This window comes from Pseudomonas sp. 1928-m, from assembly GCF_029269135.1.
Taxonomy (GTDB): Bacteria; Pseudomonadota; Gammaproteobacteria; order Pseudomonadales; family Pseudomonadaceae; genus Aquipseudomonas.
This window is the reverse complement of the sequence record NZ_JARIXO010000003.1, coordinates 222,704-280,374: the sequence shown is the minus strand read 5'-3', so window position 1 is coordinate 280,374 and position 57,671 is coordinate 222,704. Positions and strand designations below refer to the sequence as shown.

Below are 57,671 nucleotides of genomic sequence, written 5' to 3'. Positions count from 1 at the left end.
ACACCAGACCGACCAGCATGCCGGCAATCGCGCCCTTGTCGTTTACCCGCTTGGAGAAGATGCCCATCATCAGCGCCGGGAACAGCGTGGCTGCGGCGATGCCGAAGGCCAACGCCACCACCTGCGCCGCAAAGCCTGGCGGATTGAGCCCCAGCCAGGTGGCCAGCAGGATCGCGACCCCCATGGAGATCCGCGCGGCGAGCATCTCCCCCTTCTCGCTGATTTTCGGATTGATCATGTTCTTAATCAGGTCATGACTCACCGCTGAGGAAATGGCCAGCAACAGACCGGCAGCCGTCGACAACGCGGCGGCAATGGCACCCGCTGCAATCAGGCCAATAACCCAGCCCGGCAGGTTGGCGATTTCCGGGTTAGCCAGTACCAGAATGTCGTTGTTCACGGTCAGCTCGTTGCCTTTCCAGCCGCGCGTTTCGGCGGTCGGGGTGAAGGCAGGCGCGGCATCGTTGTACAGCTGGATGCGACCGTCAGCGTTCTTGTCTTCCCACTTGATCAGACCGGTTGTTTCCCAGGTTTTCACCCACTCCGGACGCTCTTCATAGGCCAGTGCAGGCGCTTCAACACCCTGCGGATAAACCGTGGTCATCAGGTTCAGGCGTGCCATGGAGGCCACAGCAGGCGCGGTGAGATAGAGCAGGGAGATAAACACCAGAGTCCAGCCAGCCGACCAACGCGCGTCGGCGACTTTCGGCACGGTGAAGAAGCGAATGATGACGTGCGGCAGACCGGCCGTACCAATCATCAGCGACATGGTAAACAGCACCATGTTCAGCTTGTTGGTGACATCGGCGGTGTAGTCGGTAAAGCCCAGCCCAGCCACAACTTCATTGAGTTTCTGCAGCAACGGCACGCCTGACTCAGTGTGCTCGCTGAACATGCCGAACATCGGAATCGGATTGCCGGTCAGTTGCAGGGAGATAAACACCGCAGGAATGGTGTAGGCGATGATCAGTACTACGTACTGAGCAACCTGGGTGTAGGTAATGCCCTTCATCCCGCCAAACACCGCGTAGCAGAACACCACGCCGGCTGCGATCCAGATACCGGTGGAGTTGCTCACTTCGAGGAAGCGCGAGAATGCCACGCCAGCACCGGCCATCTGACCGATCACATAGGTGACGCAGATGATGATCAGGCAGACCACTGCAGCCAGACGCGCACCGTTGCTGTAGAAGCGATCACCGATAAAGTCCGGCACAGTGAACTTGCCGAATTTACGCAGGTACGGCGCCAGCAGCATCGCCAGCAGCACATAACCACCGGTCCAGCCCATCAGGAAGGTTGAGTTGGCATAACCACCGGCGGCGATCAGGCCAGCCATGGAAATAAACGACGCCGCGGACATCCAGTCGGCCGCAGTTGCCATGCCGTTGGTGACGGGGTGTACACCACCGCCGGCGACGTAGAATTCCTTGGTCGAGCCGGCGCGTGCCCAGACAGCGATGCCGAAGTAGAGCGCGAAGGAGGCGCCCACAAACAGCATGTTGATTACAAACTGGCTCATGGATTATTCCTCGACACCGAATTGTTTATCGAGTTTGTTCATTTTCCAGGCGTAAAAGAAAATGATCACGACAAAGGTAATGATCGAACCTTGCTGGGCGAACCAGAAGCCAAGGTCAGTACCACCGACAGAGATACCTGCCAGCATCGGTCGAAGAAGTATGGCGCAGCCGTAAGACACCAAGGCCCAGACAATCAGGCTCCAGGTAATCAGCCGAACATTCGCCTTCCAGTACGCTGCAGCGTTAGCTTGATCAGAAGTCATAAACTCCTCCGGTTATTGTTATTCTCATGCACCTTCAAGCTAGCAGCAGGCCATTAGGGCCGACAGATAGACATTGGTATTAGCCGACTTGCACCACCTTACGCGCAGCGCTTTTTGTCGATTTAACAGGCACTTGGCACTACACCGAAAAGCCCCCAAAAAAGCGGGAACAACTTTGGTCTAAGAGTAAGGCAGGAACATGCCTGGTGCGGGCACGCTATCAGCAGCATGGTTACCCCCTGCTGCGCAATATCGAAGCTGTTACACGCCCCTTTAGACGGGTGAAAACTCGATCGGCAGAAGGTAACGCTGCTCGTCGTACTCGATGCGAAACTGCACTCGACGCGTGCTTTCTTTTACGGTTTCACATTCCCCGGCCACCTCAGCCGCGCGGCTTTCGACTCGGATCTGCTTAAGCAGCAAGTCGCGATAACCCTTGTTCCCCGGACGTTCGGTGATGATCAGCAGGCCCTTGGTATCACTGAACTCTCCTGCGCAACGGGTATCCCACTCTCCCCCCGAGCTATCCATCACCAGCTCGCTCAGCACCGGGCGCAAACGCTGCGACTGCAGCTCATAGAGACTCAGCGAGGTTTTATAGAAGGGATTGGGGCGCGACATATTTCGACGTTTGATGCGAAGACCGAAAGCTAAATCGCCCTCGCGCAAACGATAGGGAGCAGTATCGAATTCCAATCCATCGACAAATATCGCATCCCAGTCCAGCAGGTTCGGCTCAACATGGCGCGCGACAATGGCCTGGCTGACAGTGTCCAGCACCAGTACCTCAAGATCACTGTAGCCATGTCCATCATCCTCGGCACGCACCAGCGATACCGCTAACAAGGTCAGGTGCGGGCGCGCCGGCCAGACCTTGCAGATGCTCAGCTCGGTACTGATCCGATAAGTACCTCGCTCGTCATCCAGCAGATGACCCTGTGCATAGCCTGGGTATGCCTGCTCGAGCAATGCAGGTAAGTGTTGTTGACAGTCATCGGCTCGCGCCGAGCACACCATCAACAGGCCACACATTGCTGCGGCGAAAGTTATGCGGTTCATCCCTGAGCTCCTTCTGATAATCCAGCGGCCAGTCTAAACTCGACGCAGCGCACTGCCCATGCTGGGCATCACGGAACAACCGCGCAATCCGCCGCGCCAGCACGTGCCCGGCGCGCGACTCTTCGCGTAACCCGACATGCCCGCTCATCGCGCATACCACAGGCGAAAGAAGCCAAACGCCAGCAGCAGGCCGACCTGACCCAGCGCCGTGCACAGGCTGAGAAAGGACTGCACTTCACGGTTCTGCGGCGCATTGGCCAGGCCGGTCAGGCTTTCCCAGAACGCCTCCGGCAACAGCAGCAGGCTCATCTGTGCCAAGGGCTGGCCGGTCAGCTGCAGGCCCTTGATCAGGTCAAACTGGCCGCAGAACATCAGGCCCAGCAGCACCATAAAAGCTACCGCCAGCCCCAGGGCGAAACAGGCTGAGAACTGCATCAATAAACGCATCATGTTCAACTCCCACGCAGATAAAAAAGCGGCGCAGACGGGCCGGCGCCGCGATTCGTCAAAGGTCGCTGGCTGGACTGGCTGGGCTAGCCAGCGGTAGGCGGCCGACGCCGTACCAGTCGAGTTTGCGGGTCAGCACCATCACCCCGGCGAGCACGCCGAACACCAGCACCGAGCCCATCAGCAGAGCGTAGTCCTCGGCCCCGAGCAGGCCGAACAACATGCCGTAGAGCAGCGCCAGCAGGGCGCCGAAGCCTGCGCCACGTAGCGCGCTGTGCAGCACGTAGCTGACGTAGAAGCCGATCAGCAGCACACAGGCGGTCGCGGCAATGCCGTAGGCCAGGGCAAAGCTCAGATGCTCGGACAGCGACAGCAGCAACAGGTAGAACAGTGCCAGCGACATGCCCACCAGGGCGTACTGCACCGGGTGCACGGCCATGCGCTTGAGCACTTCAAAGAGGAAGAACACGGCGAAGGTCAGGCCGATAAACAGCAGCGCGTATTTGATCGCCCGCTCGGTCTTCAGGTACTGGTCCACCGGGTCGACAAAGCTCACGCCGAAGTTGCGCGCAGTCAGCGCATTGCAGCTTTCCCCTCGTACGCAATCGGCCAGCGCCTCTTCCAGGTTGGTGGCGAAGAAGCTGGTCTGCCACAGCGCTTTAAAGCCCTTGGCCGACACTTCACGGCTGCTCGGCAGGTATTCGCCAACAAAGCTCGGATGCGGCCAGCCGGAGGTCAGCTCGACCCGGCTATCACGGCCTACCGGGGTAATGCTCAGCTGCTCGGTGCCCTGCAGTTTCAGATCGAAAGCGAACTCCAGCACTTGCCCACCCTGGGTATCCAGTGCCGGCAGCGGTGCATGCACACCGGCGCCGAAACGCTCCTCGGCGCTGCCAGGGGCAAAGCTCAGGTTCATGCCGTTAAAGCGCAGCTGCAGGTCATTGCTGATACCGCGGATATCGCTGATGCCGACCGAGAGGAAAGGCCGGTCGAACTGATACAGGCCGAGATCGTCACCCAACCCCAAACGCGCTGGCAGCTTGAAGGCGCCGCTGATCTGGTTGTCGCTGCGGTACAGCAGCGCCTTGTAGATGCCGCGTGCACGCTCCTCGGTGGCGACGTGGCCATTGAGCACAAAGCGCTCCGGCAGGAAGTACAGACGGCCGCGGCTCTTCTGCTCTTCCAGGTAACGCTCGCCAGTCTTGGTGTGGGTTTTCCACTGATTCCACACCTTGGTGTAAGGCATCACCAGAATCGGCCCGTTGAGCTGCTGGCGGTAGCTGGAGCTGCGCGCGATGTCCTGCAGCACCTCGGCGCGCTGATACTGGCGCTCGCTCACCAGCCCGCCGATCATCGACAGCGGGACCAGCAATAACAAAATCAGCAGGGCAATAGCGCCCAGCTTGAAACCCAGAATGCGGCTCATGGTGCAACTCTCCGATACGGTTTAGGTAGGCAGAGTCTGGGCGGCGTAGGTGGTGGCTTTATGGAGGGCAGATGGAGAGTGTGTGGAGACTTATCGGCCACATGCGCACGAAGGGCTTGCTCGCACATGCCTGCGACCGTTCGTCCATTCCACTGGAAGCCAGAGTTTTCTGCACTAGAGTGCTAACTCACTTGTTGCTCACAAGGCGACCGGTAAACGGCTTGACCAAGATTTATCCAATCTGAGAAGGGACTGTCATGCATAAGCGCCAATGGATTTGCGCGGTCAGCGCACTATTAATGCTCGGTAGCGGCAACGTATTCGCCCACGGCTATATCAAACAACCTGAAGCACGCGGCTATCTGTGCAAGCTGGGTGAAAACAGCCAGTGCGGTGCCGTGCAATGGGAGCCGCAAAGCCTGGAAGGCTACTCCGGCTTCCCGCAAAATGGCCCTGCCGATGGCCAGATCGCCAGCGCCGGCTTGGCGCAGTTCTCCCCCCTCAATGAACAGACCGTCAGCCGCTGGGCAAAGCGCCCAATTACCGCAGGCCCGACGAGCTTCACCTGGCGTTTTACCGCCAACCATGTCACGCGCAACTGGCGCTACTACATCACCCGCCCCGACTGGCTGGCCAATCAGCCGCTCAACCGTGCAGCGTTCGAGCTGGTGCCATTCTGTGTGATCGACGGCGGCATGCAACAGCCGCCGCAGAAAGCCACCCATAACTGTGATGTGCCAGCGCGCGAGGGCTATCAGGTGATCCTCGGAGTCTGGGAAGTAGGCGATACGCCGATGAGTTTCTACAACGTGATGGATGTGATGTTCGCTGATGTGGCCACCCCGCCCGATCCGTCCGCCTGGCAAGCCAAGGGCATGCTCTATCCCTCGATGGATCTGCACGTCGGCGACCAGGCGATGACCCGGGTCTTCGATGCCAGCGGCGAGCGCAGTGACTTGCAGACGCGGCTGCAGGTTGAAAGCAGCGAGCAGGGCCAACGCAACCAATGGACCTACCTGCTGGCCAGCCGCATCAACCAGCAGCAGAGCCAGCTCAAGGCCGGCCAGCGCGGCAGCAATGGCGCAATCCAGCCGGTGTACGGCCAGAACAGCCTGTTTGCCCGCGCCGACAGCGGCATCCAGCGTATCGAGGTGCAGATCGACAAGGCCCCCGCACCGGACCACGACCTGCTGGTCGCTGGCCTGCAGCCCAGCTATCGCATTCGCAGCGGCCAACTGCAGCTCGCATTCAACGTCACCGCCGTGGGCGCGTTGCAGATCAGCAGCTACGTCTACGATCACGGCGGCAATGCCAAAGGCTTTGCCGCCACCGAACTGGCCAACGGCAGTCAGCCAATGAGCATCAATGTCGAGAACCCTGCGCCCGGCCATCACCAACTGGTGGTCAGCGCCAAGGTGGCCGGCAGCGAGCAGGTGCTGCAAAAAACCTTCGACATGATGTTCGTCGCAGACGACGGCAGCGCCAGCTACGACTTCACCTTCCCGGACGGCCTGCGCAGTTACACAGCCGGCACCCGGGTGCTGCAACCCAAGACGGGACAGCTGTATCAGTGCCGTCCCTTTCCGCAGAGTGGCTATTGCACGCAATGGTCAGCCGCCTCGACCCAGTTCGAGCCCGGTATCGGTAGCCATTGGCAAGACGCCTGGCTAGCCGACTGAGATAAGCGCCGCGCCCACCAAGCGGTTTGGCCGGCGCGGCCACCCCATCCCCCTGAACACACGTACAACACAGGCGCATGCACTGCGCCTTGGCGTATGTCTTTGTGGAGCCGCAGGTATGCCCAGGCACTGACGTATAGGCACTCACCCCCGCGTTGCGCGCATCACCGCCCTTGCCCCAAGCCTGTATAGCGGCCCCCGGGGACAGGCGCTAAGCGGTAGCGTTCCACCTCCCTTTTGCGCACCCAAGGGGACGCCATGCTATCGGCTTAAATAATTGATTTTATTGATTTTTTATACATAAAAATCGACGAACGGCCTTGGCTTTTCAGCACAGTCTCCTAGGGTTCTGGCAGCTGCACTACGCGGCACACAATTGGGAGATCACCATGCAAGGATTCCAACGCACCACTGCCTTACTGCTATTGCTCAGCGCAGGCTGGACCACCGTCCAGGCCGACGAAAAACCCAGCTTCCCAGCCCAGGCGCAGATCGCCGTCGATGATCAGCAGTCACCGCGCTACATCATCAAGTACAAGGAATTGTCGCCATCCCCGATGGGCCAGGCTAACCAGCCGCAACCCCTGAGCGCTGGCCAGTTCGAAAGCCGCGCCGCCCAGCGCCTGCTCAGCCAGGTTCAAGTACAACCGCTGATGCACCTGGACAGCCAGGCCGCCAGCGTGGCGCACCTGAGCCCAGCGCAACTCAAACAGCTGCAGGCCAACCCGGCAGTCGACTATGTCGAACTCGACCCGCGCCGCTACCTGATGGCCGAACAAGTGCCCTACGGCATCCCCATGGTGCAGGCGGACCTGCTACCGGATAACGCCATTTCCAATATGAAGGTGTGCATCGTCGACTCCGGTTACGACCTCGGCCATCAGGACTTGCCGTCAGCCGGCATCACCGGCAATGACGGCTATGGCAGCGTCAACAGCGGTAACTGGTACGAGGATGGCAATGGCCATGGCACCCACGTCGCCGGCACCATCGCCGCGCTGGGTGGCAATAACCTTGGCGTGGTGGGCGTCAGCCCATCGGGTAACCTCGGCCTGCATATCGTCAAGGTGTTCAACAACAGCGGCAACTGGGCCTATGGCTCGGACCTGGTGATGGCCATCCAACAATGCCGCGCAGCTGGCTCGACGGTAATCAGCATGAGCCTGGGCGGCGGCGCCTCGTCGGTAACCGAACGCAATGCCATGGATGCGGCTTACCAGAATGGAGTGCTGGTCGTCGCAGCTGCCGGTAACAGTGGTAATAGCACCCTCTCCTACCCGGCCTCCTACGACTCGGTGGTATCGGTTGCGGCGGTCGACAGCAGCGGTAATCGCGCGTCGTTCTCGCAATACAACAACCAGGTCGAAGTCGCCGCTCCAGGGGTTGGCGTGCGCTCCACCCTGCCTGGCAACAACTATGCGAACTACAACGGCACCTCGATGGCCACACCGCATGTGTCAGCGGTCTATGCCCTGGTGTGGAGCCAGCATCGGCAATGCACCCCCGCGCAGATCCGCAAGGTGGTCAACAGCACCGCCGAAGACCGTGGCACTCCCGGCCGCGACCCCTACTACGGCTACGGTATCGTCAAGGCCAAACGGGCCAGCGACCTGATCGCCCAGCGCGGCTGTGATGCCACCGGGGGTGGCAATGGCGAGGAACAGACCTACCCCAACCTCTCTGGCGCGCGGGACGCCTGGGTGCGTTACAACGTGGTCGTGCCAAGCGGCGCCCAGCGTCTGACCGTACGAATCAGCGGCGGCACGGGTGATGCCGACCTGTACACCCGCCTGGGCAGCCAACCCACCACCAGCCAATGGACCTGCCGGCCCTACCTCGACGGCAACCAGGAAACCTGTACCCAGGAAAATCCTGCTGCCGGCACCTGGCATATCGGTGTAAGGGGCTATTCCAGCTTCTCCGGTGTGACCCTGTACTGGCGCTACGAGTAACCCAACCGGCCCCGAGGCAGGCAACTGCCCGGGGCCTCTCGCCCTGTACAACTCTCAAGGCCTCAGCCAAGCGCGCATGAAGCGACGCTGAAAAGATCACAAGATTGCGCAAATCATCCCGGCGCAAATGGACAGCTTTTACAGAAATGCGTAGCGTGCCGCTGATCGCCAATTAAGGATGAACGGCCATGACCCAACACAACCCCTACGCCACCCCGCAAGCTAGCGTCGTCGATGCAGAGTCACTGGTGTCCGACGAACAGATCGCCGCACTACCCATCTCCGATAAATGGAAGCAGCGCTTTAGCGCGATCCACCATGCCGGCGGCATCAAGATGCCAAAGTTCAAGGAGCTGCCTGCCGAGGAGCGGCGCAAAGCCTTCAGCTTCAACTTTCTGGCGTTCTTCTTCGGGCCGATCTACTACGCCATCAAGGGCATGTGGAAAAAGGGTCTGGCGCTGTTCGTCGTTTGCGCAGCGGTGGTGATCATCCTCGGCATCGGCCTGGACTACCTCGGTTACAGCAAAATCGCCAACGCGCTGGGCTACGGCATTGGTGCGGTATTCGCCACGCGCGCCAATATCGATTACTACAAGAAGATGCTGCTGAACGATAACGGCTGGTGGTAGCGGCTAACCCAACTGCATCAGGAGAATAAACGTGACGGAGCATGTCGCTGAGGTGATCTGGCAGCGCGGCGAGCAGGACTTTCTCGGTAATCGCTATAGCCGCAAACATCTGCTGCGGTTTGATGGCGGCCTGGAGGTTGCCGGCTCGTCCTCACCCCATGTGGTGCCGCTGCCGATGTCGGATGCAAGCGCCGTCGATCCTGAGGAGGCCTTTGTCGCCTCGCTCGCCAGCTGCCATATGCTGTGGTTTCTTTCCATCGCCGCCAAGCGCCGCTTCTGCGTCGATGACTACCGTGACAGTGCCAGCGGGTTAATGCAGGAAAATGCTGCCGGCAAGTTGTTTATCGCTCAGGTCACCTTGCGCCCCGCAGTCAGCTTCTCCGGCGAGCGCCTGCCCAGCCGCGAACAGATTGAGCACATGCACCACCAGGCCCACGAGGAGTGCTTTATCGCCAACTCAGTGAAGTCCGAAATACGCTGCCAACCGCGCTTTAGCGAGTGACGCTACCCATGCTGCATCAACATCGCGAAGATGCGGTTTAACCATAAAGGCTGATGCGAAGGGGGTAAGGCGTGAACCCAACTGCATACGGCTGTCCCGATGGGCAGCCACTGTTCTACTTGCATGGTGTACCGGGCGCGGCGGTTGAGGCGGCGATGCTGCATCAGGCTGCATTGGCGCACGGCATCAAGCTGTTGGTGGTGGAGCGCAATCTGCCGGGCAAGCTCGACAGTGCGGCCTATCTGCAACAACTGGCGCAACAGATCAGTGATCGCGCGGCGGGCCAACCAATTCGCCTGCTGGGTTTTTCCATCGGCGCCTGCCTGGCATTGCGCGTTGCTGCGCTGTTGGGTGAACGGGTGGCTGAGGTGTACCTGTTATCGGCTGCCGCGCCACTGCAGATCCCCAGCAATAGCGTCGGCATGGGCGCGGGGCGGTATACCTTCCTCTGGGCGCAGCATTATCCAAGGTTGTTCCGGGCCTTTGCCTGGTATCAGGCGCTGCTGGCGAAAGTCAGCCCAGGCCTGCTGCTGAAGCTGCTGTTCGCTGGTGCCGGCGGCAAGGACCCCGAGTTACTGCATCACGCCGACACCCAGGCCTGGCTGGTAGATATTCAGCGCGCCTGTTTCAAACATGGGACTCGCAGCTATGTGCGCGACGTAGAACTCTACGTCGAGACCTGGGCTACAGAGTTGGATAACGTCACGGCGGCGGTCAGCTTGTGGCATGGCGAGGCCGATAACTGGGCGCCCATTGCCATGTCCATTTACCTGCAGGAGCATCTGCGCCATGCCAGCGCGGTGAGCCGTGGTGCCGAACACGCGCACTACTCCTGCCTGCTAGAAAACGCGGAAACCGTGATGGCGACGGTGCAGCTGAACAGTTCAGCAACCCGAACGGCCAAGAGCTAACGCACCCCATCGGCTTATAACGACCCAAGGATGGCACCATGAAAAAGCTCGCCCTGCCGCTGATCACCCTGCTGGCCTTCAGCGCCTACACCCTGTACGTGATGCTGCACGCAGAACAATCGCTGCTGCAATTTGGCATGCAGCTGATGTCCAGCGCCGACACCGCCCAGGTGATGATCGACCTTTACATACTCGCGGCATTGGCCTGCATCTGGATGTACCGCGACGGCCGCGCACGGGGCAAGTCGCTGGCCTACCTACTGCCATTCTTTGCTCTGACTGCGATCTTTGTATCAGTCGGGCCACTGCTGTATCTGGTGCTCAAGGCCTTAGATACAGGTAGCAAAGCGCCGCAGGATAGCGCCTCGACGACAGCCTGATGGCACGGAGCAGCCCGGAGAACCGGGCTGCTCAACGCTTAAAAGCTCAGATTGAAATTGCCAGTGCCGAAGATGCCGACCAGACCAATCACGATCAGATAAATCGCCACGATGTAGTTGAGCAAACGCGGCATCACCAGAATCAGAATGCCGGCGATCAGCGAAATCAGTGGGGTAAGGGCAAGGGTCATAATCGTCACCTGAGGGTTATTGAAGCGCCAGTATGCGCGCCACGCCCAAAGCGCACAGCACTATCCACCCGCAGAGCCGTAACCCGCTCACCGCCCGGTTAAACCACCCGCGTATTAAAGGCCATTTATGAGCAGCGCCAGCTTGTTAACCTCATTACTGCAGTACAAGGCCTGGGCCAACCAGGAACTCTTTGTTGAGCTGCAACGCCTTGACCCAATTGCCCAGCAAAGCGAGCTGCACGCCGCCCTGCGCATCCTCAATCACATCCATGTGGTCGAGCGGATTTTTGTCGCCAATCTACAAGGCATCCGCCACGACTACAGCGCCACCAACACCCCAGAGACGCCCACGCTGGCAGAACTGCAGCAGGCGGTGCAGGAGACTGATCGCTGGTATCTGGACTATGTTGCGGAGCTAAGCGCCGAGCAGCTGGCCGAGCGCCTGCACTTCAGCTTTGTCGATGGTGATGCCGGCTGCATGAGCCGCGCGGAAATGCTCGCGCATATCGTCACCCACGGCGGCTACCACCGTGGCGCCGTCGGCCGGATCATGGCGCAACTGCAATTGGCGCCGCCCAGGGATATCTACACGCGCTTTCTGCATCAGGATCAGCCGCAGCGCCGCGAAGCGAGCTAAGCCGGTGGCTTGGCGATAAAGGCTTGCTTGTTATGCCGATCAAATCCGGCGGCCTCATAGAAATGCAGGGTTGCCGGGTCCTTGCTGCTGGTCATCAGCATGACCTTGTAGCAACCCTGCCCCCAGGCAAACGCCTGGGCGTGCGCCAGCAACGCTTGGCCATAGCCACGCCCGCGATGCTCGCTATGGGTCACCACGTTTTCGATCAGGGCAAAGGGTCGGCAGCCGCGCGTCAGGTTGGCCACCAGGTTGATGCTGCAGCTGGCCACCAGCTGCGCATCGCGATACAGACCAAAACACTGCTGAGCGGGGTTGGCGATGATCGCCTGCCACACCGCTTCAACCTGATCACGCGCGGGCAGCGGTTGATCATCAGGATGTAAATGCTCATACAGGGCGAGCAGCGCATCCAGCTCGCTGGCCCCGACACTGCGGATGTCCATCAACCTATCCCTGTTGCGCGGCCTTACTCGCCGCGAATGTACTGTTCCAGCTGCTGGATCAGGCTGGCCTGTTCGGCGATGGTGTGTTTGACCAGGTCACCAATCGACAGCAGACCGATCAACTCGCCTTCGGCCAATACGGGTAGATGACGCAGATGGCGGTCGGTCATCAGCTGCATGCAGTGCTGCGAGGTGTCGCGCAGGCCGACGGTCAGGACATCTGCTGTCATAATTTCGCTGATCATCGCACTGAATGCGGAGCGCTCCAGCAGCGCCACTTTGCGCGCGTAGTCACGTTCGCTGACGATGCCTGCCAGGCGGCCTTTGTCATCCAGCACCACCAGTGCACCAATGCCTTTCTCGGCCATCAACTTGATTGCATCCAGCACCGAAGTACTGGGCGTAACGCTGTACACGGCGGCCTGGGGCTTGGCGCGAAGGATCTCGGCAACTGTTTTCATGCAGCGGCTCCTGCTCTGTTTCTTATTGGCATTAAGGATAGTGCGCAGGCCGGCCATTACTGGCCAACCCGATGACCCGATCAGAGCACCTGTGCGGGCTCAGCGCAACCATTGCAGGCCAAGCGTCCCTTTAACTTCAAGTGCCTAGGTGCTTACTTATTTCGACCAATTTTGACTCAACACCTCAGCCTGTTTAAGCACCAACTCGATAGCCTCATCGGCCTTATCCGGCGGGTACTTATAACGACGCAAGGTTATACGCACCAAGTTACGCAGCTTGGCCCGCACGCTATCGCGCACCTGCCAATCCACGGTGGTGCTGCTACGCAGTTTGCCGGTTAGCTCAGTGGCGATCTTCTTCAACTCCTCATCACCCAGCTCGCGCACTGCACTCTCGTTATTGGCCAGGGCATCGTAGAAGGCCAGTTCGTCGGGGTTCAGACCTAGTGCTTCATGGCGTTTGAGGGCGTCCTGAAACTCTTTGGCCATGGCGATCAGCTCTTCGATAACCTGGGCAGTTTCGATGGCGCGGTTGCGGTACTTGCGCAGGCTTTCCAGCAAGCGGTCGCTGTACTTCTTCTCCTGCACCACGTTGTTGCGGGTGTGCGAACGGATTTCATCGCGCAGCAGTTTTTCCAGCAGTTCCACCGCCAGGTTCTTGCTCTTCATGTTGCGCACATCGGCCATAAAGTCGTCGTCGAGCAAGCCAATATTGGGCTTGTCCAACCCGGCGAGGGCGAAGATATCCGCCACGCCATCGGCGATCACGGCATTGTCGAGAATCTGCTTGAGGGCAGAATTCTTTTCTTCCTCGGTGAGCTTTTTATCGACCGTGGTGTACTTGGTGATCACCGCCTTCACCGCCGAGTAAAAGGCGATTTCTTTACGGTATTCGTCCGCTTCATCCAGGGTGCCGCACAAGGCAAAGGCCTTGCTGATGGCCAGCACCAGATCAAGGAAGCGCTTTTTGCCGTCATCCAACCCCAACACATGGTTGGCCGCTGGCACCAGCAGCAGCGTGGCTTGGGTGGCGTAGGCGCTGACATTCAGCTTTGCCCCGTCCACCTCAGTGGCAAACAAGCCGCGCACGATGTCGACTTTCTCCACCAACAAGGCGAAGGCCTCCTGCGCCAGGTTGGCCGGCTGGCCTTTGCCGTTGGAGTCGGTGTAGGTTTTCAGCGCGCTTTTCAGCTCGTTGGCGATGCCGATGTAATCCACCACCAGGCCGCCCGGCTTGTTCTTAAACACCCGGTTAACCCGCGCAATGGCCTGCATCAGGTTGTGGCCCTTCATCGGTTTGTCCACGTACATGGTGTGCACGCAGGGCGCATCGAAGCCGGTCAGCCACATGTCGCGCACAATCACCAAACGCAGCGGATCATTGGCATCTTTGAAGCGCCGCTCCAGAGTCTTTTTCTGCAGCTTGTTGTAGATATGCGGCTGCAACAGCTCGCGATCAGCGGCCGAACCGGTCATCACCACCTTGATGGCGCCGCTGTTGAGGTCTGTGCTGTGCCACGCCGGGCGTAACGCGACGATGGCGTTGTACAAGTGCACGCAGATCTCCCGGCTCATGCCTACGATCATGCCCTTACCTTCCAGCGTGGCGCTGCGGGCCTCGAAGTGCTGCACCAAATCGGCAGCCACCTGTTCGATACGCGGCTCGGCACCCACCAGTTTTTCCAGGGCGGCCCACTGGCTTTTGGTTTTTTCGCGGTAGGAGATGTCCTCCTCGTCCTCGATAACTTCCTCGACCTCATCGTTGAGCTGCTCGATCTCAGCCTGATTGATGTCCAGCTTGGCCAGGCGACTTTCGTAGTAGATCGGCACGGTGGCGCCGTCATCCACGGCATCCTGAATGTCGTAGATGCTGATGTAGTCGCCAAACACCGCGCGGGTGTCTTTGTCTTCGGTGGCAATCGGCGTGCCGGTAAAACCGATAAAGGTCGCCGCCGGCATGGCATCGTGCAAGTGCTTGGCGTAGCCGCTCACGTACTTGTGCCCGGTCACCTCACCGCTGGCTTTGTCCTTCACGGCCACCAGGCGGGTTTGCAAGCCGTAGTGGCTGCGGTGCGCCTCATCGGAAATCACCACCACATTGCTGCGCTGGGTCAACGCGGGGTGATGCTCTTCGCCTTCCAGCAACGAGAACTTCTGCACCGTGGTGAAGATAATCCCACCGGACTGCCGCGCCGCCAGCATCTCGCGCAGTTCTTCGCGGCTATTGGCCTGCTCCGGCAGCTGTTTGAGCAGCATCTTGGCGCTGGTGAAGTTATCGAACAGCTGCCCGTCGAGGTCGTTACGGTCGGTCACCACCACCAGCGTGGGGTTTTGCATTTGCGGCTGCTGCAACAGTTTGCCGGCATAGCAAACCATGGAGATGCTCTTACCCGAACCCTGGGTGTGCCACACCACCCCGGCCTTGCGCGGCTCAATACGCTTGCCGTAGGTGGCCCGTTCCTCACGCAGCGTGCCTTCGAGCGTGGCCGCCACCAGGGTGACGCGCACCGCCTCACGCACTGCATGGAACTGGTGATAACCGGCAATCTTCTTGATCAGCCGCTCGCCGTCCTGCTCGAACAATACAAAGTGGCGGATGTAGTCGAGGAACAGCTCGCGCTGGAAAAAACCACGCACCACCGCTTCCAGCTCGTAAGACAACAGCGGTTTGTCGTGCTCATCGTGAATGGTGCGCCAGGGTAAAAAACGCTCCTTGTTGGCGGTCAACGAGCCAATCCGCGCGGTGATGCCATCGGAAATCACCAGCGCCTGGTTAAACTGAAACAGCTCGGGAATTTCCTCTTTATAGGTCTGCAACTGGTTGCAGGCATCCCAGATATCGGCGCCCTCATCGCCGGGATTTTTCAGCTCGATCACCGCCATCGGCAGACCGTTGATAAACACCAGCAGGTCCGGGCGGCGGTTACCTTTGCTGCCCAACAGAGTGAACTGATTGACCAGCAAAAACTGGTTGTTGTGCACCTGCTGAAAATCCACCAGTTGCACATGTTCATGTTGCATCTCGTCCGCCACGCGGTACTGAACCGGCACACCCTCCAGCAGCCAGCGCTGGAACTGCCGGTTGTTGTGGATCAGCGCCGGGCTTTGCACCTTACCGAGCACCTCCACCACCTGCTCCTGCAGCACCGCAGGCGGAATGCGTGGGTTGATGCGCACAAGCGCGGCCAACAAACGGCCGGGCAATATCACCTGGCGGTAATCCTCGCGCTCGGCAGCATGGCCTTCCGGGGCCAGATCCGGCCCGTAGGCGATCTCGTAGCCGCCCTCACGGAACCACGCCTGGCACAGCTGCTCCAGCCCGTCTTCGCTAATCAGCTTCACTGCACAACCTCCCAATGGCCACCCTTGGCCGGGCCAATACGCCGCAAGCGCCCGTGCTCGCGCAGCTTGGCAATTTGTTTTTCCACCGCCCGCGAGCTAATGCCCAGGCGCTCGGCCAGCACGCGGGCGGGCAAGCGTGGCTCGCTGCGCAGCAGTGCGAGAATCTTCTCCGAACTTTCTTCCGAACCTTTCTCCGAACCAGTTACCAGCGTTTCCGCCATAGCATCGAGCAGGGCCTGCAGCATAAATTCAATAAAAGGCGTGGCCTCGGCGCGCTGATCGGCCTCGCTCAAGGCTTGGTAATAATCCGCCTGACGCGCATGCACCAGGGTTTCCACCGGTAGATAGGCCAATAGCGGCTGCCACTGACTAAGAATCAGGGTTTGCCACAAGCGCCCCATACGGCCATTGCCGTCATCAAAGGGGTGAATAAACTCAAACTCGTAATGGAACACGCAACTGGCGATCAGCGGGTGGGCATCGGTTGATTGCAACCAGCCCAACAACTCGCCCACCAACTGCGCCACCCGATTGGCCGGCGGTGCCATATGCACCAATGCCTCACCGCGATAGATACCCACCCCGCCCTGGCGATACTGGCCGGGGCCGTCCACCAAACCCAGCATCAGGGCTTTATGCGCGGCTAACAGATCGGCGGCACGCTCAGGCTGCCAGTGCGGCAGTTGCTCATAGGCGGCAAAGGCATTGCGCACCTCCTGAATCTCCCGTGGCTGGCCCAGCACGCGCTTGCCATTCAGCACAGCAGTCATCTGCTGCAGCGACAGGGTGTTGTGCTCGATGGCCAGGGACGCATGGATGGTGCGGATACGGTTATCGCGGCGCAGATGGGGCGACAGCGATGCAGCGCCTGTGACAGCCCAATGCCCGAGCAACTCGCAAATAGAGGCGACCTGCTGGAGGATGCGGGCGTTTAGCTGAAAGGGCGGTTGATAATCAGGCATAGGGCAGCAGGCTAGCGCCCTAAGGCCAATGGCTGGATAGCATCCAACGACAGCAACGTGTAACGCGGCCGCCCTTGCCCGACCTGAATAACGTTCAACTTGACCCGCACAGGTTTGTGTAGCCAGTCACGGTTGAGCACATCCGGGTCCTCGATGGCGCTATCGACCTTACCCTTGAGCACCCCGGCCTGATCGCCCAGCTTGAATTCAAACGTTCGGCTGGCCGGCAATACGCCCTGGAACTCGCCGTGATACTCCTCTTCGGTCTCGTGGATATTGTCCTCCTGCAAGCGAGCGGCAGACCGCTTGAGCTGGGCCATATCCTGAAAGCGAAAAGACTGATTGTTAAACTCCAGCCCGCACCAAGCCTCCTGCTGCTGCAGGTAACCGAGAAACTCGGCGACCTTGCGCACCGCACGCGGGTGAATCTCCTCGACCAGCTCGGCCACTTCATCATCGCTGCCTTGCGCGGCTTGGCGCATAAGCGCCTGGATTTTCGCCAGCGCATCCTCCGTCTTGCTCGGTACGGGAAACAGGTCGTGGTCCTGTACTTTGGGCAACTCAAACTGGAAACCGAACGAGCCGATAGCCGTGCCGGTAATCAACAACTGATTTTTGCTTTTATCCGGAATAGGCCCCATATAACGCAGGCTCTCGCCAATGCCAGCCGCCACCGCCGCCACCGCATCGGAAAACACCCCCGCAGCCTTACCGGCAAAATCTGCAGCGATACCATGGCTACCCAGCACGGGGCGTCCACGGAAGGTGAGTATGGCCTTGTGGCTCAATTGCTCAGGGGCGCGCCCTGCGAGCAATTGTTGTGCTGACGCCAGGCGTGCCTCCAGCCCCATGCGCTCAAGCACACTGTCCTGCGGAATCTGCGCCAACAGGGCGTGTAGCTGATTGATCTCGCTCGCGATGGCCAAGTATTCGTCGTAACTCATGGCGTCACCCCTCCACCCTGTAACAACTCAAGCATACGCCTGGCCGCCGGATCTTCCTCTGGAGCCAGGTCTACCTGCACAAAGCCCTTCCATACACCGTCACGCCGGTGCGACCACATGCTGTACCAGTAGGCAATCTGCTGCACATGACGCGGCTCGGTGGGCTGGCCAAGGATGCAGGGGTAAGCGTCGAGTAGATAGCTGGCTTTGGTCTGCGCCGGGCTAAACAGGTGCACAGCCTTGGCGGCCAAACTGGCCTGGGTTTCCTGGGCCGGCAGATGGAAGAAGGTCACCACATCCATATCCTGCGGCGGGCGGGCCTCCAATACCTCCACCTGCTCCATAAAGCTGCCGTCCAGCCATTGAAAGCCACGCACAATGCCCAAGGCATGCAAGGCGGCCCGGTAGTTCAGCAGGCCCTGGAGAATGCTCACGCGCTGCGCGGAACCGCAGAACCCCTCAACCACCTCGGCCAACGTTACCTGATATGGCGAGCGGTTTACGCTATGCCCGGCCTCGCCAGGCTGGATTGGCGGTAATACACCGGCGAGGTTCCATGCTGGGATCATTTATTCATCCTTGAATATTCGGGGTTGCGGGCAAGCATAGTTAAGCCACTGCCTGCTCGGCCAGCTTCTCGGCTTCCGGCAAGCGCAGCTGGCCGGAGATTAGGCGGGGTAAGAGGGTGTCGCGGAGTTGGGTGAGGGTTTGGGCTTGCTGCTCATTACCAAAGATCATTTGGTGGATTGGTACAACCAGAATGTTGAATTGCTCGATGACTGACTGCGGAGGGTGAACCACATGGAGTCGCTTCAGATCAGCCACGGTGACGTGCCCTAACCCAGTGGTTTGCTTGTTCCGGGCCAGCTCTGCAAATACTGGCTTTAAATTCCTGAGCATTTGGAGCACAAACGAGCGCTCGAAAGTCTCGTGAGGCAACACGCGGAAAATATGCTGATTCAGTAACGCTGGAGCATGCTGCCAAACGAAAGTATCGATTGATGTATCTGGGTTGCCTGACCAGGAGAAAAGAATGTCGCCTGTCTCAATTAAGTACTTAACGGGCATGGCAACGTCAGAAAACGCAGTTTGAACACCAACCCCTGCCTTTAGCTCAGCGATCTTGATGATTGGCAACCCACGCCGCTCCGCATTCGGTTCGAACGCTTTGTATGCTGCACCGTTTATGTAAGTCGCCATGTCGTATATGGGCCGTGTCAGCCACCCCTTCGGCACCAAGCCCAGTTCGGACTCTTCAAAGCTATCGGGGAACAGAGCGGCAGTGGCGGCATCCATACTTTGCGGCTGGCGGCCTTCGGCCTTGGCGCGCACGGGGTCGAAATCGACGAACCAAGATTTAAACAGCGCCTGGGCGATGGCTTCCAGGGTGGCGTTGGTTTCGTGTAACAAGGCGATGTGATCGTCGAATAGCGTTAGAAAGTCTGCAATGCTTTTTTGTAACTGCAGCGGTGGTATAGGGAACTCCAAGTCGCGCAGAACTTCGAGATTGATGTTTTCCTGAACACTTCCATATGCCCGTTGCTTAACGGAATCTCGAAAGGCTCGAAAGACATACTCGATGTAGCGAATATCCGCTTTAGATGGCTCTGCAGTAAAACCAACCACGCTGTCTGGAAAACATGCAGGAAAAGTCAGAAGCGCTGTTTCCGCTATGTTTGCGGCAATAGTTATGCACAAAGTTCCAACAGGCCACAGCTTGCTCTGGGCGAGTCCAGCTTCGGTATAAGTCTGACGATAGCTTGTAATCCGTCCTCCAGCCGCCGTGACATCCCCAGTTTGTATGAATGGATACGGGCCACCGTACAAATGAGCGGCATCACGAGGGCGGTGCTTAGATTTCCCCCGATCAAAGGTTCCAAGGCTAGAGAGCTTTTGTTTAGTCCACTCAACACTCATACCCCAGCCCCCCCAGCTTCTGCCGGATCAACTGATCAAGCTCAGCGCCCTTCTCCATCTGTTCGCCAAGCTGCTTGGTCAGGCGCTGCATCTTCTCAGTAAAGGCTTCGTCATCCTCTTCCACCGCTTCAGCACCGACATAACGGCCCGGCGTTAGCACATGGCCGTGCTCGGCAATTTCGTCCAGGGTCACGGACTTGCAGAAGGCCAACATATCTTCATAGCCCGTGCCGGTTTGCCAGGCGTGGTAGGTGCTGACGACCTTGTGGATATCCTCGCGGGTAAAGTCGCGCAGTACGCGGTCTTTCATAAAACCGAGGTTGCGCGCGTCGATAAACAACACTTCGCCGCTGCGCTCGCGCAGGTTGAGGCCGCTGGCGGTTGTGCGCGGGTGTTTGTTTTTGGTTAAAAACCAGATGCAGGCGGGTATCTGGGTGTTGGTAAACAACTGCCCCGGCAGGGCGACCATGCATTCCACGCGGTCGGCCAGCAGCAGGTTTTTGCGGATTTCGCCTTCGTTATTGGTGTTGGAACTCATGGAGCCGTTGGCCAACAGCAGCCCCAGGCTGCCGTTGGGCGCCAGGTGGTGGAGCATATGTTGCAGCCAGGCGAAGTTGGCGTTGCCATCCGGCGGGATGCCATAGGCCCAGCGCGGGTCGTCGTCCTTCACCCCGCTCTTCCACTCTTTCATATTGAACGGCGGGTTGGCCATCACAAAGTCGGCGCGCAGGTCTGGGTGAAGGTCTTCGCTGTAGGTGCTGGCCCAGCGGCCACCAAAGTTAAAGTCGATACCGCGCAGGGCCATATTCATCGCGGCCAAGCGCCAGGTGGTGGGGTTGGACTCCTGGCCGTACACCGAAATGTTGTTCAGCTTGCCCTGGTGCTCTTCAATAAAGCGCTCGCTCTGCACGAAGAAGCCGCCCGAGCCCATGGCTGGGTCGTACACGCGGCCCTTGAACGGCTGGAGCATTTCCACAATCAGGCTGACGATGGCTTTGGGCGTGTAGTACTGGCCGCCCTTTTTGCCTTCGGCGAGGGCGAACTGGCCGAGGAAGTATTCGTAAACGTGGCCGAGAATATCCTTGGCGTGCAGGCTGGCGTGCTTGAAGGGGATGCTGCCGATCAGGTCGATCAGGCCGGTGAGTTTGTCGGCTTCAATGCTGAGCTGGGTGTAGGTTTTGTTGAGTACGCCTTTGAGGATGGCGTTTTCTTTTTCCACATGGTCGAGGGCGGTGTCGATCAGCCAGCCGATGGTGCGCATCTCCACAGCCTGCTCGGTTTTGCCGCTCTTGAGCATAAAGTGGGTGCCGATGGGCAGCTTGGCGTTGCTTTGCAGGGTGTCCCAGCGGGCGATCTCGGGCACCCAGAAGACGTTTTTCTCGGTGTAGAAGTCGCGCACTTCCAGCTCTTCTTTAATCAGCGCTTCGTCGCCACCCAGGTAATACTCGTGCTCCGGGTCGCGAAACTGCGCCTCCAGCTCGGCGCGGCGCTCGGCAAAGGTGTCGCTGACGTACTTAAGGAAGATCAGGCCAAGCACGGCATGCTTGTACACGGCGGCGTCCAGGCTGGAGCGCAGCCTGTCGGCGGCGTTCCAGAGTTTTTTCTCCAGTTCGTTAAGGAATTGCTGTTCTTCGCTACTGGTCATGCCATTCGTACCTTGTATGCAGAACTGCGCCGGATGAGGCGCAGCTGTAGAAAATGCTGCGGGGATTTTGCCAGAGCGGGCGAGCCCAGCGGGATTATTCGTGTTACCGGGCTTGGGGCGCGTCAACTGCCATTCCGTAGGGTGGGTTAGGCGCGCCCTGCCGATAGCGATGCACCCGCACTACCCGGTGCGCCGTAACCCACCACCTGCGCAACGCCGCGATAGTGGTTGGTGGGTTACGCGGCGCACCACCATGGCGGCGCCTGAGCGTTTGTCGCTTGGCACCGCTAACCCACCCTACGGTGATCCGACATTTCAACAGCGAGTAGCCCGGATGTAATCCGGGAATGGGCTGCCCGATGACACTCGGCCCCGGATTGCATCCGGGCTACGGACTCTTCGCGGGCATGGCCCACTCCTACGGATTTCAGCCCCCCGGCAGACGCAGCTGCGCCTCGACCCCGCCCGCGACATTGCCGATATGCAATGCGCCGCCGTGTAGCTGCATCACTTCCTCGACAAAATTCAGACCCAAGCCGGTGCTTTTGCGCCCGCTGCCGGGGCGCGGCAGGGAGTAGAAGCGCTCGCTCAGGCGTGCCAAGGCGTAATCGGGAATCGCCTCGCCCTGGTTGAACAGACGCAGCTCGATCTGCCCAGCACGAATCTCCGCGTCAAAGCGGATCAGCCCGCCCGGCGGGGTGAAGTCCAACGCGTTATCCAGCAGATTGGCCAGCGCCTGACGCAGCAGAAAAGCCTCACCGCGCGCACTTAATTCAATGCCAATGCGGTTTTCAATTTGCAGACCGGCCGCTTCGATGCGCGCCATCTGCGCCTGCAGCAGGGAGTCGACCAGCGCCTGCAGTGGCACCGCCACCTGTTCTTCCAGGCCCTGGCGCTGTTCGACCTGAGCCAGGTGCAGCAGACGCTCGATCAGTTGCTGCATGCGCGCGCTTTCCTGCTCGATATTGGCGACAAAGCGCTGCCGTTGTGGCGCCGGCATCTCGCTATCGAGCAGTTCCGCCGCCCCGCGAATTGCTGCCAGCGGGCTTTTCAGCTCGTGGGTCAGGGTGTGCACGTAGCGCTCGACATAGGCCTTGCCTTCCAGCTCGGTGCGCATGCGCTCGATGGCTTCAGCCAACTGTGCCAGCTCGCCGCCGCGCACGCTGGGCAGTTCGGCACGCTGCCCAGCGCTGACCGCCTGGGCGTAACGGGTCAGTTTGCGCAGCGCTGCACTAAGCCACCAGGACAGCAGCGCACCGATCAACAGACCGAGCACGATCAAGCCACCACCAAGCCAGGCCAGGCGCTGCTCGGAGCGCTCGATATAGGGCTGCAGGGTGCGATTAGGTTTGGCCACCGAGACCACGCCGATGATCTGCGCGCCATCCATGATCGGCGCGGCCACATACATCACAGAGGAATCGGGGTCGTTCGGGTCTTCCTTGGTCGAGCGCGCGCCGTATTCGCCGCGCAGGGTGCGCAGCACATCGTTCCAGCGCGAATAATCCTGGCCCACCGCCGCCCCCGTGGAGTCGAGCAGGACGATGCCGTTGGCGTCGGTGACATAGATGCGGTGGTTGACCTGGGTTTTCTCCACGCCCCAGATCTGCGCCTGTGGCTGGCGCTGGCCGTAGGCTTGCAGCAACTCCGGCAGACGGCTCTGCTGCAGGCGGCCGGCCTTGACCTCATCACGCAGAATCTCGGCCAGCAGGTTGGCGGTGTCCACCAGGGTTTCCTCGGTGCTCTGGCGCACGCCGGGGCGGATTTCGTCCATCACCGTGCTCAGCACAAACCAGCCGGCCAGCCCGACAAACAGGAAGTACACCAGGAAGATGCGAATTCCCAGCGGCATCAGGCGTGCCTCGGCGAGTAGCTGTAACCCAGGCCACGGTGGGTCTGGATCGGCTCGGCTTCAGCGGCCACCTGACGCAGCTTGGCGCGCAGGCTTTTGATATGGCTGTCGATGGTGCGCTCGTAGCCGACATCGGCGGCCACGCCAAGGCCGTCAAGCAACTGCTCGCGGGAAAACACCCGTTCGGGCTGCGCCAGCAGGCTTTGCAGCAGGCGGAATTCGTGGCGCGTAAGGCTCAAGAGCTGGCCGTGGTAGTGGATTTGCACCCGCTCAATATCCAACTGGAAGGGTGTGCTGGCCGGGCTGGCGGCAGGCGCTTCACGCGGCGCCATGCGCTTGAGGATGGCCTTAACCCGCGCGGCCACTTCCCGCGGGCTAAAGGGTTTGACCACATAATCGTCGGCGCCGATTTCCAGGCCCACCACGCGGTCGATTTCCTCGCTGCGCGCGGTTAGGAAAATAACCGGCACCTCGGAGAAGCGCCGCAGGCGCTTGCAGGCCTCAAAGCCGCTGATATCCGGCAGGCCGACATCGAGAATCAGCAGATCAGCCGGGTTGCGCTGCTGCTCAGCCAGAGCCTGCTCGGCCAGGCTTAGCCAGGTGGTGGTAAAACCTTCGCTCTGCAGGGCGAAGATCAGGGTGTCGGCGATGGCGGCTTCGTCTTCGACAATCAGAATATGCGGCATGGGCGTCCTGCTCGTGGCAACTCGGCGAGGAGCCTGCGGCAGGCCGCTGCCAGCGTCAAGCATGGCTAATCACCCTGCACGTAGCTGTTGTAGCCCGGATGTAATCCGGAATGGCGACGCAGATAGATCGCCCCGGATTACATCCGGGCTACGCACTGCCAGCGTCAAGGGCGAGACAGCCCTTGCAAACATAGCCCCTAGCAAAGATCTCGCGAGCTAGAGTCCTGCAAGGCGCTACGTTAGTAACAGCCTTCGGCTGGTCAAAACAGGCGAGGAAGCGGACTGGGCTCGCACGCGAGTGTACTTTTGTACATGAGCATTACTCGTTTCACTCGCCCCTTCGGGGTCGCGCTGAAGCGCGCTAGCCACAAGTGGCTTTCCGAGCCTGTTTTTAACGCAGCAGGGCCGACGCGCAGCAGATCGTAGACAGGCCCTCAGTCCAGCTTGAAACGCGCGGTATTCTGCGCCAACGCCTGACTGCCCTGACGCAGCTGTTCAGCGGCGTTGCTTACTGCCTGCGCGCCTTCAAGCAGGGCGCTGGCGGCGTGATCGACCTGCTGAATATTGCCGCTGACTTCATCGGCGGTGGCTGCCTGTTGCTCGGCGGCGGTGGCGATTTGTGCCAGGCGATCAGTCACCAGCTGCACCGACTCGACGATGGCATTCAGGTCCTCGCCCATGGCCAGCACGCTGCCAACATCACCTTCAGCCTGGCGCACGGCGTCTTCCATCTGGGTCACCGACTGGCCCACAACGCGGTGCAGGTTGGCCACGGTTTCGGCGATTTCCGCCGTGGAGTTCTGCGTGCGTTGCGACAACGAACGCACCTCGTCGGCCACCACGGCAAAGCCGCGGCCCTGATCACCGGCACGCGCTGCTTCGATGGCGGCGTTAAGCGCGAGCAGGTTGGTCTGCTCAGCGATGCCCTTGATCACATCCACCACCCGGGTGATCTGCTCGGTCTGGCTGCGCAGTTGCTGCAAGGTGGTGGCGCTGTCGCCCAGACGGCTGCTGAGCTGGCGCATGCTCTCGCTGGTACGCGCGCTGCGCTGGTTGCTCTGGTTGGCGATCTCGCGGGTCTGGCTGGCTTCCACCGCGGCCTGCTCGCAGCTCTGCGCCACGCTTTGCGCAGTGGCGGCCATTTCGGTGGCGGCAGCGGCAATCTGGCTCATCTGCGCCTGTTGCTGTTCCACCGACTCCAGAGCATTGCGCGCCTCGCCGTTGAGCATCTGCACCGTGCCGCCCAGTTGCTGGCTCTGCTGATTGACCCCCTGCATGGAGTCGCGCAACTGGCCGACGGCGGTATTCAGCGCCATGGCGATACTCGCCAGGTCGTCCTCACCATGCACCTGCATGCGCACGCGCAGATCGCCATCGCGCAGGCCTTCGGCAGCCTGGATGATCCCGGCGGTGCTGCGGCGGATCGAGGCGTTCAGGCAGAACAATACATACAGCGCCAGCAGGGTCAGTACGCTGAACACGCCGATCACTTCGATCATCGCGGTCAGGGCCTTGCGCCGGTAATCACCAAGACTGGCGGCAAACTGCTGGTACAGCGCAGTCTGCAGGGCCAGCAATTGGCCCTGCAGGGCATCGGTGCGCTGCACGAACTGCTCCGGGGTCAGGGCCATCGGGCTGGCCTCGAACATGTCGCGGTCGATGCCCGCGAGGAAGGCTTCGTAACCCTGCAGCGCCTCATCATAGGGCCCTTGCAGCTGGCGCATCGCACGCGGCGCCTCCAACTTGAGCGTGGCCTGGGCCTTGAGCAACTGGCTGCGCGATTCATCCAGGCTGCGGCGCAGGTCGCGGATCAGCACTCGGCTCTGCAGGGTGAAATGCTGCGACACCACGGCGCCATAACCCTGGCTGGCAAAGCTGCCCAACTGTTCGAGCAGACGCGGCAAGGTGTAGGTCAGCTGCTCCATCATCAGGTAGGTGTCGAGCTGCGGATCGAGGATCAGCCCACTGTCGGTGGCCACCTGCTCGCGCAGGGCCAGCAGGCTCAGCAGGTTCTTTTGGTAACGTTCGAGGGCATCGGGCAAGGCCAGCTTACCCAGCACATCGACACTCAGTTCGGCCTGACTGGCGCTGAGCGTCTGCAAATGCTGGCGAGCCTGATCGCTCATCAACTCGGATTTAAGCGGCGGCTCCAGCGCTTGCAACGTGGGACCAAGACCACTGGCATGTTCGCGCAGCAACGCTTCGGCAGCTTTCTCGGTGCCCTTCCAGCGCGACAGCAAGGTGCGTTGCTCAATCAGCTCCTGCTGCACGCCGGCCATGCCCTGCAGGGCACTGATGCCTTCCAGTTCATGGTCGATGGAATTGAGTCGATCCTGATAATTACTACTGATCACCCACAGGGAAAAGCCCAGCGGCAGGGCGAACAAGACAAACACCAACTGAAACTTGCGCGCAAAGCTGAAACGTTCCAGCAGCCGCACACCCGGTTTGAGTACTCCAGTCATACACACCTCAACCTGTTGAGCGCGCCAACTTCAGGGGCGCGCCAAAGCAAAACTTCAAGCAAGAAGCACGCCCAAGCAGCGCGCCTGCAGGCGGTAATGTTTAATGAGCATAGATGAGTGACCGGAGCACGGCCGTTAGTCGGTCGGAGAGCTGTTCCGCTCGGCCTAGAAAACCTAACTGGGAATGCCGCTCCAGAGTTCGTCGACCTGGCGAAAGCCCCACTCCTCGGCGGACTCGCGGCCGACGATCTTGTCGCGCCCGACCAGCTTGCTCAGATCGAGAATTTCCTGCGGGATCGGGGTTTTCGATCTGGCCGAGAAGAACACCTTGACCCTCGGCGCAAGCAGCGACTTGGCCTGCTGCTCCATCACCACGCCGATACGCCCGCTCTCCAGACGCACCAGCGAACCCACCGGGTAGATGCCCACGGTTTTAACGAAGGCCTGGAATACCACGGGGTCAAAATGGCCCTTCCACTCGGCCATCTTGCGGATCGACTCGGCCGGGTCCCAACCCTGCTTGTACGGCCGGTTGGAGGTGATCGCGTCGTACACGTCGCACACCGCGCCCATACGCGCGTACAGGCTGATCTGCTCACCGGCCAGACGATGCGGGTAACCCGTACCATCGACCTTTTCGTGGTGGTGCAGGCACACATCCAGCACCAGCGCGCTGACCTGCTTGCTCTCAATCAGCATGCGCGAGCCGGCTTCGGGGTGGTTGCGTACGGTGGCGAACTCATTGTCAGTGAGCTTGCCCGGCTTGTTCAGCACATCGTTAGGAATCGCCATCTTGCCGATGTCATGCAGCAGCCCGGCCAGCCCAGCTTCGCGCACCTGGCCCTCGTTCAGGCCCAAATTGCGCGCCAAGGCAATCATCAAGGCGCAGACCGCCACCGAGTGCATATAGGTGTATTCATCGGCATGCTTCAGCCGCGCCAGGCTGATCAACGCATTGGGGTGGCGCATGATCGAATCGGAAATCTCCTCGACCAGCTCGCCGGCCTGCTCAAACTGCAACGCCTGGCCCATGCGCGCATCGCCAAACATGCTGACCACCGCGGCCTTGGAGCGGGCGCAGAGTTTCACCGCACGCTGCACCTCATCTTCCATCGACACCGCCAGGTTGACCGGCGGGCTCTGCACCGCAGCCAACAGGGCGGCCTCGGCTTCGGCGGCGACTTCCTCGGGGCTGACGCTGACGGTGCCAACCGCAACATCCAGGCCCTTGCTGACATCAATCCACAACTCGCCGATGCTGCTGGCCTTGATCCGCTGCAGGTCTTTTTCAGAGTTGAGAAGGAACTTGGATTTCCAGAAGGGGTGGTCCATCCATGCGCCACAGAACTCGTGGATATACATACCGACGCGCACGTCGGCCACAGCAATGCACTTCAACATGGATTGCACTCGGACGAGAAAGTAACCCGGTGATTGTCAGACAAGCGTAGATGAACAATCGCCGGCATTATGCTGACCTGCAGCAACTAATGGCCATAGGACATTGGTCGCCGATGGACGGCTTGGAAGCCTTGCCACGACTGCTTATCATTGCCGCTCAAGCGCACCCTAAGGAGTTGCCATGCGCCGCCTGTTGACCGGTCTTAGCGTCATTATTCTGTTGCTCCTCAACACGCTGACACTGATCGGCCCGCTGCTGCTGATCGCCCTTGGCAAGTTCATCCTGCCCGGCAAAGCGCTGAAAACCGCCAGCTCGCGCGGGGTGATGTGGGTGGCGGAAACCTGGGCGGAGATCAACAAGCTGATCTTCGCCACGCTGCTACCGGTGCACTGGGATATTCGCGGCAGTGCCGACCTGCGCCAGAGCACCTCCTACCTGGTGATCAGCAACCACCAGTCCTGGGTCGATATTCCCGCCCTGGTGCAGGCATTCAACCGCAAGACGCCCTACTTCAAGTTCTTCCTCAAGCAGCAGCTGATCTGGGTGCCTTTTCTTGGCCTGGCGTTCTGGGCGCTGGATTACCCCTTTATGCGTCGCTACTCCAAGGCGTTTCTGGCCAAGCACCCCGAACTCAAAGGCCAGGACCTGGAGATCACCAAACGCGCCTGCGAGAAGTTCAAGGACCTGCCGGTGACCGTGGTCAACTACCTCGAAGGCACCCGCTGCACCCCGGCAAAGCAAGCGCAGCAGGGCTCGCCCTATCAGTATCTGCTCAAGCCGAAAGCCGGTGGCGTGGCTTTTGTCCTGGCGGCACTGGGCGAACAGCTGGACACCGTGCTGGACGTGACGCTGGTGTATCCGGGCAAACGCATTCCCGGTTTCTGGGATTTGATCAGCGGTCAGGTAGACAAGGTCATCGTCGACATTCAAACCCGCGACCTCGACCCGGCGCTGTGGCAAGGCGATTACGAGAACGACCCGGTATTTCGCCAATTTGTGCAGAGCTGGGTGACGAAACTGTGGCAAGACAAAGATGCGCGGATAGCGGCAATACGCGCGGAACAGTCCATCTGACCAGACACCGCTGCCACTCAACTACTCAGGCAGCTCACGGCGAATCATCCAGTGCTCGGGCGGCGGCATCAGGCGGCTGATGTCGAACTGCGTCAGGCTGGCCTGATCGAGCATCTGGATCATCGGGCTGACCTGCCGCGCATGGGGCTGATCTTCCAGCACACGCACGGCCAGATCGACCGCGATGCGCGCCTGCAAAACCGGTGAGTCGGTTGGCGCGGCGACAATAAAGCCGTCGCGAATCTGCTCGATAATCCGCTCAGTGGTGTAGGTGGCCAGTACCTGCGCCCGGTAGTTCTGCCCGGAGGTCTGCACCAGCTGGGCGGCAAAACCGGCCGCCTCGGCGTTGCCCAACAAGTAGTCGAGGTGCGGATGCTGCCTGAGCAGCTCGCGCACCAGTTGCGCCTGGCTGGCGCGATCCACCGGGGCATAGCCAGCATGTTCAACGCGCATACGCCCGGCCTGCTGCGCCTCACGCAGCGCACGCTCCAGATCCTCGACCCAGCCCGCCCCTTGTGGCCCCGGCAACCAGCCCAGACTGTATGGCCCGGCAGGGCGATGCTGTTCGATATAGCCCAGCGCAGCACGCAACATGTCGGCAAAGTCCACATTGGAATTGGCACTCAAACCGGGGCAATCGCTGCCGTTCACCAGCTCCACCACCGGTTTACCCTGCTCGACCAGGGCGGCGATGGCGCCGCAGAGCGCCTGAGCATTGATGGCGGCAATGATGTAGGCATCCGCATCCAGTTGCCGGCACTGCTCCAGTTGCTGCGCCTGCACCTGCGGATTTTCATAGCCACCGGCTTCATAGATACCGAGGCGCACGCCTTGGCGGGTGGCCTCTTCATCCAGGCCCCAGGCCACGCCCCACCAGTAGCGGTCTTTGCCGTGGGGCAACAGCGCGCAAATTCGCCAGGGCTTGGCGGCTTTTTGTAAGGGCTGATAGAGCTGAGTGCGGCCATCGGCCTGAACTTCGACTGGGAACCAGTCAGCCGCCGACACCAGGCCTGTGGTGCACAACAAACTGAGGGTTAAAACGATTACCCGCATGAAATCCGACCCTGGAAAGTGCGCACTGAACAGCGGTGCCGTGCACTTACTGTAGCCACTTTTGCGGGCATAACGCGGCAGCCAGAAGGCGGACACCTGCGTGCCCGCCAGGATGCCTTATGGCTGTCAGGCGGCGCTGAACAGCTTGTGCGGATCAATCACAAACTTCTTCGGCACGCCGGCATCGAACTCGCCGTAACCACGCGGCGCATCGTCCAGGCTGATCACCTGCACGCCGACCACTTCGGCAATGTTGATGCGGTCCCACATGATCGCCTGCATCAGCTGGCGGTTGTACTTCATCACCGGGGTCTGGCCGGTGTGGAAGCTGTGGGATTTGGCCCAGCCCAGACCGAAGCGGATGCTTAAGGAACCGATCTTCGCTGCCGCATCGACTGCGCCCGGATCTTCGGTGACATACAGACCGGGAATACCGATCTTGCCGGCCACCCGCACCACGCCCATCAGCGAATTAAGCACCGTGGCCGGCGCTTCGTGCTGCACGCCTGCGTGACCATGGCCACGGGCCTCGAAGCCCACCGCATCCACCGCACAATCGACTTCCGGTTCGCCCAGTAACGCAGCGATCTGTTCGTGCAGTGGGGTGTCTTTGGACAGGTCGGCAATCTCGAAACCCACCGCCTTGGCATGGGCCAGACGCACGGGATTGACATCACCGACGATCACCACCGCCGCGCCAAGCAGGCGTGCTGAAGCGGCTGCAGCCAGACCGACCGGGCCGGCACCGGCGATATACACGGTGCTGCCCGGGCCAACACCGGCGGTCACCGCGCCGTGGTAGCCGGTGGGCAGGATGTCGGACAGGCAGGTCAGGTCACGGATCTTCTCCATGGCCTTGTCGCGATCCGGCAGCTTGAGCAGGTTGAAGTCGGCATACGGCACCATGGCGTATTCGGCCTGGCCACCGGTCCAGTCGCCCATGTCGACATAACCGTAGGCACCGCCAGCACGCGCCGGATTAACCGACAGACAAACGCCGGTGTGCTGTTCCTTGCACGAACGGCAGCGACCGCAGGCGACGTTGAACGGCACCGAAACCAGATCACCAATTTTCAGGTTCTCCACGTCGCGGCCCTTCTCGATCACCTCACCGGTGATTTCGTGGCCCAGTACCAGGCCGGTTTGCGCCGTGGTACGGCCGCGCACCATGTGCTGGTCGGAGCCACAGATATTGGTGGAGACCACGCGCAGGATGACCCCGTGCTCGATCTTGCGACCGCGCGGGTCCTGCATTTTCGGATAGTCGATTTTCTGCACTTCGACCTTGCCAGCGCCGAGATAGACGACGCCACGATTACCAGACATACGTATTTCTCCTTTCTTGTTGTGAATACAAAGGCGCAGCCAACGGTCGCGCGGCCTTGTACTGGAGCTTGTGTCTGTTGCCGGGTGGGGCCGAGGGTTTGGCAGTCGGTCCCACCCATAGCGAGGGTTTCAGCAGTTGCGGTTTAGGCGTGCAGCACCACCGTACGGCTGGCGTTAAGAAACACCCGCCGTTCGAGGTGGTAGCCGATGGCTTTGGCCAGGGTCTGGCACTCGATATCGCGGCCCTTGGCGATCAGGTCTTCGGGGTAGTGGGCGTGATCCACCGACTCCACGCCCTGGGCGATGATCKGCCCTTCGTCGAGGTCGTTGTTGATGTAGTGGGCGGTGGCGCCGACCAGCTTGACGCCCTTCTCATAGGCCTGGTGATAGGGCTTGGCGCCCTTGAAACCGGGCAGCAGCGAGTGGTGGATATTGATCGCCCAGCCATCCAGCTGGCGGCACAGCTCGGGCGACAGCACCTGCATATAGCGGGCAAGCACCACCAGTTCAGCGCCGCTGTCCTCGATCACCTGCAGCACCTTGCGCTCCTGCGCCGGCTTGTCATTCGGGTCGAGGGGGAAGTGGTAGTAGGGAATATCGTGCCAGCGCGCCAGCGGCTCCAGGTCCGGGTGGTTGGACACCACCGCCACCACATCCATCGCCAGGTGGCCGATACGCTGGCGATAGAGCAGGTCATTCAGGCAATGGTCGGCCTTGCTGACCATCAGCACCACCTTGGCGCGGTAGCCCGGCGGGGTTAGCTCGACCTGCATGCCGAAGGCGGTCAAGCGCTGGTCGAGGCCGGCGCGAAAGGCCTGCTCATCGAAGTCATCCGGCTGGCGGAATTCCACGCGGATAAAGAAGCGCGCCGACAGACGATCATCGAAGGAATGGTGCTCGGTAACGTAGCAGCGCTGCTCGAACAGAAAGCGCGTCACCGCATCCACGGTGCCGAGCACGCTCGAGCAGTGGGCGGTGAGAATCCAAGTATCGGGGGTGCGGCTCATGGTCAGTCCCTCGGTGGAACTCGTGGGAGGGGCTTTAGCCGCGATCGGCGTTAACCACGAGAACAGTCGCGGCTAAAGCCCCTCCCACAGGGTGTTTGTTGCCATCTGGGCGTAGGGTGGATCGGGGCGCGTAGCTGGCGCTTTATCCATCCACCTTTGCGGGCCTCTGGTGGACGAGAAAAGCGTCGTCCACCCTACGTTCAGGCTTTGATCGCCAAGCCGTACTCAGCGCTGGCGTCCTGCAGCCACAGCCAGAAGTAATCGGAGAAGCTGCGGCGGATCAGCAGCTCCCAGGTGTCTTCGGCAGTGTGGCGGATTACCAGTTGCGACTTGGCGAAGTGGGTGCCCACCGCCTTGCCGACCGGGAAGTTGCTTGGGTGCACGTCATAGCTGGTGGACTTCATCAGCACTTCGCGCACCTTCGGCCCGCTCAGTTCCAGCAGCGTCTGACCGCCGCTGACGTTGACGATCGAAATGTGCTGGCCGTCCAAGGCTTCGCGCAGCTTCTGCTCGACCGCGAACTCGCTGCCGCTCGGCACAATCAGCAGCCACTCATCTGGCGCCAGCCATTGCAGCGAGGTGTCGCCGGCCGCCACCAGAGTTAGTGCCACCGGCAGTTCCAGGCCCAGGGCCTTGTGTACGCCGCCGGCAAACACCGGGTCTTTGCCATCGCCACGCAGGGTCAGGTGGCCGAGCAGCTTCTTCTCGCGCACCGTCACCCCGGCGCTGGCCGAGCCTTTACCTGCCAGCTGTTCAAGGCCGGCGTGGAACAGTGGCGATTCGGCATGTGCCGCAGCCGGGCGTTGCTGATAAACGTTGATCGAATTAGACATTCTGGCGATCCCCTTTCGGGTCATAGAACACGGAGCTGACGATTTCGGCTTCGATCAGGCTGCCATCGGCCAGCGGTGCAAAAACCCGCTCGCCGGTGCGTTTGAGGCCGCCCTTGACCACGCCCATGGCGAAGGAATAGCCCAGCGCCGCGCTCATGTAGCTGGAGGTGACGTGGCCGACCATCTGCATCGGGATGGTCTGTTTCGGGTCGAACACCAGTTGCGCGCCTTCCGGCAACACCTTATTGGGGTCGACGGGTTTGAGCCCGACCAGCTGCTTGCGGTCTTCGCGCAGGCTGTCTTCGCGGTTCATGCCACGCCAGCCGATCCACGAGAACGGCTTGGTGCGGCCTACGCACCAGCCCATATTGAGGTCGTCTGGGGTGACCGAGCCGTCGGTGTCCTGACCGACGATGATGAAGCCCTTCTCGGCGCGCAGCACGTGCATGGTCTCGGTGCCGTAAGGCGTCAGGCCATGCTTCTTGCCGGCCTCGATGATCTTTTCCCACACGCCCAGGGCGTAGTCGGCCTGCACGTTGACTTCATAGCTCAGCTCACCGGTAAAGGAGATGCGGAACACCCGCGCCGGCACACCGCCAACCAAGCCTTCCTTCCAGGTCATAAAGGGGAAAGCGTCCTTGTTCAGGTCGATGTCGGTGACCTCGGCCAGCAGCTTGCGGCTGTTGGGGCCGGACAGGGTCATGGTCGCCCAGTGGTCGGTGACCGAAGTGAAGTACACCTTCAGCTCCGGCCACTCGGTCTGGTGGTAAATCTCCAGCCACTCCATCACCCGTGCGGCGCCGCCGGTGGTGGTGGTCATCAGGAAATGGTTGTCGGCCAGGCAGGCGGTTACACCGTCGTCGAAGACCATGCCGTCTTCCTTGCACATCAGGCCGTAGCGCGCCTTGCCCACATCCAGTTTGGTCCAGGCATTGCTGTACACGCGGTTGAGGAACTCGCGGGCATCCGGGCCTTGAATATCGATCTTGCCCAGCGTCGAAGCATCCAGAATGCCCACCGCGTTACGCACAGCCAGGCACTCGCGGGCCACGGCGGCGTGCAGGTCTTCACCGGCCTTGGGGAAATACCAGGGGCGTTTCCACTGGCCAACGTCCTCGAACTCGGCACCGTTTTGCAGGTGCCAGCTTTGCATTGCGGTATAGCGCTTGGGCTCGAACAGCGCGCCACAGTGGCGGCCGGCCACCGCGCCGAAGGTCACCGGGGTGTAGTTCGGGCGGAACATGGTGGTGCCCATCTGCGGGATGCTGATGCCCAGCGAGCGGGCGGCAATCGCCAGACCGTTGATATTGCCCAGCTTGCCCTGGTCGGTGCCGAAGCCCAGCGCGGTGTAGCGTTTGACGTGCTCGACCGACTCGAAGCCTTCGCGCGTCGCCAACTCAATACCAGCGGCGGTAACGTCGTTCTGCAGGTCAACAAACTGCTTGGGCGCACGCGCCGTCGGCTTGTCGTGCGGCACCTGAAACAGCGCCAGGGAAGGCTCTTCCATGCGCACTGCCACCTGCGGCAGGCTGGCGGAAACCGCCTTGAAGCCGGCTTCGGCAGCTGCCGAGACACCGGCCTCGAAACCATCGGCCAGGGCATCACCCAGGCCGAACACACCATTCACCGCACCGGCGCACAGGCGCTTCTGGAAGCCGCCCTCGCCGGGCACAAAGGCCAGAATATCTTCACGCCAGGTCGGCCGGCCGCCCAGATGCGAGGCCAGGTGAACTACCGGGCTGTAACCGCCAGAGCTGACGATCAGGTCGCAGTCGAGCACTTCACCCGGGCTGCTGACTTTATGGCTCTGCACATCGATGGCGCAGATGCGCGCAGCAGTTACCCGCTTGCTGCCAGCGGCTTCCACCACGGCGCTGCCGGTAAGGATGCGCACGCCGCGCTTGCGCGCTTCTTCTACCCAGCTGCCGCGTGGGTTGCTGCGTGCATCGGCGACGGCCACCACCTGCAGGCCGGCGTCGAGCCAGTCGAGAACCACGCGGTAGGCGTAATCGTTGTTGGTCGACAGCACCAGCTGCTTGCCCGGCGCCACGCCATAACGGCGCACATAGGTGGACACCGCGTCGGCGAGCATATTGCCCGGCACATCGTTGTTGGCGTACACCAGCGGCCGCTCGTGGGCACCGGTTGCCAGCACCACACGCGTGGCCCGCACGCGGTGCATACGCTGACGCACCATCCCCATCGGCGCGACTTCACCGAGGTGATCGGTCAGGCGCTGGTGAATGGTGAGGAAGTTGTGGTCGTGGTAACCGTTGACCGTGGAACGCGGCAACAGGGTGACTTCAGGCATGCCGGACAGCTCGGCAATCACCTGCGCGGCCCATTCGGCCGCCGGTTTACCGTCGAGGGTTTCGCGGGTGCTGAGCAGGCTGCCGCCGAACTCTTCCTGCTCATCGGCGAGAATCACCCGGGCACCGCTGCGCGCAGCAGCCAACGCTGCAGCCAGGCCTGCCGGGCCAGCACCGACTACCAGCACGTCGCAGTGCTGGTTCATGTAGTCGTAGCTGTCCGGGTCCACGGCGGTCGGCGCACGACCCAGACCTGCGGCCTTACGGATGTATTTTTCGTAGGTCAGCCAGAGGTTCTGCGGGTACATAAAAGTTTTGTAGTAGAACCCCGGCGGCATCATCTTGCCGCCGACCTTGCCGAGAATGCCCATCAGGTCGGTGTTTACGCTCGGCCAGCCGTTGGTGCTGCTGGCGACCAGGCCGGCATACAGCGCCTGCTGAGTGGCGCGCACGTTGGGGATCTGCGCCGCTTCGGTGCTGCCGATCTGCAGCACGGCGTTCGGCTCTTCGGCGCCGGCGGCAACGATGCCGCGCGGCCGCGAGTACTTGAAGCTACGGCCGACAATATCCACGCCATTGGCCAGCAAGGCGGCGGCCAGGGTGTCACCGGCAAAGCCTTGATAGCTCTGCCCGTTGAAGCTGAATGTCAGGGGCTGGCTGCGATCGACGCGGCCGCCTGTGGCAAGACGATTGACCTGGCTCATGCCGTTACTCCTTGGTCGATGGCCTTTTTCTCGGCAGTGCCGGCAGCAGTGACGCTGGGCTTCTCGCCGATCTTGTAGGTTTCGAGAATTTCGTAGGTCACCGTGTGACGGGTGGCGTTGAAGTACTTGCGGCAGCCGGCGGAATGCACCCACAGCTCGTGGTGAATGCCGCGCGGGTTATCGCGGAAGAACAGGTACTCGCCCCACTCGGCATCGGTGCAGGCGGCTGGGTCCATCGGGCGCGGAATATGCGCCTGGCCCTTGGCGTGGAATTCCTCTTCGGAGCGCAGTTCGCCGCAGTGAGGGCAAAAGATATGCAACATGGGGAAGCCCTCTTAGTGAGCCACGGCAGCAGCGCCGTGCTCGTCGATCAATGCGCCGGTGTGGAAACGGTCCATGGCGAACGGCTTGGCCAGCGGGTGCATTTCGCCCTTGGCCAGGCTGGCCGCGAACACGTGGCCCGAACCTGGCGTGGCCTTGAAGCCGCCGGTGCCCCAGCCGCAGTTGAAGAACAGATTGGGCACCGGGGTCTTGGAGATGATCGGGCAGGCGTCCGGCGAGGTGTCGACGATGCCGCCCCATTGACGGTTCATGCGCACCCGCGAGAGCACCGGGAACATCTCGACGATGGCCTGCAGGGTGTGTTCGATGGTGCCGTAGGAGCCGCGCTGGCCGTAGCCGTTGTAGCCGTCGATGCCGGCGCCGATGACCAGGTCGCCCTTGTCGGACTGGCTGATATAGCCGTGCACGGCGTTGGACATGATCACGCTGTCGATAATCGGCTTGATCGGCTCGGACACCAGCGCCTGCAGCGGATGGGATTCCAGCGGCAGGCGGAAGCCGGCAAGGCCAGCCATATGTCCGGAGTTACCGGCGGTGACCACGCCGACGCGCTTGCCGCCGATAAAGCCCTTGTTGGTTTCCACGCCGATGCACACGCCGTTTTCCTTGCGGAAACCGATCACTTCGGTCTGCTGCAGCAGGTCCACGCCCAGGGCATCGGCGGCGCGGGCATAGCCCCAGGCCACGGCATCGTGGCGAGCCACACCACCACGGCGCTGCACGGTAGAACCCATCACCGGGTAGCGGGTGTTCTTGCTGCAATCCAGATACGGAATTTCTTCGGCCACCTGCTTGGCGTCCAGCAGTTCGCCGTCCACGCCGTTAAGGCGGTTGGCGCTGACGCGGCGCTCGGAGTCGCGCATGTCCTGCAGGGTGTGGCACAGGTTGTAGACGCCGCGCTGGCTGAACATGACGTTGTAGTTGAGGTCCTGGGACAGGCCTTCCCACAGCTTCATCGCGTGCTCGTAGAGGTGCGCCGACTCATCCCACAGGTAGTTGGAGCGCACGATGGTGGTGTTGCGCGCGGTGTTGCCGCCGCCCAGCCAGCCCTTCTCGATCACCGCGACGTTCTTTACGCCGAACTCTTTGGCCAGGTAATAGGCCGTGGCCAAACCGTGACCGCCACCGCCGACGATGATCACGTCGTACACCGGCTTGGGCGTGGGGTTGCGCCACATGCGCTGCCAGTTTTCGTGGTGGCTGAACGCGTGCTTGAACAGGCCGAAGCCGGAATAACGTTGCATGGGATGCTCCTGAAATCTGGGTCACGCAAGCCGTAGGGTGGATCACGCTTTACCGATCCACCATGACCACAACGGTGGATGTCAAAAGCGACATCCACCCTACCAATCAGCGATAAACGGGATAGTCAGCACACAGCCCTGCCGCCAAGGTCGCCACCTGCGCTTCCACATCGGCATCGCCCAGGTGGTCGAGGATGTTGCAGATCCAACCGGCCAGCTCGATGCTCTGCGCTTCCTTGAGGCCACGGGTGGTGATGGCCGGGGTTCCGATACGCAGGCCCGAAGTCACAAACGGCGACTGCGGGTCATTCGGCACGGCGTTCTTGTTGACCGTGATCCCGGCACGACCCAGGGCCGCATCGGCGTCTTTACCGGTCAGGCCCTGACGGATCAGGCTGACCAGAAACAGGTGGTTGTCGGTGCCGCCGGAAACCACGTCGTAGCCGCGCTCGATAAACACCTTGGCCATGGCCTGGGCGTTTTTGATCACCTGCGCTTGGTATTCCTTGAAGCCCGGCTCCATGGCTTCCTTGAAGCACACCGCCTTGGCCGCGATCACATGCATCAACGGGCCGCCCTGGGCACCGGGGAATACCGCCGAGTTAAGCTTCTTCTCTATCTCGGCATTGGCGCGAGCCAGGATCAAGCCGCCACGCGGGCCGCGCAGAGTCTTGTGGGTGGTGGTGGTCACCACATCGGCGAACGGAATCGGGTTGGGGTACAGGCCAGCGGCGACCAGGCCCGCGACGTGGGCCATGTCGACAAACAGCAGCGCCCCGACCTTGTCGGCGATGGCGCGAAAACGTGGGAAATCCAGAGTCTTCGAGTAGGCGGAGAAACCGGCAACGATCATCTTCGGCTGGCACTCGACGGCCAGGCGCTCAACTTCGTCGTAATCGATCAGGCCAGTGGCGGTGTCGATGCCGTACTGCACCGCGTTGTACAGCTTGCCCGAGGACGACACCTTGGCGCCGTGGGTCAGGTGGCCGCCGTGGGCCAGGCTCATGCCGAGGATGGTGTCGCCAGCATTGATCAGCGCCAGGTACACCGCGCTGTTGGCCGACGAGCCGGAGTGTGGCTGGACGTTGGCGTAATCGGCGCCGAACAGCGCCTTGGCGCGGTCGATGGCCAGCTGCTCGACCACATCGACATGCTCGCAACCGCCGTAATAACGCTTGCCCGGATAGCCTTCGGCGTACTTGTTGGTCAGGCCGCTGCCCTGCGCCTCCATCACCCGCTGGCTGGTGTAATTTTCCGAGGCGATCAGCTCGATATGATGTTCCTGACGGCTTTCCTCGGCGTTGATCGCGCTGAGCAACTCATCGTCGTAACCCTGAATCTGGTCGTGCTTGCTGAACATCGCGAATCTCCTACGGCAGCCGCTGCGGCGCATCTGGTCGATCGGGGAACGAGCCCCAGTTGCTAGCGATGGTATGACTCGCCCTGCAGCGCCAGATGCCTAGGCACGCCACGGGGGATTGCGTTTGCGACATGCACGCGTCGCAATTGCGTAGGTAGCGTTACCGCTTCGCCTGCATGGCAGAGGATGTCGCCCTGGTATCTGCACGGCAGCGTGACCGCAGATACAGTAGAGGCATCCCAAAATGCTCAAGGTCTGCAGACAAGGAACAGCGCCATGCCCGATCTCTCGCAACAATTCGCCAGCGACAACTACTCCGGTATCTGCCCGGAAGCCTGGGCAGCCATGGCCGAAGCCAATCAGGGCCACCAGCGTGCCTACGGCGACGACGAATGGACGGCGCGCGCCGCCGACCATTTCCGCCGCCTGTTTGAAACTGACTGTGAAGTGTTTTTCGCCTTTAACGGCACGGCGGCCAACTCCCTGGCCCTGGCGTCGTTGTGCCAGAGCTACCACAGCGTAATCTGCTCGGAGACCGCCCACGTCGAAACCGACGAATGCGGCGCGCCGGAGTTCTTCTCCAACGGTTCCAAGCTGCTGCTGGCCAAGACCGAAAACGGCAAGCTGACCCCCGAAGCAATTCGTGACATCGCCCTCAAGCGCCAGGACATCCACTACCCCAAGCCACGGGTCGTGACCCTGACCCAGGCCACGGAAGTCGGCACCGTTTACAGCCCGGATGAAGTGCGGGCGATCAGCACGGTGTGCCGCGAGCTGGGTCTGCACCTGCATATGGACGGCGCGCGCTTCTCCAACGCCTGCGCCTTTCTAGGCTGCAGCCCGGCCGAGCTGACCTGGAAGGCTGGTGTGGATGTACTGTGTTTTGGTGGCACCAAGAACGGCATGGCCGTGGGTGAGGCGATCCTGTTCTTCAACAAGGAGCTGGCGGTCGACTTCGACTACCGCTGCAAGCAGGCCGGCCAGTTGGCCTCGAAGATGCGCTACCTGTCGGCGCCCTGGGTCGGCATCCTGCAGAACGATGCCTGGCTGAAATACGCCCAGCACGCCAACCGCTGCGCGCAGCTGCTCGCCGAGCTGGTCAGCGACATTCCGGGGGTCAGCTTGATGTTCCCGGTGCAGGCAAACGGCGTGTTCCTGCAGATGTCGGAAGCGGCGCTGGAAATCCTGCGCGGCCAGGGCTGGCGCTTCTACACCTTTATCGGGGCCGGTGGCGCACGCTTTATGTGCTCCTGGGACACCGACGAAGCGCGAGTACGCCAGCTGGCAGCGGATATTCGCCAGGCCATGGCGGCGAGTTAACGAGGCACAAGCGCTGGTAACAAAGTGCGCGAGATCGCCTCGCGCACATTCGGCAGCAGCGTCGCGCTGCCACCCAATAATTCCTCCACCAGGCGCCGCAGCGCCACCGCTCGCTCCGGACTCAGGCCGCTGACGGCATGCTCGCAGGCCTGCTCGGCGGTAACGCCGGGTGGAATCGACAGCCCCAGCGCCACCAGGCGTTCGCGTAGGTCCTCCTGATCGATCAGGTCGGCGTGCATCATGATCAATTCCTCCTTTGGTGGCGTGCTAGCGCAGCACGCCTTCTTCCAACAGCAATTTGAAGATAGCCTCCGCGCCCGCTTGCGGCGAGACATCCTTGAGCACCTGCCCACCGCCGCCCGACGCTTTGGCGGTAGCGGCTTTCATGCGTTCGGCGCCGGTCTTGGCCTTGATCACCTTGAGGCGCTTGGGCCGGGGTTTCGCCGGTTGCAGTTGCGCGCTGGCAAACAGCGGATCGGCAACCAATTCCACCTCTTCGGCGGTCAACAGGCCCCGCCGCGCCGGGCCGAAGGCACTCTGCCGCGCGACGGGCGCCGCGTTATCCACGCTGGCGACAAACGGCAGACGCACCTGCAAGCGCCGGCGCTGGCCGCGCGGCAAGGCTTGCAGCACCTGGGCCACACCATTACTGACCTGCTCCACCGCCGCCAGCCCGACCACCAGCGGCCAGCCAAGCTGTTCCGCCAGCAGGTAAGGCAGCATGCCGGAGCCTTCGCCGGTTTCCGCCTGGCTGCCGGTCAATACCAGCTGCGCGCTGGAGTCAGCCAGGTAGTCGGCCAGCACCGGCAGCGCATCGCTGTGCGCCGGTTGTTCGAGAATCTTGATCTGCGCAAGACCCATGCCCAGGTAAGCGCGCAGCGCCTCCTGCTGCGGATCGCCGGCATGCAACACCTGCAAGCGCTCACCGGCCAGACGCAAACCCAGCTCGACTGCGCGGGCGTCCTGCTCGGCGCGGCGCGGACGGCCCGAGGTGGGGTGGGCGCCGACCGAGACCAGAGCAACGATATTTAGATCAGTCATGGTGCACCCGCAGCCTGGATGTGAACCGGGAGAAGATTGTTGATGGCGCAGACTTCCGCTGAGCTGGATACCCGTGGGAGGGGCTTTAGCCGCGAAAGCCGTTCGCGGCTAAAGCCCCTCCCACAGAATTTTGCGAACCCCGTTTTAGGCAGCATCGCGAGCGCCTCCCTGGCGGTGGGCGGCGACCCGCTCGATCAGCGCCTGCAGAATTGCGGCGGACTCGCCGATCACCGAAAGATCAGCGCGCTTGATCATGTCGCAGGTTGGGTCGAGGTTGATCGCCACCACCTTATCGCAGGCACCGATACCTTGCAGGTGCTGGATCGCGCCGCTGATGCCCACGGCCACATACACCCGCGCGGTGACCCAGATGCCGGACGCGCCGACCTGGCGCTCGCGGCCCATAAAGCCATCGTCCACCGCCACCCGCGAGGCGCCTTCGGTGGCGCCCAGCGCGGCGGCAACCTGGTGGAACAGCGCCCAGTCCTTCACGCCGTTGCCGCCGGAGAGAATAAATTCGGCCTCGGCCATGGGGATCTGCGCCGGATCGACCGCTACGGCACCCAAATCCTGAATCCGTGGCAAATGGCTGACCAGCGCCTCACTGAGCGCCAGCGGCCTGACTTCATGGCGGGTTTCGCTGACCGGCTCGGCGCACTCCACAGCGGCCAGAATCAGGCGAGGCGCTTGTTGCACCAGGTCTTCTCGCCCAGCACCGGCACGCCCACTGGCCATGCCCTCGGCCACCTGCCAAACCCGCGTTGCCGGGCGTTCGCCCAGCTTGGCCGCTAGGCGACGGCCCAATTCACCACCACCGCTGCGGCTATCGGGCAACAGCCAGTGGCGCGGTGTCAGTTGCCTTTCTACTGCGCCGAGGGCCAGTACCCGTGCTTCCGGGGCGTAGCCTTCGAAAGCGTCATCGGCGAACTGCAGCAGACGGTCGACGCCGTTGCAGTCGAAGGCGCTTTCCTTATGTTCACCAAAGATCACCGTGACCACCGCACCGTCGCTGCCGGCCAGCTTGTGCGCCAGGCCGAGCAGGTCCTTGTCATGGGCGCTCAGGCGGCCGCCGACCATATCCGGCACCACGGCGATGTAGAAGGTGGGTTGCTCGACCACATGCAGCGGCAATTGCACCACGGCACTGGCCGTCGAACGCTTGGCCACGCCGCCTTGCTGCGCGCCGGAGCGGTCGATGCGTTTAATGCCGTTGGGGCCGACAAAGCCCACCGCATGAGGATTCTTGCGCAGCACTCCGGCGGCGCTCAGCCAGCTGGCCACGGCCGGTTGCGCGGCGGCATGCAGCGGATGCAGGCGATTGCGCGCTATCCATTCAGCCCGTGGATCACGGCGGATCAGGTCGCTCATGGGCTTACCTCGGCTACTTCACGCGGGGCCAGCGCAGGCTGCTTCACCTCGACCACGCCCTCAATCAATACATCGGCCACCAGCTCGGCAATATCCTTGACCTCCRGACGCGGACCGACCACGCCTTCGAGCATCGCGGTGCACTGCGGGCAACCCACGGCGACCAGCTCGGCGGCGGTCTCTTTGATATCGACCATGCGCATATCGGGGATGCGCTGCTTGCCGGGAATATCGGTGATCGGCGCACCGCCGCCACCGCCGCAACAACGGGAGCGGAAGCCGGAGCGCTGCATTTCCTTGACCTCAATGCCGATGGCATTCAGCACATTACGCGGTGCTTCGTACTCACCGTTGTAGCGGCCCAGGTAGCACGGGTCGTGGTAGGTGACCGAGCCACCCTTGTGGGTGCCAAGGTTGAGTTTCTGACCGGTGATCAGCTCATCCATATAGGTGCTGTGGTGCAGCACCTGGTAGCGACCGCCCAGCTCACCGTATTCGTTTTTCAACACATGGAAACTGTGCGGGTCGCAGGTGACGATGCGCTTGAACTGATACTTGGCCAGGGTGGCGATATTGCGTTTGGCCAGCAGCTGGAACGTCGCCTCATCGCCAAGACGGCGGGCCACGTCGCCGCTGTCGCGTTCTTCCAGGCCGAGCACCGCGAAGTCGACCTTGGCGGCTTTCAGCACTTTGACGAATGCGCGCAGGGTGCGCTGGTTACGCATATCGAAGGCGCCATCACCGACCCAGAAAAGCACATCAACCTGCTGCGTATCGCTCATCAGCGGCAGGTTCAAATCCGCCGCCCAGTTCAGTCGCCCACCGGGGTTGAAGCCGCCGGGGTTATCGGTGGCGATCAGGTTGTCCAGCACCTCGGCGCCCTTGTTGGGCGTAGCACCTTTCTCCAGCGTGAGATGGCGGCGCATATCGACGATGGCATCGACGTGCTCGATCATCATCGGGCATTCCTCGACACAGGCGCGGCAGGTGGTGCACGACCACAGCGTTTCGGCATCGACCAGGGCTTTGCCATTCAGATTGACGATTGGCAGATGTGGGCCGCCGCTGTGCTCGCCAATGGGTTTGCCACTGCCGTCAAGGGATGGGTAGGGCGAACCAGCAAACTTGGCATCGGTACCGCCGGCCAGGCCGACCACCATGTCCTGAATCAGCTTTTTCGGATTCAACGGCTGACCGGCGGCGAAGGCCGGGCAGGCCGCCTCGCACTTGCCGCACTGCACGCAGGCATCGAAGCCAAGCAGCTGGTTCCAGGTGAAATCCGTAGGCTTTTCCACGCCCAGTGGGGCGTTGCGGTTATCCAGATCAAGGGCTTTCAAGCCGGTGGAACGGCCACCGCCAAAGCGTTCAGCGCGGCGATGCCAGGCCAGATGCAGTGCACCGGCAAAGGCATGCTTCATCGGCCCGCCCCAGGTCATGCCGAAGAACAGCTCGGACACACCCCAGGCCACGCCGACGGTCAGCAGCAGCGCGAGAATCCAGCCGCCAAAATCGACTGGCAGGATGCCGGCAACAGGAAGCGTGGCGATAAAGAAGCTGCCGGCAAACATCAGCAGGCTTTTCGGCAGGCGCATCCACGGGCCTTTCGACAGCCGCGACGGCGGGTCGAGGCGGCGTTTGGCGATAAACAGCGCACCGCCGAACATCAGCGCCGTGGCGCCCAGCAGGGCGAAACCAAGGATGCGGTTATGCAGGCCGAAACCGTGCACCAGAATCGCCAGCACCGCGGCCAGGACAAAACCGCCGGCGGTGGCCACGTGGGTGTTGGCGATATATTTGTCGCGCGCCACCACATGGTGCAGGTCGACCATATAGCGCCGCGGCATGGCCAGCAGCCCGCCGAGCCAATCGACCTGAGCCGGACGGCCACGGCGCCACATCAGAAAGCGCTTCGCCGCGCCAAGTACGGCTAGGCCGAGGGCGGCGAAGAGCAGGATGGGGAGTAGGGTGTTTAACATTCTTTGGTCTCCTTAGAGGGACCGGCAAACAACACGGTTCAGTCCCCTCGCCCCTGCGGGGAGAGGGCTAGGGAGAGGGGCAGCTGCACGCAAATTCGCGCAGGAAGCACCCTCTCCCCCGACCCCTCTCCCATGAATGGGAGAGGGGAGACAGGCATCAGAAGTCCTTGCACAACCGCAGCGCGTCATAGATCGCTGCATGGGTGTTGCGCTGGGCCACGCAGTCGCCGATGCGGAACAGCAGATAGCCGTCGCCCGCTTCGGATAAACAAGGCTGCGGCTGAATGGCAAACAGCGCTTCCACGTCGATCTGCCCCTTGTTGCGCGAGCCTTCCTTGAGCGCGTAGTACAGACGCTCATCGGGACGCACGCCGTTTTCCACCACCACCTGATCGACCACCCGCTCTTCTTTCGCGCCGGTGTATTCGTTCTCCAGCACCGCCACCAGCTTGTCGCCTTCGCGGTAGACCTTTTCCAGCATCAGGTCGCCGGTCATGATCACTTCTTTCGGGTACAGGCTGCGGTAATAGGTCGGGAAGCTGGTGCCGCCAATGGCCACGCCCGGCTTGATGTCGTCGGTGACGATCTCCACCTTGGCGCCCTTCTCGGCGATAAAGTCAGCCACCGACATACCGGTGAACTCGCAGATGGTGTCGTAGACCAGCACGTTGTTGCCGGGGGCGACCGTGCCGTCGAGAATGTCCCAGCTGCTCACCACCAGGCCTTCGGCCGCGCCCCAGTGTTCGTTCTGCTCGATAAAGGGATGACCACCGTTGGCCAGCACCACGATATCCGGGCGCAGGTCCATGATGCTCGCCTCGTCCGCGCCGGTGCCCAGGCGCAGGTCGATATTCAGGCGCGCCAGTTCCAGCTGGAACCAGCGGGTGATGCCGGCCATCTGATCACGCTGCGGTGCCTTGGCCGCCAGGCTGATCTGCCCACCGAGGCTGTCCTTCTTCTCGAACAGGGTCACGTCATGGCCACGTTCAGCGGCAACGCGTGCGGCTTCCATCCCGGCCGGGCCGCCGCCAACGATCACCACCTTGCGCTTCGGCCCGCTGGTTTTCTCGATGATATGCGGCAGGCCCATATATTCGCGGCTGGTGGCGGCGTTCTGGATACAGAGCACGTCGAGGCCCTGGTATTGGCGGTCAATGCAGTAGTTGGCGCCGACGCACTGTTTGATCTGGTCGACCTGGCCCATCTTGATCTTGGCGATCAGATGCGGGTCGGCGATGTGCGCGCGGGTCATGCCGACCATATCGACATAGCCGCCTTCGAGAATGCGCGTGGCCTGATTGGGGTCCTTGATGTTCTGTGCGTGCAGGACCGGGGCCTTGACCACTTCTTTGATGCCGGCCGCCAGATGCAGGAACGGCTCCGGCGGGTAGCTCATGTTGGGGATGACGTTGGCCAGGGTGTTGTGGGTGTCGCAGCCCGAGCCGACCACGCCGATAAAGTCGATCATGCCGGTATCGTCGTAGTACTTGGCGATCTGCTTCATGTCCTCATGGGACAGGCCATCCGGGTGGAATTCGTCACCGCAGATGCGCATGCCGACGCAGAAGTCGTCACCGACCTCGGCGCGCACGGCTTTCAATACTTCCAGGCCGAATTTCATGCGGCCCTCGAAGGTGCCGCCCCATTCGTCGGTGCGCTTGTTCACCCGCGGCGACCAGAACTGGTCGATCATATGCTGGTGCACGGCGGACAGCTCAATGCCATCCAGGCCGCCTTCTTTCGCCCGGCGTGCAGCCTGGGCGTAGTTGCCGATCACCCGCCAGATTTCCTCGACCTCGATGGTCTTGCAGGTGGCGCGGTGCACCGGCTCACGGATACCCGACGGCGACATCAGGGTCGGCCAGTGGAAGCCATCCCAGCGTGAGCGGCGGCCCATATGGGTAATCTGGATCATGATCTTGGCGCCGTGCTTGTGCATGGCGTCGGCGAGGTTCTGGAAGTGCGGGATGATCCGGTCGGTCGATAAGTTGACCGAGCTCCACCACTGCTGCGGGCTGTCGATGGCCACCACCGAGGAGCCGCCGCAGATCGCCAGGCCGATACCGCCCTTGGCCTTCTCTTCGTAATACTTGATATAGCGCTCGGTGGTCATGCCGCCGTCGGTGGCATACACCTCGGCGTGCGCGGTGCTGAGCACGCGGTTGCGGATGGTCAGCTTGCCGATTTGAATCGGCTGGAACATTGCCTCGAAAGCCATTACGGCATCCTCACGGTAAACGGCCTAGCGTTTCACTGTGGGAGGCGCTTTAGCGGCGATGCTGTCGCGGCTAAAGCCCCTCCCACGCACGGTATTTTTCTAGCGTGGTTTCACCACAAACAGGCCATCGTCGTGGCCCTCTTCGGAGCCGCCATAGACCTGCTCGGCCACGGTGCGAATCGCGCTGCCCTGGGCCTGGAGAATCTGGTCCATGGCGCCGGCAAACCAGCCGGTGAACATGTAGTCGACCTTGCGCCCGCACTTGCCGTAGACATAGACAAAGGCCGAGTGCTTGAGCTTCACCGAGGCAGTGCCCTTGTCGAGATCGATGGCCTCAATCTCGAACAGCCCCCAGCCGCGCTGCGACAAGCGCTTCATGTAATGCTCAAACACCGCGACGCCAGACAATCCGTGGCATTCGGCCTCTTTCTCACACCAGTGCCAGGCGGACTTGTAGCCGGCCTTGTAGAGAATCTCGGCATAGGCCTCAGCACCCAGTACCTCTTCGATACCGATGTGGTTGTTGACGAAAAAATGCCGCGGCACATAGAGCATCGGCAGGGCGTCGGTGGTCCAGACGCCGGTTTCGTCGTCGACCTGAATCGGCATTTCGGGTGCATGTGTGGCCATGTGTACGGACTCCAGAATTCGGTTGTGCTGTTGCCGGATCGATGGGTATCGCGCTGCTCAACCCATCCTACGGACAGTGATCGGTTCGCTTTCGTAGGGTGGGTTAGCCGAAGGCGTAACCCACCGAGCGGTCTATCGGCTTACTCGCCCCATACGTTTTTCAAAACGCTTACCCAGTTCTCGCCCATGATCTTGCGCACCACGCGTTCGCTGTGGCCGCGTTTGAGCAGGGTCTCGGTGAGGTTGGGGAATTCGCCGACGGTGCGGATGCCCAGCGGGTTGATGATCTTGCCGAAGCTGGTCAGGCGGCGGGCGTAGCCCTTGTCGTGGGTCAGGTATTCGAAGAAGTCCTGGCCGTGGCCCTGGGTGAAGTCGGTGCCGATGCCGATGGCGTCTTCGCCGACGATGTTCATCACGTACTCGATGGCTTCGGCGTAGTCGTCGATGGTCGAGTCGATGCCCTTGGCCAGGAACGGCGCAAACATGGTCACACCGACAAAGCCGCCGTGATCGGCGATAAATTTCAGCTCGGCATCGGACTTGTTGCGCGGGTGTTCTTTCAGGCCAGACGGCAGGCAGTGGGAGTAGCAGACCGGCTTTTTCGATTCGAGGATGACTTCTTCGGAAGTCTTCGAACCCACATGCGATAGGTCGCACATAATGCCGACGCGGTTCATCTCGGCGACGATCTCGCGACCGAAGCCGGACAGCCCGCCGTCACGCTCGTAGCAGCCGGTGCCGACCAGGTTCTGGGTGTTGTAGCACATCTGCACGATGCCCACGCCGAGTTGCTTGAACACCTCGACATAGCCGATCTGGTCCTCAAATGCATGGGCGTTCTGGAAACCGAAGAGGATGCCGGTCTTGCCCTGCTCTTTCGCCTTGCGAATATCGGCGGTGGTGCGCACCGGCATCACCAGGTCGCTGTTTTCGCGGATCAGCTTCTGGCTGGCAGCGATATTGTTCACCGTGGCCTGAAAACCTTCCCATACCGACACGGTGCAGTTGGCGGCAGTCAGGCCGCCTTTGCGCATGTCTTCGAACAGTTCGCGGTTCCACTTGGCGATGATCAGCCCGTCAATAACGATGCTGTCGGCGTGTAATTCGGCTGGGCTCATCAGGCAGTCCCCTTTTTAGCGGTGTCGCCAAACCCGTTGTTGGCGCTTTGGACTGAGCATATCCCTGGGGGCTGAGGCGACCCGGTGCAAAAACGACCGGGGTATTGCCGAAAGCGTCAAAGCCGGGTCGCAGGCGGATATGCGCAGGCCAGAGGGTCGGTACAAGGCAGCGACTACCCGTAGGGTGGGTTAGGCGCGAACCGAAATCAGGCAAATACCACCGATTCTCAACGCGCCGTAACCCACCATGACGATCTACCGGCAAACCGCAATGGTGGGTTACGCAGCGCCCGAGTTGCGTGGTGCAGTCAATAACTAGCCCCGGCGCCACTAACCCACCCTACAAAAGCAGCCTGCATACAGTTCTGATACATCGCCAATAAAAAAAGCCCCTGCCCGGGGGTATCCGGCAGAGGCCAAAGTGACCCTTGAGGAGGGTCTCAGTGTGTTGCGGTGGACGCGGGCCTGGGGCGCGCGGCCAGCAGACCGTAAGCAGTCAGGCCAAGCAGCAGCCACAGCCCCAACGTCATGCCGGCTTACTCGGCGCCGACCTGACGCAGGTACGGCGCTGGCGCCGCGCCAAGGTTGTGCAGCACGCGCTCGCTGTACCAGTCGATAAAGTTGACTACGCCGAACTCGTAGGTCTTCGAGTAGGGGCCGGGCTGGTAGGCGGTGGAGTTGATGCCGCGCTGGTTCTCTTCAGCCAGACGACGATCCTGATCGTTGGTCGCGTCCCACACTTGGCGCAGGCGGGCCACGTCGTAATCGACGCCTTCCACGGCATCCTTGTGCACCAGCCATTTGGTGGTGACCATGGTTTCCTGGGCGCTGATCGGCCAGACGGTGAAGACGATCATGTGATCGCCCATGCAGTGGTTCCACGAATGCGGCAGATGGAGGATGCGCATCGAGCCCAGGTCCGGGTCGGTGATGCGGCCCATCAGCTTCTTGCAGCCCGGCTTGCCGTCCATGGTCATCGATACGGTGCCCTTGAGCAGCGGCATGCGCACAATACGGTTGCGCAGGCCGAAGCTGGCGTGGGCGTAAGGGATATTGTCCTTATCCCAGCGGCCCGTGCATTCCGCCACCTGATCCTTGAACGCCTGGGTGGCGCGCGGGTCGGTGACGTCATCCCATTCCAGCAGGGTGTTCAGCAGCTCCGGGTGCGAACCGTTGCAGTGGTAGCACTCGCGGTTGTTCTCCAGCACCAGCTTCCAGTTGGCTTTCTCCATCAAGGTGGTCTGCACCGCCACCTTGGTGTTTTCCATGTCGTAGGGCTCCATATAGTGAGCCAGGGTGCTGAGGAAATCGTCGATGGCCGGCGGGTTCTCGGCCAGGGAGATAAAGATGTAACCGCCCGCCACTTTGCAGTTGACCGGTTTCAGGCTGTAGTCCTTGAGGTCGAAATCCGCGCCCATTTCGCTGCCGGCGAACAGCAGGCGACCGTCCAGTTCGTAGGTCCACTGGTGATACGGACACACCAGCTTGGCCACCTTGCCCTTTTCGCTGGTGCACAGGCGCGAGCCGCGGTGACGGCAGACGTTATGGAAGGCATGCACCACACCATCGGCGCCACGAATCACCATGATCGGGTTGTCGCCAATCTGCAGGGTGAGGTAATTGCCCTTGGCCGGAATCTCGCAGGTCATGCCGGCGATCAGCCACTCCTTGTGGAAGATCTCCTGCATATCGATCTTGAACAGGCGCTCGTCGTTGTAGAACGGCTGCGGCAGCGAGAAGGTGCGCTCGCGCGTCTGCAACATCTCGGCGGTGGCCTTGCGTGCGGGCTCCAGCGGATCGCCCAGGCTCAGGGTGGAAGTGACGTCCATCGGTAACTCCTCAATGGCGACTCGCTCAGCGAGTTGCCGCAATAAAGTGGCTAATCGGTATCACGCAAGGTGGCGTCATTGCCCCGTTCTGCGCCTGCCGATGGCGACTGGATGAAAGAGGAATTCGCTCGTGACCTTTTGCTTCGGCTGGCTGCGAGTGTGGCGCTGAGTGGGGGCGAAACCTTATCTATGGGCGACATGGTCACATCCGTTTCCGACGCGGCAAACCAAGGCCTGCGCGGCAGGTCGCGATAAGCATGTAAATGTCGCTGGCAGATAAATGAGCGCCCCGGCCAGTACGCACAATCCGCCCCATATAAGGCCGATGTCCGGCCGCGCGGAGAGACGTCCATGACGACGAACGACTTCCTCAACCCGGTTACCACGCAGACCTGGAGCAACGGTCGGCATATGGTGCGCTGCGTCAAAGTCATCCAGGAAACCTGGGACGTGCGCACGTTCTGCTTTATGGCCGATCAACCGGTGCTGTACTTCTTCAAACCGGGGCAGTTCGTCACCCTGGAACTGGAGATCGACGGCCAGCCGGTGATGCGCTCCTACACTATTTCAAGCTCGCCTTCGGTGCCCTACAGCTTTTCCATCACCATCAAGCGGGTGCCGGGCGGCAAGGTCTCCAACTGGCTGCACGACAACCTCAATGAAGGCGACGAGCTGCCGGTGCACGGCCCGGTCGGGCTGTTCAATGCCATCGACTTTCCCGCCGACAAGGTGCTCTACCTCAGCGGCGGTGTTGGCATTACCCCGGTGATGTCGATGGCGCGCTGGTTCTACGACACCAACGGCAATGTCGATATGGTCTTCGTGCACAGCGCGCGCTCGCCGAAGGACATCATCTACCACCGCGAGCTGGAACATATGGCCGCGCGGATCAACAACTTCAGCCTGCATGTGATCTGTGAAAAGCACGGCCTGGGCGAGGCCTGGGCCGGTTATCGCGGCTACCTCAACCAGAAGATGCTGGAGCTGATTGCACCGGATTACCTGGAACGGGAAATCTTCTGCTGCGGCCCGACGCCCTATATGAATGCGGTCAAACGCCTGCTGGAAAGCAATGGCTTTGATATGCGGCGCTACCACGAGGAATCCTTCGGCGCGACGCCGGCGGATGTACGCGAAGAGGTCAAGGAACTGGCCGCCGAAGCCGCCGATGCCGACCCGGTGCCAGCCGCCGATCAGCATCAGGTGGCCTTTACCAGCACCGGCAAGAGCATTCGCGTCGATCCGGGCGAAACCGTCCACGCCGCCGCCGCCAAGCTTGGCCTGCATATTCCCAAAGCCTGCGGCATGGGCATCTGTGGCACCTGCAAGGTGATGAAGACGGCCGGCGAAGTGACTATGGAACACAACGGCGGCATTACCGACGAAGACGTGGCCGAGGGTTATATCCTCTCGTGCTGCAGCGTGCCGCAGGGGGATGTGGCCATCGAGTATTGAGGCACTCGAAGGAAGCCCGCAACAGGGCCAAACCCGTAGGGTGGATGGGAGCGCCTCGCTGACGCCTTTTTCATCCACCATTACCGCGCGGCATAGGTGGATGGGTAAAGCGCCATCCACCCTACGCTCTGAGGGCCCTGCAAGCACAACACCGCACACAGCAAAACGCCGCACCCGCCTTCAAGGCCAGTGCGGCGTTTTTTGTTTGGGACTACCGATCCCGTGGGAGGGGCTTTAGCCGCGACGGCTGTACGCAAAAGCTCGCCGCTAAAGCGGAATGCCGCCCAACGCCTCCTACAAATCGTTTACAGCCTGACACTGGCAAAGGTCGACTCCCCCTGCGCCCGCGTCAGCGCGGCCATGGCCGAGGACGGCGACGGGCGCATCAGGTCTTCCGGCATTGGCAGCAGCGCCACCACATTGCCGCCCTGCTGGCCGGCGCGCTCATCGCGTGGCGGGATGCCGAAGTATTCGCGGTAGCACTTGGAAAAATGCGGGGTGGAGACAAAGCCACACACAGAGGCCACTTCGATGATCGACATGCTGGTCTGCTTGAGCAGCTGCCGTGCACGGATCAACCGTAGCTTGAGGTAGTAGCGCGACGGCGAGCAGTGCAGGTACTTCTGGAACAGGCGCTCCAGCTGACGGCGCGACACGTCGACATACAGCGCCAGCTGATCGAGGTCGATTGGCTCTTCCAGGTTGGCTTCCATCAGCGCGACGATTTCCTGCAGCTTCGGCTGGTTGGTGCCAAGCATGTGCTTGAGCGGCACACGCTGGTGATCCTGTTCGTTGCGAATACGTTCGTAGATAAACATCTCGGAAATCGCCGCCGCCAGTTCGCGGCCATGCTCGCGGCCAATCACGTGCAGCATCATGTCCATCGGCGCGGTGCCACCGGAGCTGGTGTGGCGGTTGCGATCAATCGAGAACAAACGGGTGCTGACGCCCGCACGGGGGAAGGCTTCCTGCATCGAGGCCAGACATTCCCAGTGCACGCTGCAATCAAAACCATCAAGCAGCCCGGCCTTGGCCAGCGCCCAGCTACCGGTGCATACCGCGCCCAGTTGCGCGCCATGGCGGGCCTGGCTTTGCAGCCACTGCACGTGCTCACGGGTGACGCTGTGCTGAATGTCCACACCGCCGCAGACGATCACCGCATCCAGACGCGGCGCCGTAACCAGGCTGGCGTCAGGGGTGATCTGCAGGCCATCACTGGCGCAGACCGGCAGGCCGCTCTGGCTGAGGGTATGCCAGCGGTACAACTCCTTGCCGGACAACTGGTTGGCCATGCGCAGCGGCTCAACGGCAGACGCCAGGGAAATCAGGGTGAAGTTGTCGAGCAGGAGAAAGCCGATGGACTGCGGCGCACGGCTCTGGGGTTGTGCCCCTTGAGTGGACTGTGACATCAGGTAAACCCTCACGCGAAGCAAAGCACGGTAGTGAGCCCCTCTATAGGGTGGCTCTTTTTATGGTTCTGGGACTGCACAACGCCAGATCGACAATCAGCACAACGCAAAGGCCGTGCCTAAATTGATTGGGCGTTCAATTAAAAATAGACGAGCTAGCCCACCGCTAGTGCCACTAGGCGTTGGCAGGAGCGACAGAAGCATTCTGATTACGACCGCAAACGCCCGGTCGGCGGGCGCTTGAGCATTTCGGTAGCACTGCCGGGCAGGTGCTTTGTCACCCCGCTACGCAGGGTAAAAACAGCGCGGTAACGGACCAACGGTCAGGCCGTATTCAGCAGCGTTGCGCTGCCCTTTTCCGCTGCACCGAACAGCCCTGCACCACAATCGTGCGCAGCGGCCTGAGCGTGCGCTTTAACATTCGACCGCGCTGACGGCTAAACCGCCGCGCGAGGTTTCCTTGTACTTGTCATGCATATCGGCGCCGGTGTCGCGCATGGTGCGGATCACCCGGTCCAGCGAGATAAAGTGCTGGCCGTCACCGCGCAAAGCCATCTGCGCGGCGTTGATCGCTTTCACTGCGGCAATCGCGTTGCGCTCGATACAAGGCACCTGTACCAGACCGCCGACCGGGTCGCAGGTCAGACCGAGGTTATGTTCCAGGCCGATTTCCGCAGCGTTCTCCACCTGCTCGGGTGTGGCGCCAAGAATCTCCGCCAGCCCGGCCGCCGCCATGGCGCAAGCCGAACCGACCTCACCCTGACAGCCGACTTCAGCGCCGGAGATCGACGCGTTCTTTTTGCACAGAATGCCGATGGCCGCTGCTGCCAGCAGATAGTCGACCACATTGGCTTCGCTGACTGCCGGACTGAAACGCACAAAGTAATGCAGCACCGCCGGAATAATCCCCGCCGCGCCATTGGTCGGTGCGGTGACCATGCGCCCGCCGGCGGCGTTTTCCTCGTTCACCGCCAGGGCGAACAGGTTGACCCACTCCATGCCGCTGAGGGTCGAGCCGATCACATTGGGTTTGCTCATTTCCTGCAGGCTGCGGTGCAGCTTGGCGGCGCGGCGCTTCACGTTCAGTCCGCCGGGCAGAATGCCCTCGTGCTGCAAACCCTGCTCGAYGCACTCGCGCATGGCCTGCCACAGGCGCATCAAGCCGCTGCAGATTTCCGCCTCGCTGCGCCAGGCCTTCTCGTTGGCCATCATCAGCTCGGAGACGCGCAGGCCGTGTTCCTTGCACAGGCGCAACAGCTGTTCGGCGCTGTTGAAGTCGTAGGGCAATACGGTGTGATCCTGATCAAGCTGGCCGCTGGCGGCCTGCTCGGCATCCACGACAAAACCGCCGCCCACCGAGTAATAGGTGTTTTCGTGCAGCAGGCTGCCATCAACGGCAAAGGCGCTGAGCGTCATGGCGTTGGGGTGATAGGGCAGGTTTTCCTCCAGCAGGAGCATGTCGCGCTGCCAGTCGAAGGCGATGCTGACACGCCCGCCAAGCTGCAACTGGCCGCTGGCCAATAGCGCGGCGATGCGCGGCTCAATGCTGCTCGGGTCGACCTGATCCGGCCACTCGCCCATCAGCCCCATGATCACCGCGCGGTCACTGCCATGGCCGACACCGGTGGCCGACAGCGAACCGTACAGGCGCACCTGCAGCCGCGCCGTACGTTCCAGCAAACGCCGCTCGGCCAATGCGCCGCTAAACAGCGCCGCCGCACGCATCGGCCCGACGGTATGCGAACTGGACGGCCCGATGCCGATCTTGAACAGGTCAAACACGCTGATAGCCACGACTCTCTCCTGCACTGATGCTACGTGCAGGCCATGATCAGGATTTCCCCACACCCCCGTCGCCCCACACCGACCCGCCCATGCCTAAATCCGTCAGCTGGCCAGCCATACGGCGGATCGCCGATGCGGGGGTTTCCGAGGCTCTGTTGTACGCAGCTTTTGTAGGGTGGGTTAGCGACGCCGAGTACTGCTCGATAATCCAGATGCGATAGTGGCGCGACGCGTAACCCACCAGACGATAGAACGCGTTGCGCCGATGGTGGGTTACGCGGCGCCCAGGTTGCGTAGCGCGGCCATAACCACCCCAGCGCCGCTAACCCACCCTACAAAAGCTGATGGCAACACGTCATTGGTGCAGAACCCAATCCCCTGCACATCCGCCCCGGATTTCATCCGGGCTACGGCTTCACACTTTCAACCCTCGCCGCAGCCAATCACGACAGCAGCATTCCAGTTGCGACTTCACGCATAGGCAGCGGAGGAAATCTGTCGGCATGATCGCCGCGCCCATGGAGCGGCCAGCCGCGTTCGCCTGCCCACCCGTGGCCGACTGCGTGCCGGCACAGGCGCGCCCTGTCACCGTATCGGGAGAGGCTTGATGACACTGAATATGCGCGGTTGCCTGCTGGCGGCTGCTTTGAGTTCCCCTTTGCTGGCCCAGGCCGTAGAGCCGGTGCAGTGCGAGTTGATTCGCTTCGCCGATGTCGGCTGGACCGATATCACCGTGACCACCGCCGTCACCCGCCAGGTGCTCAGCGACCTCGGCTACCGCACCCAGGTCAAACGCCTGTCCGTGCCGGATACCTACCAGGCCATGCAAGACGGCAAGATCGATGTATTCCTCGGCAACTGGATGCCGAGCATGGAAAACGACATCAAGCCCTACGCCGCCAATGGCTCGGTAAAAACCCTCGGCGCCAACCTTACCGGGGCCAAATACACCCTGGCGGTGAACCAGGCTGCGCATGACGGCGGCGTGAAGAACTTCGCCGATCTTGCGCGCTTCAGCAAAGAACTGGGCAGCAAACTCTACGGCATCGAGCCCGGCAACGACGGCAACAAGCTGATCCAGCAGATGATCGACAAGAACGCCTTCGGCCTGCAGGGTTTCAGCCTGGTGGAGTCCAGCGAGAACGGCATGCTGGCGCAGGTCAAACGCGCCGAACACCTCAAGCAATGGGTGGTGTTTCTCGGCTGGGCGCCGCACCCGATGAACAACCAATTGCAGATGCATTACCTGGATGGCGGCGATGAATTCTTCGGCCCCGACTACGGCGGCGCCACGGTGTACACCAACGTGCGCGCCGGCCTGGCCGAGCAGTGTCCGAATGTCACCCAGCTGCTGAAAAACCTGCGTTTCAGCCTGGAGATGGAAAGCTACCTGATGGGCGCGATCCTCAATAAAAACACCAACCCACGACGCGAGGCCAAGGCCTGGTTAAAGGCCAATCCGCAGGCACTGGCCAGCTGGCTGCACGGGGTAACCCGACGCGACGGGCTGCCGCCAAAAGCGGCCGCGAGCCTGGCGGCCAATGACTGATTTCGAGTTTTTTTCGATATCGCCACAGCCCGCTGGTCATCGCGGCTGTGGCCGACTCACGGGCTGCAAACCACGGCCGGCGTGGCTTGCAGCCTTGGCCAAGGGGCAAAAAAGTCTGTTATGGTTTTTAAAGCGTCTGTCGCCGCGCAACACGTCAGAGTCGCAAACCGACAATTGCGACAGGCCGAAGACTATATCGTTGAGTCAGCCGATTTCGTCGCTGTCGCCTTAGCAGGGTCGACAGACCGGGCGCCCACAGCCCCGGACCGAAGAATATATAAGTGCTGGCTTGTCCCAAATGGGCGCCAGCCCAACAAGAAATTTCGGATGTACGCGCACCTCGGGTCGAGGTGTGTAAAACCCAAGGATGGGACTTCGTAACACTGCCAGAGGGTTTGGAACGCGGTTTGCAGCACGGCACAGCAAGGTTGACTCGACAGTACGCCCCCAGAGCGTCCATTGCCCACAAGGCAACTGGAGCGTTGCAGCGGTTGTGCCTGAGCACCCTGAATGTGTTGCGCGGCAAGGCACGGCCCCGACCCCGGAACCCAGTAAACCCACACAGGCAAGAACAGTCGGCATCACCGTACGTACGCCAGCTGGCGTAGGCGCGGTTCCGCAGCACTGATCTGGATGTCTACTGAAGGGGAATCATCCCATGCAGTCTGGAAAAATCGTCGTCGAAAACCTCTACAAGGTGTTCGGCGCAGAGCCACAAGAAGCCATCGACCTGCTCAAGCAGGGCTGGAGCAAGGAGCGGATTCTTGCGGAAAAAGGCGCGGTAATCGGCGTCAGCGACGTGTCCTTCAGCGTCGAGGAAGGTGAAATTTTCGTGCTGATGGGCCTTTCCGGCTCCGGCAAATCCACCCTGATCCGCCTGATCAACCGCCTGGTTGAACCCAGCGGTGGCAACGTCTACATCGACGGGCAGAACGTCGCCAAGATGCCCAAGGCGGAGCTGATCGACCTGCGCCGCCGCGACATGAGCATGGTCTTCCAGTCC

General features: G+C 61.4%; 48 protein-coding genes (2 of these 48 running past the window's edge). 12 read left to right on the top strand and 36 right to left on the bottom strand.

Features of this window, described 5'->3' with window-relative positions:
- The 5 genes from P3C18_RS13250 to creD all read right to left on the bottom strand — a co-directional run.
- Positions 1-1,522, bottom strand: partial view of a sodium:solute symporter family protein gene (locus tag P3C18_RS13250; RefSeq protein ID WP_275962313.1) — the 5' portion only. The gene continues 248 nt to the left of window position 1, outside the view; the window shows 1,522 of its 1,770 coding nt (coding positions 1-1,522); its start codon is at positions 1,520-1,522; the stop codon falls past the left edge of the window.
- A 3-nt stretch (positions 1,523-1,525) separates the two neighbouring features.
- Positions 1,526-1,786: a DUF4212 domain-containing protein gene (locus P3C18_RS13245; RefSeq protein WP_275962312.1), complete on the bottom strand. Its 261-nt coding sequence runs from the start codon at positions 1,784-1,786 to the stop codon at positions 1,526-1,528.
- A gap of 273 nt (positions 1,787-2,059) precedes the next feature.
- Positions 2,060-2,845: a hypothetical protein gene (locus P3C18_RS13240; protein ID WP_275962311.1), complete on the bottom strand. Its 786-nt coding sequence runs from the start codon at positions 2,843-2,845 to the stop codon at positions 2,060-2,062.
- A 144-nt stretch (positions 2,846-2,989) separates the two neighbouring features.
- On the bottom strand, positions 2,990-3,295 hold the full coding sequence (locus P3C18_RS13235; protein WP_275962310.1) for a hypothetical protein: 306 nt from the start codon (positions 3,293-3,295) through the stop codon (positions 2,990-2,992).
- 55 nt (positions 3,296-3,350) lie between these two features.
- Entirely contained in the window at positions 3,351-4,718 is a 1,368-nt protein-coding gene (gene creD / locus P3C18_RS13230) for a cell envelope integrity protein CreD (protein ID WP_275962309.1), read from the bottom strand.
- Between the two features lie 257 nt (positions 4,719-4,975).
- Here creD and gbpA point away from each other — a divergent pair, with 257 nt between their 5' ends.
- From gbpA to P3C18_RS13200, 6 genes are all read left to right on the top strand, one after another.
- A complete protein-coding gene (gbpA, locus tag P3C18_RS13225; RefSeq protein ID WP_275962308.1) occupies positions 4,976-6,397 on the top strand; it encodes an N-acetylglucosamine-binding protein GbpA in 1,422 nt (473 codons plus the stop codon).
- A gap of 389 nt (positions 6,398-6,786) precedes the next feature.
- Positions 6,787-8,349, top strand: coding sequence for a S8 family serine peptidase (locus P3C18_RS13220; protein ID WP_275962307.1), 1,563 nt, complete (start codon positions 6,787-6,789; stop codon positions 8,347-8,349).
- Positions 8,350-8,537: 188 nt separating this feature from the next.
- Positions 8,538-8,978 (top strand): DUF2628 domain-containing protein, encoded by a 441-nt coding sequence (locus P3C18_RS13215; RefSeq protein WP_275962306.1) that lies wholly within the window; start codon positions 8,538-8,540, stop codon positions 8,976-8,978.
- A 31-nt stretch (positions 8,979-9,009) separates the two neighbouring features.
- On the top strand, positions 9,010-9,480 hold the full coding sequence (locus tag P3C18_RS13210) for an OsmC family protein (RefSeq protein WP_275962305.1): 471 nt from the start codon (positions 9,010-9,012) through the stop codon (positions 9,478-9,480).
- A 71-nt stretch (positions 9,481-9,551) separates the two neighbouring features.
- Positions 9,552-10,391 carry an alpha/beta hydrolase gene (locus P3C18_RS13205; protein ID WP_275962304.1) on the top strand — a complete coding sequence of 280 codons (840 nt, stop codon included), beginning with the start codon at positions 9,552-9,554 and terminating at the stop codon, positions 10,389-10,391.
- A gap of 38 nt (positions 10,392-10,429) precedes the next feature.
- Entirely contained in the window at positions 10,430-10,771 is a 342-nt protein-coding gene (locus P3C18_RS13200) for a DUF2834 domain-containing protein (protein ID WP_275962303.1), read from the top strand.
- Positions 10,772-10,809: 38 nt separating this feature from the next.
- Here P3C18_RS13200 and P3C18_RS13195 read toward each other — a convergent pair whose 3' ends face one another.
- Positions 10,810-10,962 carry a DUF3096 domain-containing protein gene (locus P3C18_RS13195; protein WP_275962302.1) on the bottom strand — a complete coding sequence of 51 codons (153 nt, stop codon included), beginning with the start codon at positions 10,960-10,962 and terminating at the stop codon, positions 10,810-10,812.
- 142 nt (positions 10,963-11,104) lie between these two features.
- Here P3C18_RS13195 and P3C18_RS13190 point away from each other — a divergent pair, with 142 nt between their 5' ends.
- A complete protein-coding gene (locus tag P3C18_RS13190) occupies positions 11,105-11,599 on the top strand; it encodes a DinB family protein (RefSeq protein ID WP_275962301.1) in 495 nt (164 codons plus the stop codon).
- Here the strand turns inward: P3C18_RS13190 and P3C18_RS13185 are convergent.
- From P3C18_RS13185 to P3C18_RS13130, 12 genes are all read right to left on the bottom strand, one after another.
- Positions 11,596-12,042, bottom strand: a complete 447-nt coding sequence (locus tag P3C18_RS13185) for a GNAT family N-acetyltransferase (protein WP_275962300.1) — start codon at positions 12,040-12,042, stop codon at positions 11,596-11,598. The genes P3C18_RS13190 and P3C18_RS13185 overlap by 4 nt on opposite strands.
- Positions 12,043-12,065: 23 nt before the next feature.
- Positions 12,066-12,503, bottom strand: a complete 438-nt coding sequence (locus P3C18_RS13180) for a CBS domain-containing protein (RefSeq protein ID WP_275962299.1) — start codon at positions 12,501-12,503, stop codon at positions 12,066-12,068.
- A 156-nt stretch (positions 12,504-12,659) separates the two neighbouring features.
- Positions 12,660-15,836 (bottom strand): type I restriction endonuclease subunit R, encoded by a 3,177-nt coding sequence (locus P3C18_RS13175; protein ID WP_275962439.1) that lies wholly within the window; start codon positions 15,834-15,836, stop codon positions 12,660-12,662.
- A gap of 5 nt (positions 15,837-15,841) precedes the next feature.
- On the bottom strand, positions 15,842-16,807 hold the full coding sequence (locus tag P3C18_RS13170; RefSeq protein ID WP_275962298.1) for a Fic family protein: 966 nt from the start codon (positions 16,805-16,807) through the stop codon (positions 15,842-15,844).
- Between the two features lie 11 nt (positions 16,808-16,818).
- A complete protein-coding gene (locus P3C18_RS13165) occupies positions 16,819-17,751 on the bottom strand; it encodes a hypothetical protein (RefSeq protein ID WP_275962297.1) in 933 nt (310 codons plus the stop codon).
- On the bottom strand, positions 17,748-18,320 hold the full coding sequence (locus P3C18_RS13160) for a hypothetical protein (RefSeq protein ID WP_275962296.1): 573 nt from the start codon (positions 18,318-18,320) through the stop codon (positions 17,748-17,750). Before P3C18_RS13160 ends, P3C18_RS13165 begins: the two co-directional genes overlap by 4 nt.
- 40 nt (positions 18,321-18,360) lie before the next feature.
- Positions 18,361-19,668 carry a restriction endonuclease subunit S gene (locus P3C18_RS13155; protein WP_275962295.1) on the bottom strand — a complete coding sequence of 436 codons (1,308 nt, stop codon included), beginning with the start codon at positions 19,666-19,668 and terminating at the stop codon, positions 18,361-18,363.
- Positions 19,658-21,313 (bottom strand): class I SAM-dependent DNA methyltransferase, encoded by a 1,656-nt coding sequence (locus P3C18_RS13150; protein ID WP_275962294.1) that lies wholly within the window; start codon positions 21,311-21,313, stop codon positions 19,658-19,660. The genes P3C18_RS13155 and P3C18_RS13150 overlap by 11 nt, the downstream gene beginning before the upstream one ends.
- Positions 21,314-21,740: 427 nt before the next feature.
- On the bottom strand, positions 21,741-23,165 hold the full coding sequence (gene creC / locus P3C18_RS13145) for a two-component system sensor histidine kinase CreC (RefSeq protein ID WP_275962293.1): 1,425 nt from the start codon (positions 23,163-23,165) through the stop codon (positions 21,741-21,743).
- Positions 23,165-23,851, bottom strand: a complete 687-nt coding sequence (gene creB, locus P3C18_RS13140; protein ID WP_275962292.1) for a two-component system response regulator CreB — start codon at positions 23,849-23,851, stop codon at positions 23,165-23,167. The genes creC and creB overlap by 1 nt, the downstream gene beginning before the upstream one ends.
- A 434-nt stretch (positions 23,852-24,285) precedes the next feature.
- Positions 24,286-26,316: a methyl-accepting chemotaxis protein gene (locus tag P3C18_RS13135; protein ID WP_275962291.1), complete on the bottom strand. Its 2,031-nt coding sequence runs from the start codon at positions 26,314-26,316 to the stop codon at positions 24,286-24,288.
- A gap of 174 nt (positions 26,317-26,490) precedes the next feature.
- Positions 26,491-27,717: an HD-GYP domain-containing protein gene (locus tag P3C18_RS13130; RefSeq protein WP_275962290.1), complete on the bottom strand. Its 1,227-nt coding sequence runs from the start codon at positions 27,715-27,717 to the stop codon at positions 26,491-26,493.
- Positions 27,718-27,898: 181 nt separating this feature from the next.
- Between P3C18_RS13130 and P3C18_RS13125 the strand changes: the two genes are divergently transcribed.
- Entirely contained in the window at positions 27,899-28,792 is an 894-nt protein-coding gene (locus tag P3C18_RS13125) for an acyltransferase (RefSeq protein ID WP_275962289.1), read from the top strand.
- A 21-nt stretch (positions 28,793-28,813) separates the two neighbouring features.
- On the opposite strand, the gene torT is transcribed toward P3C18_RS13125, so the two are convergent.
- The 8 genes from torT to glyA all read right to left on the bottom strand — a co-directional run bounded on the left by torT (position 28,814) and on the right by glyA (position 38,970).
- Positions 28,814-29,845: a TMAO reductase system periplasmic protein TorT gene (gene torT, locus P3C18_RS13120; protein WP_275962288.1), complete on the bottom strand. Its 1,032-nt coding sequence runs from the start codon at positions 29,843-29,845 to the stop codon at positions 28,814-28,816.
- 126 nt (positions 29,846-29,971) lie between these two features.
- Positions 29,972-31,171 (bottom strand): formaldehyde dehydrogenase, glutathione-independent, encoded by a 1,200-nt coding sequence (fdhA, locus tag P3C18_RS13115; RefSeq protein ID WP_275962287.1) that lies wholly within the window; start codon positions 31,169-31,171, stop codon positions 29,972-29,974.
- A 143-nt stretch (positions 31,172-31,314) separates the two neighbouring features.
- Positions 31,315-32,178 (bottom strand): formyltetrahydrofolate deformylase, encoded by an 864-nt coding sequence (purU, locus tag P3C18_RS13110; protein WP_275962286.1) that lies wholly within the window; start codon positions 32,176-32,178, stop codon positions 31,315-31,317.
- A gap of 200 nt (positions 32,179-32,378) precedes the next feature.
- The gene (gene soxG, locus P3C18_RS13105) at positions 32,379-33,011 is read right to left on the bottom strand and encodes a sarcosine oxidase subunit gamma family protein (RefSeq protein ID WP_275962285.1); all 633 of its coding nucleotides are present in this window, start codon (positions 33,009-33,011) and stop codon (positions 32,379-32,381) included.
- A complete protein-coding gene (locus P3C18_RS13100; protein WP_275962284.1) occupies positions 33,004-36,024 on the bottom strand; it encodes a sarcosine oxidase subunit alpha in 3,021 nt (1,006 codons plus the stop codon). Before P3C18_RS13100 ends, soxG begins: the two co-directional genes overlap by 8 nt.
- Positions 36,021-36,347 (bottom strand): sarcosine oxidase subunit delta, encoded by a 327-nt coding sequence (locus tag P3C18_RS13095; RefSeq protein ID WP_275962283.1) that lies wholly within the window; start codon positions 36,345-36,347, stop codon positions 36,021-36,023. Before P3C18_RS13095 ends, P3C18_RS13100 begins: the two co-directional genes overlap by 4 nt.
- 12 nt (positions 36,348-36,359) lie before the next feature.
- Entirely contained in the window at positions 36,360-37,610 is a 1,251-nt protein-coding gene (locus tag P3C18_RS13090) for a sarcosine oxidase subunit beta family protein (RefSeq protein ID WP_275962282.1), read from the bottom strand.
- 106 nt (positions 37,611-37,716) lie between these two features.
- Entirely contained in the window at positions 37,717-38,970 is a 1,254-nt protein-coding gene (glyA, locus tag P3C18_RS13085) for a serine hydroxymethyltransferase (protein WP_275962281.1), read from the bottom strand.
- A 276-nt stretch (positions 38,971-39,246) separates the two neighbouring features.
- Here glyA and P3C18_RS13080 point away from each other — a divergent pair, with 276 nt between their 5' ends.
- On the top strand, positions 39,247-40,290 hold the full coding sequence (locus P3C18_RS13080) for a low specificity L-threonine aldolase (RefSeq protein WP_275962279.1): 1,044 nt from the start codon (positions 39,247-39,249) through the stop codon (positions 40,288-40,290).
- Here P3C18_RS13080 and P3C18_RS13075 read toward each other — a convergent pair.
- The 8 genes from P3C18_RS13075 to gbcA all read right to left on the bottom strand — a co-directional run bounded on the left by P3C18_RS13075 (position 40,287) and on the right by gbcA (position 50,470).
- Positions 40,287-40,532, bottom strand: a complete 246-nt coding sequence (locus tag P3C18_RS13075; RefSeq protein ID WP_090379281.1) for a hypothetical protein — start codon at positions 40,530-40,532, stop codon at positions 40,287-40,289. The two genes, P3C18_RS13080 and P3C18_RS13075, sit on opposite strands and share 4 nt — an antisense overlap.
- Before the next feature lie 25 nt (positions 40,533-40,557).
- Positions 40,558-41,331 carry an electron transfer flavoprotein subunit beta gene (locus P3C18_RS13070; protein ID WP_275962277.1) on the bottom strand — a complete coding sequence of 258 codons (774 nt, stop codon included), beginning with the start codon at positions 41,329-41,331 and terminating at the stop codon, positions 40,558-40,560.
- A 144-nt stretch (positions 41,332-41,475) separates the two neighbouring features.
- On the bottom strand, positions 41,476-42,699 hold the full coding sequence (locus P3C18_RS13065; RefSeq protein WP_275962276.1) for an electron transfer flavoprotein subunit alpha/FixB family protein: 1,224 nt from the start codon (positions 42,697-42,699) through the stop codon (positions 41,476-41,478).
- Positions 42,696-44,675, bottom strand: coding sequence for a dimethylglycine demethylation protein DgcB (gene dgcB / locus P3C18_RS13060; RefSeq protein WP_275962275.1), 1,980 nt, complete (start codon positions 44,673-44,675; stop codon positions 42,696-42,698). The genes P3C18_RS13065 and dgcB overlap by 4 nt, the downstream gene beginning before the upstream one ends.
- A gap of 157 nt (positions 44,676-44,832) precedes the next feature.
- Positions 44,833-46,893, bottom strand: a complete 2,061-nt coding sequence (gene dgcA / locus P3C18_RS13055) for a dimethylglycine demethylation protein DgcA (protein WP_275962274.1) — start codon at positions 46,891-46,893, stop codon at positions 44,833-44,835.
- A gap of 99 nt (positions 46,894-46,992) precedes the next feature.
- A complete protein-coding gene (locus tag P3C18_RS13050) occupies positions 46,993-47,523 on the bottom strand; it encodes a DUF5943 domain-containing protein (RefSeq protein ID WP_275962273.1) in 531 nt (176 codons plus the stop codon).
- 140 nt (positions 47,524-47,663) lie between these two features.
- Positions 47,664-48,641, bottom strand: coding sequence for a dipeptidase (locus P3C18_RS13045; RefSeq protein ID WP_275962272.1), 978 nt, complete (start codon positions 48,639-48,641; stop codon positions 47,664-47,666).
- A 536-nt stretch (positions 48,642-49,177) separates the two neighbouring features.
- Positions 49,178-50,470, bottom strand: a complete 1,293-nt coding sequence (gene gbcA / locus P3C18_RS13040; protein ID WP_275962271.1) for a glycine-betaine demethylase subunit GbcA — start codon at positions 50,468-50,470, stop codon at positions 49,178-49,180.
- A 351-nt stretch (positions 50,471-50,821) separates the two neighbouring features.
- On the opposite strand from gbcA, the gene gbcB reads away from it, so the two are divergent.
- Positions 50,822-51,925 carry a glycine-betaine demethylase subunit GbcB gene (gbcB, locus tag P3C18_RS13035; protein WP_275962270.1) on the top strand — a complete coding sequence of 368 codons (1,104 nt, stop codon included), beginning with the start codon at positions 50,822-50,824 and terminating at the stop codon, positions 51,923-51,925.
- A 305-nt stretch (positions 51,926-52,230) separates the two neighbouring features.
- Here gbcB and P3C18_RS13030 read toward each other — a convergent pair whose 3' ends face one another.
- Both P3C18_RS13030 and P3C18_RS13025 read right to left on the bottom strand, forming a co-directional pair.
- Entirely contained in the window at positions 52,231-53,334 is a 1,104-nt protein-coding gene (locus P3C18_RS13030) for a GlxA family transcriptional regulator (RefSeq protein ID WP_275962269.1), read from the bottom strand.
- Between the two features lie 414 nt (positions 53,335-53,748).
- Positions 53,749-55,128, bottom strand: a complete 1,380-nt coding sequence (locus tag P3C18_RS13025; protein WP_275962268.1) for an L-serine ammonia-lyase — start codon at positions 55,126-55,128, stop codon at positions 53,749-53,751.
- A gap of 610 nt (positions 55,129-55,738) precedes the next feature.
- Between P3C18_RS13025 and P3C18_RS13020 the strand changes: the two genes are divergently transcribed.
- Positions 55,739-56,668: a choline ABC transporter substrate-binding protein gene (locus tag P3C18_RS13020; protein WP_275962438.1), complete on the top strand. Its 930-nt coding sequence runs from the start codon at positions 55,739-55,741 to the stop codon at positions 56,666-56,668.
- Between the two features lie 658 nt (positions 56,669-57,326).
- A protein-coding gene (locus P3C18_RS13015; protein ID WP_275962267.1) for a glycine betaine/L-proline ABC transporter ATP-binding protein crosses the window boundary here: on the top strand, positions 57,327-57,671 show its beginning. It continues 861 nt past the right edge of the window; the window shows 345 of its 1,206 coding nt (coding positions 1-345); its start codon is at positions 57,327-57,329; its stop codon lies beyond the right edge, outside the window.

Excerpts from the sequence above, each read along its gene's own strand:
- creB (WP_275962292.1), bottom strand. The coding sequence starts at position 23,851 with ATGCCGCATATTCTGATTGTCGAAGACGAAGCCGCCATCGCCGACACC.
- P3C18_RS13075 (WP_090379281.1), bottom strand. The coding sequence starts at position 40,532 with ATGATGCACGCCGACCTGATCGATCAGGAGGACCTACGCGAACGCCTG.
- P3C18_RS13030 (WP_275962269.1), bottom strand. The coding sequence starts at position 53,334 with ATGTCACAGTCCACTCAAGGGGCACAACCCCAGAGCCGTGCGCCGCAG.
- dgcA (WP_275962274.1), bottom strand. The coding sequence starts at position 46,893 with ATGGCTTTCGAGGCAATGTTCCAGCCGATTCAAATCGGCAAGCTGACC.
- P3C18_RS13020 (WP_275962438.1), top strand. The coding sequence starts at position 55,739 with ATGCGCGGTTGCCTGCTGGCGGCTGCTTTGAGTTCCCCTTTGCTGGCC.
- P3C18_RS13045 (WP_275962272.1), bottom strand. The coding sequence starts at position 48,641 with ATGAGCCCAGCCGAATTACACGCCGACAGCATCGTTATTGACGGGCTG.
- P3C18_RS13090 (WP_275962282.1), bottom strand. The coding sequence starts at position 37,610 with ATGCAACGTTATTCCGGCTTCGGCCTGTTCAAGCACGCGTTCAGCCAC.
- P3C18_RS13160 (WP_275962296.1), bottom strand. The coding sequence starts at position 18,320 with ATGATCCCAGCATGGAACCTCGCCGGTGTATTACCGCCAATCCAGCCT.
- P3C18_RS13080 (WP_275962279.1), top strand. The coding sequence starts at position 39,247 with ATGCCCGATCTCTCGCAACAATTCGCCAGCGACAACTACTCCGGTATC.
- P3C18_RS13215 (WP_275962306.1), top strand. The coding sequence starts at position 8,538 with ATGACCCAACACAACCCCTACGCCACCCCGCAAGCTAGCGTCGTCGAT.
- P3C18_RS13220 (WP_275962307.1), top strand. The coding sequence starts at position 6,787 with ATGCAAGGATTCCAACGCACCACTGCCTTACTGCTATTGCTCAGCGCA.
- torT (WP_275962288.1), bottom strand. The coding sequence starts at position 29,845 with ATGCGGGTAATCGTTTTAACCCTCAGTTTGTTGTGCACCACAGGCCTG.
- P3C18_RS13170 (WP_275962298.1), bottom strand. The coding sequence starts at position 16,807 with ATGCCTGATTATCAACCGCCCTTTCAGCTAAACGCCCGCATCCTCCAG.
- P3C18_RS13195 (WP_275962302.1), bottom strand. The coding sequence starts at position 10,962 with ATGACCCTTGCCCTTACCCCACTGATTTCGCTGATCGCCGGCATTCTG.
- P3C18_RS13125 (WP_275962289.1), top strand. The coding sequence starts at position 27,899 with ATGCGCCGCCTGTTGACCGGTCTTAGCGTCATTATTCTGTTGCTCCTC.
- P3C18_RS13240 (WP_275962311.1), bottom strand. The coding sequence starts at position 2,845 with ATGAACCGCATAACTTTCGCCGCAGCAATGTGTGGCCTGTTGATGGTG.
- P3C18_RS13185 (WP_275962300.1), bottom strand. The coding sequence starts at position 12,042 with ATGGACATCCGCAGTGTCGGGGCCAGCGAGCTGGATGCGCTGCTCGCC.
- P3C18_RS13200 (WP_275962303.1), top strand. The coding sequence starts at position 10,430 with ATGAAAAAGCTCGCCCTGCCGCTGATCACCCTGCTGGCCTTCAGCGCC.
- gbcA (WP_275962271.1), bottom strand. The coding sequence starts at position 50,470 with ATGGACGTCACTTCCACCCTGAGCCTGGGCGATCCGCTGGAGCCCGCA.
- P3C18_RS13070 (WP_275962277.1), bottom strand. The coding sequence starts at position 41,331 with ATGACTGATCTAAATATCGTTGCTCTGGTCTCGGTCGGCGCCCACCCC.
- P3C18_RS13180 (WP_275962299.1), bottom strand. The coding sequence starts at position 12,503 with ATGAAAACAGTTGCCGAGATCCTTCGCGCCAAGCCCCAGGCCGCCGTG.
- P3C18_RS13065 (WP_275962276.1), bottom strand. The coding sequence starts at position 42,699 with ATGAGCGACCTGATCCGCCGTGATCCACGGGCTGAATGGATAGCGCGC.
- creC (WP_275962293.1), bottom strand. The coding sequence starts at position 23,165 with ATGCCGCTGGGAATTCGCATCTTCCTGGTGTACTTCCTGTTTGTCGGG.
- fdhA (WP_275962287.1), bottom strand. The coding sequence starts at position 31,171 with ATGTCTGGTAATCGTGGCGTCGTCTATCTCGGCGCTGGCAAGGTCGAA.
- P3C18_RS13165 (WP_275962297.1), bottom strand. The coding sequence starts at position 17,751 with ATGAGTTACGACGAATACTTGGCCATCGCGAGCGAGATCAATCAGCTA.
- P3C18_RS13130 (WP_275962290.1), bottom strand. The coding sequence starts at position 27,717 with ATGTTGAAGTGCATTGCTGTGGCCGACGTGCGCGTCGGTATGTATATC.
- P3C18_RS13100 (WP_275962284.1), bottom strand. The coding sequence starts at position 36,024 with ATGAGCCAGGTCAATCGTCTTGCCACAGGCGGCCGCGTCGATCGCAGC.
- P3C18_RS13050 (WP_275962273.1), bottom strand. The coding sequence starts at position 47,523 with ATGGCCACACATGCACCCGAAATGCCGATTCAGGTCGACGACGAAACC.
- glyA (WP_275962281.1), bottom strand. The coding sequence starts at position 38,970 with ATGTTCAGCAAGCACGACCAGATTCAGGGTTACGACGATGAGTTGCTC.
- P3C18_RS13245 (WP_275962312.1), bottom strand. The coding sequence starts at position 1,786 with ATGACTTCTGATCAAGCTAACGCTGCAGCGTACTGGAAGGCGAATGTT.
- gbcB (WP_275962270.1), top strand. The coding sequence starts at position 50,822 with ATGACGACGAACGACTTCCTCAACCCGGTTACCACGCAGACCTGGAGC.
- P3C18_RS13235 (WP_275962310.1), bottom strand. The coding sequence starts at position 3,295 with ATGATGCGTTTATTGATGCAGTTCTCAGCCTGTTTCGCCCTGGGGCTG.
- soxG (WP_275962285.1), bottom strand. The coding sequence starts at position 33,011 with ATGTCTAATTCGATCAACGTTTATCAGCAACGCCCGGCTGCGGCACAT.
- gbpA (WP_275962308.1), top strand. The coding sequence starts at position 4,976 with ATGCATAAGCGCCAATGGATTTGCGCGGTCAGCGCACTATTAATGCTC.
- P3C18_RS13095 (WP_275962283.1), bottom strand. The coding sequence starts at position 36,347 with ATGTTGCATATCTTTTGCCCTCACTGCGGCGAACTGCGCTCCGAAGAG.
- creD (WP_275962309.1), bottom strand. The coding sequence starts at position 4,718 with ATGAGCCGCATTCTGGGTTTCAAGCTGGGCGCTATTGCCCTGCTGATT.
- P3C18_RS13135 (WP_275962291.1), bottom strand. The coding sequence starts at position 26,316 with ATGACTGGAGTACTCAAACCGGGTGTGCGGCTGCTGGAACGTTTCAGC.
- P3C18_RS13155 (WP_275962295.1), bottom strand. The coding sequence starts at position 19,668 with ATGAGTGTTGAGTGGACTAAACAAAAGCTCTCTAGCCTTGGAACCTTT.
- P3C18_RS13150 (WP_275962294.1), bottom strand. The coding sequence starts at position 21,313 with ATGACCAGTAGCGAAGAACAGCAATTCCTTAACGAACTGGAGAAAAAA.